The 56,614-nt window shown below is 54.6% G+C and carries 51 protein-coding genes, 3 pseudogenes and 1 riboswitch (2 of these 55 only partly in view); of the genes and pseudogenes, 37 read left to right on the forward strand and 17 right to left on the reverse strand.

Annotated elements, in window-relative coordinates; all coding sequences use genetic code 11:
- The 7 genes in view from B4M43_RS06895 to B4M43_RS06925 are tightly spaced (at most 13 nt apart) and all read left to right on the forward strand, a layout consistent with a single transcriptional unit that may run on beyond the window.
- A protein-coding gene (locus B4M43_RS06895; protein ID WP_296265438.1) for a class I SAM-dependent methyltransferase crosses the window boundary here: on the forward strand, positions 1-242 show its 3' portion. 562 nt of this gene lie to the left of the window's left edge; only the last 242 of its 804 coding nucleotides appear in the window; its start codon lies off the left edge, out of view; the stop codon is at positions 240-242.
- Positions 243-255: 13 nt separating this feature from the next.
- The gene (locus B4M43_RS06900) at positions 256-1,251 is read left to right on the forward strand and encodes a 1-aminocyclopropane-1-carboxylate deaminase/D-cysteine desulfhydrase (protein ID WP_296265440.1); all 996 of its coding nucleotides are present in this window, start codon (positions 256-258) and stop codon (positions 1,249-1,251) included.
- A 5-nt stretch (positions 1,252-1,256) separates the two neighbouring features.
- Positions 1,257-2,006, forward strand: coding sequence for a hypothetical protein (locus B4M43_RS06905; protein ID WP_296265442.1), 750 nt, complete (start codon positions 1,257-1,259; stop codon positions 2,004-2,006).
- Positions 2,007-2,013: 7 nt separating this feature from the next.
- Entirely contained in the window at positions 2,014-3,261 is a 1,248-nt protein-coding gene (locus tag B4M43_RS06910) for a hypothetical protein (protein ID WP_296265443.1), read from the forward strand.
- A gap of 11 nt (positions 3,262-3,272) precedes the next feature.
- Positions 3,273-4,643, forward strand: coding sequence for a hypothetical protein (locus B4M43_RS06915; protein WP_296265445.1), 1,371 nt, complete (start codon positions 3,273-3,275; stop codon positions 4,641-4,643).
- 6 nt (positions 4,644-4,649) lie between these two features.
- Entirely contained in the window at positions 4,650-5,318 is a 669-nt protein-coding gene (locus B4M43_RS06920; protein ID WP_296265447.1) for a phytanoyl-CoA dioxygenase family protein, read from the forward strand.
- Between the two features lie 9 nt (positions 5,319-5,327).
- Positions 5,328-6,155, forward strand: coding sequence for an aldo/keto reductase (locus tag B4M43_RS06925; protein WP_296265449.1), 828 nt, complete (start codon positions 5,328-5,330; stop codon positions 6,153-6,155).
- Here B4M43_RS06925 and serS read toward each other — a convergent pair.
- On the reverse strand, positions 6,146-7,408 hold the full coding sequence (serS, locus tag B4M43_RS06930; RefSeq protein WP_296265451.1) for a serine--tRNA ligase: 1,263 nt from the start codon (positions 7,406-7,408) through the stop codon (positions 6,146-6,148). The genes B4M43_RS06925 and serS overlap by 10 nt on opposite strands.
- Before the next feature lie 56 nt (positions 7,409-7,464).
- On the opposite strand from serS, the gene B4M43_RS06935 reads away from it, so the two are divergent.
- Together B4M43_RS06935 and asnB are read left to right on the forward strand one after the other, a co-directional pair.
- Complete coding sequence (locus B4M43_RS06935) at positions 7,465-8,643, forward strand: MFS transporter (RefSeq protein WP_296265453.1); 1,179 nt, start codon at positions 7,465-7,467, stop codon at positions 8,641-8,643.
- Positions 8,644-8,646: 3 nt separating this feature from the next.
- Positions 8,647-10,458, forward strand: coding sequence for an asparagine synthase (glutamine-hydrolyzing) (gene asnB, locus B4M43_RS06940; RefSeq protein WP_296265454.1), 1,812 nt, complete (start codon positions 8,647-8,649; stop codon positions 10,456-10,458).
- A gap of 891 nt (positions 10,459-11,349) precedes the next feature.
- Here asnB and B4M43_RS21095 read toward each other — a convergent pair.
- On the reverse strand, positions 11,350-11,835 hold the full coding sequence (locus B4M43_RS21095) for an MbcA/ParS/Xre antitoxin family protein (RefSeq protein WP_057443237.1): 486 nt from the start codon (positions 11,833-11,835) through the stop codon (positions 11,350-11,352).
- Positions 11,836-12,447: 612 nt separating this feature from the next.
- On the opposite strand from B4M43_RS21095, the gene B4M43_RS06945 reads away from it, so the two are divergent.
- Both B4M43_RS06945 and B4M43_RS06950 read left to right on the forward strand, forming a co-directional pair.
- The gene (locus B4M43_RS06945; protein ID WP_011105091.1) at positions 12,448-12,732 is read left to right on the forward strand and encodes a helix-turn-helix domain-containing protein; all 285 of its coding nucleotides are present in this window, start codon (positions 12,448-12,450) and stop codon (positions 12,730-12,732) included.
- A 740-nt stretch (positions 12,733-13,472) separates the two neighbouring features.
- Complete coding sequence (locus B4M43_RS06950) at positions 13,473-13,640, forward strand: hypothetical protein (RefSeq protein WP_162839073.1); 168 nt, start codon at positions 13,473-13,475, stop codon at positions 13,638-13,640.
- 1,049 nt (positions 13,641-14,689) lie between these two features.
- On the opposite strand, the gene B4M43_RS06955 is transcribed toward B4M43_RS06950, so the two are convergent.
- Both B4M43_RS06955 and B4M43_RS06960 read right to left on the reverse strand, forming a co-directional pair.
- Entirely contained in the window at positions 14,690-17,143 is a 2,454-nt protein-coding gene (locus B4M43_RS06955) for a P-loop NTPase fold protein (RefSeq protein WP_011105088.1), read from the reverse strand.
- 377 nt (positions 17,144-17,520) lie between these two features.
- A complete protein-coding gene (locus B4M43_RS06960) occupies positions 17,521-17,772 on the reverse strand; it encodes a hypothetical protein (protein WP_057443232.1) in 252 nt (83 codons plus the stop codon).
- A 321-nt stretch (positions 17,773-18,093) separates the two neighbouring features.
- Here B4M43_RS06960 and B4M43_RS06965 point away from each other — a divergent pair, with 321 nt between their 5' ends.
- Together B4M43_RS06965 and B4M43_RS06970 are read left to right on the forward strand one after the other, a co-directional pair.
- Positions 18,094-18,480, forward strand: a complete 387-nt coding sequence (locus B4M43_RS06965) for a hypothetical protein (RefSeq protein WP_296265462.1) — start codon at positions 18,094-18,096, stop codon at positions 18,478-18,480.
- A 398-nt stretch (positions 18,481-18,878) separates the two neighbouring features.
- The gene (locus B4M43_RS06970) at positions 18,879-20,498 is read left to right on the forward strand and encodes a methyl-accepting chemotaxis protein (protein ID WP_296265464.1); all 1,620 of its coding nucleotides are present in this window, start codon (positions 18,879-18,881) and stop codon (positions 20,496-20,498) included.
- A 125-nt stretch (positions 20,499-20,623) separates the two neighbouring features.
- On the opposite strand, the pseudogene B4M43_RS06975 reads toward B4M43_RS06970, so the two are convergent.
- Positions 20,624-20,959 (reverse strand): annotated as a pseudogene (locus B4M43_RS06975) (DUF1264 domain-containing protein); the annotation flags it as partial.
- Between the two features lie 222 nt (positions 20,960-21,181).
- On the opposite strand from B4M43_RS06975, the gene B4M43_RS06980 reads away from it, so the two are divergent.
- Positions 21,182-21,406, forward strand: a complete 225-nt coding sequence (locus B4M43_RS06980; protein WP_003425025.1) for a DUF6555 family protein — start codon at positions 21,182-21,184, stop codon at positions 21,404-21,406.
- Between the two features lie 87 nt (positions 21,407-21,493).
- On the opposite strand, the pseudogene B4M43_RS06985 reads toward B4M43_RS06980, so the two are convergent.
- Positions 21,494-21,702, reverse strand: a pseudogene (locus B4M43_RS06985) (hybrid sensor histidine kinase/response regulator); the annotation flags it as partial.
- 137 nt (positions 21,703-21,839) lie between these two features.
- Positions 21,840-22,274, reverse strand: a complete 435-nt coding sequence (locus tag B4M43_RS21100) for a MerR family transcriptional regulator (protein ID WP_003425026.1) — start codon at positions 22,272-22,274, stop codon at positions 21,840-21,842.
- 91 nt (positions 22,275-22,365) lie between these two features.
- Between B4M43_RS21100 and B4M43_RS06995 the strand changes: the two are divergent.
- The 10 genes and pseudogenes from B4M43_RS06995 to B4M43_RS07040 all read left to right on the forward strand — a co-directional run.
- Positions 22,366-23,004 (forward strand): annotated as a pseudogene (locus B4M43_RS06995) (arsenic resistance protein); the annotation flags it as partial.
- A 115-nt stretch (positions 23,005-23,119) separates the two neighbouring features.
- A complete protein-coding gene (locus B4M43_RS07000; RefSeq protein WP_003425054.1) occupies positions 23,120-23,443 on the forward strand; it encodes a DUF190 domain-containing protein in 324 nt (107 codons plus the stop codon).
- A 95-nt stretch (positions 23,444-23,538) separates the two neighbouring features.
- A riboswitch (Fluoride riboswitch) is annotated at positions 23,539-23,611 on the forward strand.
- A gap of 80 nt (positions 23,612-23,691) precedes the next feature.
- On the forward strand, positions 23,692-25,038 hold the full coding sequence (locus B4M43_RS07005) for a voltage-gated chloride channel family protein (RefSeq protein ID WP_011267047.1): 1,347 nt from the start codon (positions 23,692-23,694) through the stop codon (positions 25,036-25,038).
- On the forward strand, positions 25,035-25,400 hold the full coding sequence (locus tag B4M43_RS07010) for a hypothetical protein (RefSeq protein WP_003317538.1): 366 nt from the start codon (positions 25,035-25,037) through the stop codon (positions 25,398-25,400). Before B4M43_RS07005 ends, B4M43_RS07010 begins: the two co-directional genes overlap by 4 nt.
- An 80-nt stretch (positions 25,401-25,480) precedes the next feature.
- Entirely contained in the window at positions 25,481-25,804 is a 324-nt protein-coding gene (locus B4M43_RS07015; RefSeq protein ID WP_003425060.1) for a DUF190 domain-containing protein, read from the forward strand.
- Positions 25,805-25,846: 42 nt separating this feature from the next.
- A complete protein-coding gene (locus B4M43_RS07020) occupies positions 25,847-26,113 on the forward strand; it encodes a hypothetical protein (protein ID WP_003317536.1) in 267 nt (88 codons plus the stop codon).
- Positions 26,114-26,207: 94 nt separating this feature from the next.
- A complete protein-coding gene (locus B4M43_RS07025; RefSeq protein WP_003317535.1) occupies positions 26,208-26,549 on the forward strand; it encodes a hypothetical protein in 342 nt (113 codons plus the stop codon).
- A 73-nt stretch (positions 26,550-26,622) separates the two neighbouring features.
- Positions 26,623-27,906, forward strand: a complete 1,284-nt coding sequence (eno, locus tag B4M43_RS07030) for a phosphopyruvate hydratase (protein WP_003317534.1) — start codon at positions 26,623-26,625, stop codon at positions 27,904-27,906.
- 115 nt (positions 27,907-28,021) lie between these two features.
- The gene (gene ppa / locus B4M43_RS07035; RefSeq protein WP_003317533.1) at positions 28,022-28,567 is read left to right on the forward strand and encodes an inorganic diphosphatase; all 546 of its coding nucleotides are present in this window, start codon (positions 28,022-28,024) and stop codon (positions 28,565-28,567) included.
- The gene (locus B4M43_RS07040) at positions 28,567-29,169 is read left to right on the forward strand and encodes a uracil-DNA glycosylase (protein ID WP_003317532.1); all 603 of its coding nucleotides are present in this window, start codon (positions 28,567-28,569) and stop codon (positions 29,167-29,169) included. Before ppa ends, B4M43_RS07040 begins: the two co-directional genes overlap by 1 nt.
- An 8-nt stretch (positions 29,170-29,177) precedes the next feature.
- Here B4M43_RS07040 and B4M43_RS07045 read toward each other — a convergent pair whose 3' ends face one another.
- Positions 29,178-30,347, reverse strand: a complete 1,170-nt coding sequence (locus B4M43_RS07045) for a TDT family transporter (RefSeq protein ID WP_010428856.1) — start codon at positions 30,345-30,347, stop codon at positions 29,178-29,180.
- Between the two features lie 117 nt (positions 30,348-30,464).
- On the opposite strand from B4M43_RS07045, the gene B4M43_RS07050 reads away from it, so the two are divergent.
- The 3 genes from B4M43_RS07050 (at position 30,465) to B4M43_RS07060 (ending at position 33,221) form a co-directional block, all read left to right on the forward strand.
- Positions 30,465-31,361 carry a LysR family transcriptional regulator gene (locus tag B4M43_RS07050; RefSeq protein ID WP_003317531.1) on the forward strand — a complete coding sequence of 299 codons (897 nt, stop codon included), beginning with the start codon at positions 30,465-30,467 and terminating at the stop codon, positions 31,359-31,361.
- Positions 31,362-31,518: 157 nt separating this feature from the next.
- Positions 31,519-32,511, forward strand: a complete 993-nt coding sequence (locus B4M43_RS07055; RefSeq protein ID WP_003317529.1) for a beta-propeller fold lactonase family protein — start codon at positions 31,519-31,521, stop codon at positions 32,509-32,511.
- A gap of 329 nt (positions 32,512-32,840) precedes the next feature.
- Entirely contained in the window at positions 32,841-33,221 is a 381-nt protein-coding gene (locus tag B4M43_RS07060; RefSeq protein ID WP_003317528.1) for a hypothetical protein, read from the forward strand.
- Positions 33,222-33,935: 714 nt separating this feature from the next.
- Here B4M43_RS07060 and B4M43_RS07065 read toward each other — a convergent pair.
- Positions 33,936-34,898 (reverse strand): tyrosine-type recombinase/integrase, encoded by a 963-nt coding sequence (locus tag B4M43_RS07065; protein WP_003425065.1) that lies wholly within the window; start codon positions 34,896-34,898, stop codon positions 33,936-33,938.
- Between the two features lie 362 nt (positions 34,899-35,260).
- Here B4M43_RS07065 and B4M43_RS07070 point away from each other — a divergent pair, with 362 nt between their 5' ends.
- The 3 genes from B4M43_RS07070 to B4M43_RS07080 all read left to right on the forward strand — a co-directional run bounded on the left by B4M43_RS07070 (position 35,261) and on the right by B4M43_RS07080 (position 39,229).
- Complete coding sequence (locus B4M43_RS07070) at positions 35,261-37,546, forward strand: AAA family ATPase (RefSeq protein ID WP_296265537.1); 2,286 nt, start codon at positions 35,261-35,263, stop codon at positions 37,544-37,546.
- Between the two features lie 365 nt (positions 37,547-37,911).
- Entirely contained in the window at positions 37,912-38,535 is a 624-nt protein-coding gene (locus B4M43_RS07075; RefSeq protein ID WP_296265538.1) for a DarT ssDNA thymidine ADP-ribosyltransferase family protein, read from the forward strand.
- Positions 38,528-39,229 (forward strand): DarT1-associated NADAR antitoxin family protein, encoded by a 702-nt coding sequence (locus B4M43_RS07080; RefSeq protein ID WP_296265539.1) that lies wholly within the window; start codon positions 38,528-38,530, stop codon positions 39,227-39,229. The genes B4M43_RS07075 and B4M43_RS07080 overlap by 8 nt, the downstream gene beginning before the upstream one ends.
- Before the next feature lie 512 nt (positions 39,230-39,741).
- On the opposite strand, the gene B4M43_RS07085 is transcribed toward B4M43_RS07080, so the two are convergent.
- From B4M43_RS07085 to B4M43_RS07100, 4 genes are read right to left on the reverse strand one after another with little or no spacing between them, the layout of a single operon-like run.
- Positions 39,742-40,140, reverse strand: a complete 399-nt coding sequence (locus B4M43_RS07085; RefSeq protein ID WP_296265540.1) for a hypothetical protein — start codon at positions 40,138-40,140, stop codon at positions 39,742-39,744.
- A gap of 2 nt (positions 40,141-40,142) precedes the next feature.
- Positions 40,143-42,362: a hypothetical protein gene (locus tag B4M43_RS07090; protein ID WP_296265542.1), complete on the reverse strand. Its 2,220-nt coding sequence runs from the start codon at positions 42,360-42,362 to the stop codon at positions 40,143-40,145.
- Complete coding sequence (locus tag B4M43_RS07095) at positions 42,359-43,948, reverse strand: site-specific integrase (RefSeq protein WP_296265544.1); 1,590 nt, start codon at positions 43,946-43,948, stop codon at positions 42,359-42,361. Before B4M43_RS07095 ends, B4M43_RS07090 begins: the two co-directional genes overlap by 4 nt.
- On the reverse strand, positions 43,945-45,210 hold the full coding sequence (locus tag B4M43_RS07100) for a site-specific integrase (protein ID WP_296265546.1): 1,266 nt from the start codon (positions 45,208-45,210) through the stop codon (positions 43,945-43,947). The genes B4M43_RS07095 and B4M43_RS07100 overlap by 4 nt, the downstream gene beginning before the upstream one ends.
- Positions 45,211-45,357: 147 nt before the next feature.
- Between B4M43_RS07100 and ettA the strand changes: the two genes are divergently transcribed.
- On the forward strand, positions 45,358-47,052 hold the full coding sequence (ettA, locus tag B4M43_RS07105; protein WP_296265548.1) for an energy-dependent translational throttle protein EttA: 1,695 nt from the start codon (positions 45,358-45,360) through the stop codon (positions 47,050-47,052).
- 243 nt (positions 47,053-47,295) lie between these two features.
- Positions 47,296-48,636 (forward strand): NADP-specific glutamate dehydrogenase, encoded by a 1,341-nt coding sequence (gene gdhA, locus B4M43_RS07110; protein ID WP_296265550.1) that lies wholly within the window; start codon positions 47,296-47,298, stop codon positions 48,634-48,636.
- 15 nt (positions 48,637-48,651) lie between these two features.
- Here gdhA and B4M43_RS07115 read toward each other — a convergent pair whose 3' ends face one another.
- The 4 genes from B4M43_RS07115 to B4M43_RS07130 form a co-directional block, all read right to left on the reverse strand.
- A complete protein-coding gene (locus B4M43_RS07115) occupies positions 48,652-49,143 on the reverse strand; it encodes a GreA/GreB family elongation factor (RefSeq protein ID WP_296265551.1) in 492 nt (163 codons plus the stop codon).
- Between the two features lie 81 nt (positions 49,144-49,224).
- Positions 49,225-49,581: a hypothetical protein gene (locus B4M43_RS07120; RefSeq protein WP_296265552.1), complete on the reverse strand. Its 357-nt coding sequence runs from the start codon at positions 49,579-49,581 to the stop codon at positions 49,225-49,227.
- A 129-nt stretch (positions 49,582-49,710) separates the two neighbouring features.
- Complete coding sequence (locus B4M43_RS07125; RefSeq protein ID WP_296265554.1) at positions 49,711-51,564, reverse strand: DUF4105 domain-containing protein; 1,854 nt, start codon at positions 51,562-51,564, stop codon at positions 49,711-49,713.
- Positions 51,565-51,639: 75 nt separating this feature from the next.
- Complete coding sequence (locus B4M43_RS07130; protein ID WP_296265555.1) at positions 51,640-52,128, reverse strand: DUF3015 domain-containing protein; 489 nt, start codon at positions 52,126-52,128, stop codon at positions 51,640-51,642.
- Positions 52,129-52,366: 238 nt separating this feature from the next.
- Here B4M43_RS07130 and B4M43_RS07135 point away from each other — a divergent pair, with 238 nt between their 5' ends.
- The 5 genes from B4M43_RS07135 to B4M43_RS07155 all read left to right on the forward strand — a co-directional run.
- A complete protein-coding gene (locus B4M43_RS07135; RefSeq protein WP_296265557.1) occupies positions 52,367-54,805 on the forward strand; it encodes a Lon protease family protein in 2,439 nt (812 codons plus the stop codon).
- Between the two features lie 162 nt (positions 54,806-54,967).
- On the forward strand, positions 54,968-55,306 hold the full coding sequence (locus tag B4M43_RS07140; RefSeq protein ID WP_296265560.1) for a hypothetical protein: 339 nt from the start codon (positions 54,968-54,970) through the stop codon (positions 55,304-55,306).
- Positions 55,307-55,431: 125 nt separating this feature from the next.
- Positions 55,432-55,920 (forward strand): TIGR00645 family protein, encoded by a 489-nt coding sequence (locus tag B4M43_RS07145; RefSeq protein ID WP_296265561.1) that lies wholly within the window; start codon positions 55,432-55,434, stop codon positions 55,918-55,920.
- Positions 55,921-56,031: 111 nt separating this feature from the next.
- On the forward strand, positions 56,032-56,337 hold the full coding sequence (locus B4M43_RS07150; RefSeq protein WP_296265563.1) for a DUF6482 family protein: 306 nt from the start codon (positions 56,032-56,034) through the stop codon (positions 56,335-56,337).
- Positions 56,338-56,427: 90 nt separating this feature from the next.
- On the forward strand, positions 56,428-56,614 hold the beginning of the coding sequence (locus B4M43_RS07155) for an FKBP-type peptidyl-prolyl cis-trans isomerase (RefSeq protein WP_296265565.1). 431 nt of this gene lie beyond the right edge of the window; 187 of the gene's 618 nt are visible here — the first part of the coding sequence; it begins with the start codon at positions 56,428-56,430; its stop codon lies off the right edge, out of view.

Genomic DNA, 56,614 nt, shown 5'->3' on the forward strand with positions numbered 1-56,614 from the left:
GCACCTACACGGACAGAAGCAGTGACATTGAGTACGAAGAGGTCAGGTGGGCTCATTCCATCTCGGAGATACATGCGGCCTTGACGACAGCGCAACTGTCGGTCACTCACCTTGGGGAGCATGGCTTCTCTCCCTATCCTATCGTCCCGACTTTGAAGAAATTCGACCACAACGTTTGGCGTGAGGAAGGGGAGGCTGAAGCGCTGCCCTACCTGATGTCTCTGTGTGCGCAAAAAACCTGAAAAGGAACTGAGCATGGTCATGGAAGATATAGGCAACATCGATGAACGGATACCCATCAGTGTAAAGTACCCGATTACCGAACTTGCATACGGGGCTTATCTGTCCTCCCAATGCGGATCGCCGGTGTGGGTAAAACGAGAAGATGCGCTTGACGTATACGGCTCTGGCCATAAGCTACGTCGCCTCAAACATCTCATCCCCACCTTGGTGCAACAGGACATCGATACGCTGGTGACGATCGGAAGCCTGCAGTCGAATCAGACGAAGAGCGTGGCTTATATGGCGCATCGTTTGGGCATGCAGTCGCATATTTTGTACGGGGGCGACAAGCCTCTCGATCCACGTGATTGCTCAAGCAATTACAATGTCACACAGCGGCTCAGCGATCATATTCACTGGCACAACGGTGTGGCGTGGAACGAACTGCCGAAGCGGGCTGAAGATTTGTGTCGCCAATTGCACTCCGAGGGTAGACGACCGTTGTGCATAGCCTCGGGAATAAGTAATGCCGATGCGTTGAACGGGTCGATAGAACTAGGCATTGAACTGCATAGGCAACTCCCTTCTGACTTCATCGGGAAAGCGGTGAATCTATTCGCCTGCGCTGGGTCCGGTATGACCTGTCTAGGGCTGTCGATTGCCGCGCAGTTGCTAAGGGCCGATTGGGCGATTCACGGAATTTGCATCGGTGAAACGATCGGTCAGCTCAAAAGCCGAGTGCATGCACACCTTCAGTGTTGGGTCCCCTCTCAAAAGGCATGTTTCCACCTTGAAAACATTACCTTTCACGACGCCTATGTAAAGGGGGGGTATGGAGTGCATACCGAGAAGGATATCCAAGCGTCGTTAAACATCCTGAAGGAAGAGGGGATCTTTCTCGACATGACGTACATGCTGAAGACCTTCGATGGAATGAAACACATTCTCAAGGAGCGAAAGAACGATGACTCAATTGCCATCCTTGTACATTCGGGAGGCACAGGCGATTTTTTTAACGGATCTCGGTGAACGCTATGACAATCGATACGTTGTTGACCGCCTCTACGGACCGTGATCGCAGGTGTGCCAGCTGGGAATACACGTTCGAGTATTTGGTGGAGCGACTCGTCCAGTGTTTCTTTCAAAAAAAACCTACACCCGACCTGATGCAGGACATTGAAAAGACGCTGGTGGACTTTGGACCTGTCGGCGTCGATTTCGCTTTGGCTCATCTTATGAAGAATGAGCAGGCGTTGGCCGACATTGCCAGTAGAAGTTACCTCCAAGGAAACGGATTTTATAAAATAGTTTTGGTCGAGAATGAATATTTCAACTTGCGCTTTCACCTCTACCTTGAAGGGATCAAAGCCCAGGAGAATATACACAGTCACCGTTGGTGGTTCGCATCGCTCGTGACCTTAGGTACGCTGAGGTCGGAAGTATGGGTGGACTCTGCCGGGATCGATGCTGAGCGGTTTGAGGAAATAATCTACACGGGAAAGCGAAATGCGTTTATCCCGGTCGGGGACAGCGCTCTCGAGCTGTACGGTACACAGAAGCTGTGTCGTGGAGAGTCCTATGTCTGCCCTACGGATACGCTGCATCGAGTATTGGCGAATGGCAACGAGGGTATTTCCGCCACGCTGATATGCCGTGCCAAAACGTGTAGAGGGTGGTCCAGAAATATAGTCAGTAGCGGTCGTCATCCGGATCTTAAAGCCGAATACCTGAACAGCGAAAGCCTCAAAGACCTTCTCAACCTCTATGTGACACGCTCCCAATAGGTGCAAAATGTCCAACATTGATTATTGGAAAAATATGCTCTTGCAAGATCAGGACGTTAAAGGAGCGCTTAGCCTGGTCCCGAGTGAGAATATTCTTTCGCCCATGGCCAAGCTTCCCTATGCGATGGATTACCAAGCCCGCTACTTTTTAGATGATCAAAGACTCTTCGGGTATTGGTGCTTTCCTAACGGTGCGCGTATTGGGGAAGTGGAGCATGAGATACTGTTGCCCGGTCTGAGGAAACTGACAGGGTGCGAGTACGTCAACGTACGCCCTATCTCCGGGCTGAGTGCAATGACGATCGGTATTGCGGCCTTGACGGAACCCGGCGATACGATCTTTTCGATCTCACCCGGCGATGGTGGGCATGCCAGCACCGGCTTTGTGATCGAAAAAATGGGACGCCGGCAGATCGATATAAAATTCTGCTCTGTTGACACCATCGATTTGGCTAGCTTTGAAGAAGCTATCGTCAAATACAGACCCCGCATGATTTACCTGGATCAGTCCACGTTTTTGTCGCCCATAGATTGCAAGCCCTTGAAAGAAGCGATAACACGAGCAGGCCTCGACAGCCTGTTGCTCTATGACGCAAGCCATACGAACGGCCTGATTTTCGGCGGCTGCGTGAAAAATCCTTTGGTCCAGGGCGCAGATCTCTGGTGCGGTTCTACTCATAAGACTTTCCCTGGGCCGCAGAAAGGAATCATCTGCACGCGAAATCCTGACTTGTACAAACGGATAGAAAAAGCAGCTGACCATCTTGTCAGTCACCACCATTCGGCCAGCGTGGTATCCCTGGCAGTTACGGTCGATGAATTCATCAACTGCGGCGGAAGCGAATATGCCAATCAGGTCGTGGCGAATGTAAACGAATTCTCTAGATTACTGAAACAACTCGATTACCGCGTACCGGCCCCCGCCGAGGGAGCGCATGTGCACCAGGTCTGGTTTGACGTTCCCCACGGCAGCGCGGAAATGAACAACAAAAAACTATCGTCCGTCGGCATCGCAGCCAATTGGGTAGGTGGTCTTCCAGGTCAGCAGGGCCCGGGGTATCGAGTTTCGCTTGCGGAGCTCACTCGACGTTCGGCGGACGAACATGACGTCGCAACGCTGGTCAGGTTGCTCGACCAGCTTTTCAGGCTTGAGTCAGACGTGCTCCCTCATACGTTGCTTGAAGCGCTGAGCGCTCTCTCCTGGAAACTCCGGCAGCCCGCCTACTGCTATCACCCTTCACGTATAGACCTGTGATGCCGCTTAGCATGGATAGACAGAAATCGCCAACACTGGATGAAAGGCTTGCTCAATTAGGGAAGATACAGTCGGCGCTGGCTCACCAACTGCCGAGCATTCTCGAATTGCCGTTAGAGCAAGCGTTTAGCCGCCTACTTAAGCAACCGGACACACGAACCACCCAGGGATTTGTAAATACGTTCTCGGACCATCTAGATGAATATCTGGAAATAAATGGAAGAAAAAACAACGCGCTGTGTGATGCTATAATCCAGTGTCCAGTCATCCAACAGGCCGATCATAGCGGGATCCTGCTGGATAACGAAATCTTTCTAAATAATCTATTTTTTTCGATGGCGCTTTCCTCAGACCATAGTGCGTATGGCGTCACGGTACAATGTTCCACGGTTAAATGCATCTCTGCCAGGGCTCCCTTGAAAGGCCCGCTTTTTCTAAGCGACGGTAGCTGTACAGTGCGCTTGTCTGACATGACCAATAGCCAATTGAAGAGCAGATCGTTCTGCAATCTACCTTCGCCATTTCACCTGTCCATGAGTGGATTTCCCCGCCAGCAGGGGGCACGCTGGAAGCGGTTGAGCGAGATGTGGAACGCGAAGGTGTTTGCCTGTGCGGAAGATGCATTCATCTCGATAAATACAGTGTTAGGCGAACAAATAAAAAAACACGCTGGGGCTGAAATTGTATTTCTCGACGAACGCTTTACGAGTTTTCTCGCAGCCAAACAGTTGCTCAATGCACAATTTCCGATTGCTGATATGGTGTTCGACAAGGCATTGAGAGCGCTTGTTTTAGATGTTAGGAAAGCGACGATAGAATCGCCCGATAATTTTGTACTGGGTCATGATTTGACCGATTTTTTCTATTTCAAGGGTGAGCAGAAGCTAGAGTTTTTGTCTCTTGAAAACTGTGCTATTTCCGGTGAGCTGATCCTCAAGCGCCGCTCCGATGGGGAAGTCCTGGCGCAAGTCGGGAGGCGAGGATTGGCACGTATGCTCGAAGACGGAAAGCTTTATTGCGACCGTTTTATCGGATACTTCGTCAGGTGTTTCTGCAGTGGCATGAAAGCGCTCGGCGGCACGAGCCAGCAGGACTCGGTCGCGTTCTATCGAACTATACTAAGGACCGCCAATACACAGCTTCCCTTCATGGGCACCGCCATCGAAAACGTTTGTTTTCGGGAGGAACTCACATTTTTGGCCGGGGCGCCATTCTTTGAGAGTGTGGAACTTGATCACATCGATGCCTTGCACGCGCCTGGCACCGATCATTTGGGTCAGTTCGTCGAGTCGATAAAGACAAGCCCTGTCAGGCAGTTAGTAGGGCAATTACAAAGCTGCAACTACCTGCTGGACAATGCTATCAAACACAAAGGGAGGTGATAACCGATGGAAATAATTAGCGCAGCAAGAGCGTTGGAGCAGGAAGGCTATCTTATTGTCCGGAACGCGCTGTCGACGGAGAGGGTATTGGCACTCATACATGAGGTGACTTGTTTGGAACAGCAGTTCCAGGCGCGAGAAGCCTCGGAGACTGACGTTTATAAAGTTTCAGCGACGAGGGTCATGATTCACGATATCGACACCCATGGATTGCAAGCCATCGACGAACTGGTCTCTGACGATGCGTGCAACCATTTGCTCAACGAAATTGTGGGGGGCAAAATGTTGCGCTGGACGGCCACGTATGCAAACTGCAAACCCGGTCACCCCGCGCTGGCGTTCCATACGGATTACGACCCCTATGGATGCGTAAAGTACCGCCCTAACCATCCTTCGTGCTTACGGGTACTCTATTATCTTGACGACCTGAATGCGGAAAAAAGCCCACTGCATATCGCGCCTCGATCACATACTTTTCTACATAAGGACTATCAGTCGGATGTTCTTTCCAACACGTTGGATGTCGACATCGTCTCCCCAACAATTGCAACGGGTGACATGATCGTTATCGATCCCCGGGTGATTCATGGCACCGGCGAAAACAACAGTGATCGTGTAAGACGCGTCATTGCCATCACCTACGTGCCGGACTGGTCACGCCCATTGAATGCATGAGGACACGGTATGTTTATATTAGGCACGGAGCACATACCCACACCCAACATGCTTGCCCACCTCTCTGGTGCCTGGGCACTGGGCTGCCGTTCCTTCGACACGGCGTTACTGTATAGAAATCACGAAACCGTTTTTTCAACGCTGCGGCGTTACCCCAGACACAGTTACGAAGTGACCTTCAAAATTCCGACCGCTTTCCAAGATCGAGCTCGCGTAGAGGATGGGGTGCGGTCTATTATCGCCACGAACAAACTCGAGTACATCGATACGTTGCTGGTCCACTCGCCCAAACACGTTCTGCACACAGAAGCCTTGGACGCTTTTCAGCGATTGAGCGCAGCGGGGTACATAAGAAAGTATGGCTTGAGCAATTACACGCTCGGGCATCTGAAAGCGCTAGGTGCCTTTGGCTATCAGCCGCAGGTCGTTCAAAATGAAATAAATCCTTTTCTGCAGGACGTTCCGTTTGTAAATTACTGCAAAGCACAGCGCATAGAAGTGCAGGCCCATAGCATATTTGCGACTGGCAAGGTCTTTACTGACGACGCGTTGCTGGCAACGGCAGGGCCGCAGAGTCTGACCCTGGCCCTGTTCGGCTGGTTGAAGAAAATAGCTGCAAACCCGATCGTATCAACCACGCAACCGACTAGACTTTCGAATCTATGGGAAACATGGCACCTGGCCTCGGAAGCGGACGCGCTGAACAATATCGAGTCGTTCGAAAGAAATACCCGTCAATGTCGATCTCCCGAATGGGACGAGTTTGATTTGCTGCCGCAAGATGCTTATCAGCATGTCTTGCGGCAGCTTCAAAAAACGGGTCGGTGTCAACCTTGAAGGACGTCGGTCTTGAGATAGGGCTGCAACACGGCCGGTACTTTGATTGAGTTGTCAGCCTGCTGGTACTGCTCAAGTAGCGGGATTATCGCGCGGGTGGTAATGCCCGTGCCATTGAGGGTGTGTACGTGAACATTTTTTCCATGCTCAGACTTGTAACGCACTTGCAATCTTCTGGCTTGGAAGTCGGTGCAATTGCTGCAACTGGTCAGCTCACCCCAACCCCAACCACCCGTTCGATCGCGCCCTAGCATCCAAGCTTCGAGGTCATACTTTTTGTATGCCGGCGCGCCGAGATCACCGGAGCAGATGCGAATGACCCTGAAATGGATGCCCAAAGACTCGAAAATGCCAATCTCAAAGTTCAGTATTTCTTCAAGCGTTTTCTCCGATTGTTCCGGCTCGACCAGCGCGACAAGCTCTACCTTAGTGAAGGTCTTGTTTCTATATAGACCCGCATCCCTTCGCCCGCTGGCCCCTTCTCTACGGAAGCAGGGAGACATGCTGAACACTTTGATCGGGAGTTCACTGCGCGCGAGGATCTCATTGGAGAACTGTCCTACCAGCGGTACTTCTGCTGTACCGATCATGAACAAGTTATCGTGCATCAACGGGAAAAGCTCGCTGGCGGTTTCGGTGCGCCGGGGATTGAATCCCGCGCCCTGCATGATCTCCTGCTTGACCATCAACGGTATATTAACCTGCGTAAAACCGGCGGCTTCTGCCCTGTCCATGACAAAACGCATGAGCGCGGTTTCAAGCTTGGCGATTGTGCCTTTCAGGATAGGGAATCCCGAACCGCTGGTTTTCACACCGGCTTCAAAGTCCATGCCCAATTTGTTGGCAAGGAAAAGGTGGTCCTTGGGTTCGAAATCAAATGCTGGAGGCGCGCTGTACTTCGTCACTTCAACATTGGACTCGTCGTCCATGCCAATGGGGGTGTCGTCAGCGTATGTGTTAGGAAGCAACAACAACTGGCTTTCGAGCTCAAGCTCCACCTCGGACAGCTGCTTTTCAAGATTCAGAGATTTTTGCTTCAGTTCTTTGCCTCGCGCAATGCTGACACTTTTCTCCACGGCATTGTTCTTGGCATTTTCATTTGCCTCAGAGCGCAAGGACTCCAGGCCGTGCTGCAGCTCACGCTTTACGCGATCCAAATCTACTATTTTTGACACATCGACATCAACACGTCGGTTCTTACAGATTTCTTGCAACATTTCGGGGTTGGCGCGGACTAGCTTTATATCAAGCATCTTCGGATTCCTCGGTCGACTGAGTCTCAAAAATGGCATTATGTAGGTAGAGCTCTATGATTTCAATATTTTCACGCCTTCCTGCCCCGGTCATAACCCTGTCGTTGGTACGACTTGCGTGCGCGTGTGCGAGTACCGTTCCGCCCATGATGTTTTTCATGCTCACTGAGGTGTTCGGGCTGAATATATCCGATACCGCAATGGCCATGGGAAGTGCTACGACATTCCTCGTGGTAGGAAACTTTCTGGGTGGGAAAATCTGTGCTCGGATTGGCTGGTGGCATACGTTCGTCGGCAGCCAAATACTGTTCATCATCTCGCTGTTTTCCGCCACGCTGAACAGTACGTTCATCGGATTTATTATTTGTATCTATCTAAGTTGTTTGCTGGCCGGTGTCTTTCTTGTCTGTTTTACGCTGGGGACGCTCACGTTGGCATCCGGTAGCGACAAAGCCGCCGCGCTCTCGCTTGGTTATATGTTTTTCAACGTGGGTTATGCGGTCGGGGTCGCAAGTGCTGGCCTGCTTTTTCAGGTTTCCTATAAATGGGTTTTCTATTTTGACTGCCTGGCAAACCTGGTCGCCCTGTGCATCTTCATCGTCTTTTTAAATCCGCCCGAACTCGGGGTTGCTTGCAACCAGCGTCAGACAGTGCTCCACAAAACGGGGCTGGCCAATGGCAGAACCAAGCTCTTTCTGTTCTTGCTGCTCTTGGTACATGGTGGCTTTGCTTTCCTACTCCCACTGGGTGTGCAGCAAAGTACTTCATCCATTGCTCCGGCTACCCTGTACGGGTGGCTCATCGCTTTTTCCGCGCTCGTGACCCTGATGCTCAGCCCTTATATGCTTCGCGCCACCAGGAGCAGAAAGCTATCCAGCAATTTTTCAATGGCCGCACTGCTCTATATTGCCAGCTATTTTTTTCTGCATCTTTCGGGGTTTGAGGCCTCGTTCTCTATCGTGTCAGTGCTTCTGTGGGGCTGCGCCGGAATGTTGATGTTTACCTACGGGGAAATCCTGATGCAACGCTCAGCTCCGGCACCTCTCAGCGGGGCTGCTGCAGCGGCATTTCAGTCACTGATCCAGATGGGAGCCGTCGCGGGACCTTTATTGGCCGGACAACTGTCTCGTAACTTTTCATTTCTCACAGCGTGCGCTGCTTTTGGCATAGTGGCAGCATTGGCTACGAGGGTGTTCTCGGAAAAAAATTTTATAGATTTGAATAAGGATATTTAAATAATGTGTGGAATTCTAGGCGCCTACTCGTATGGTGGAAGGCTACCCCGCCAGGAAGAGTTTCAATCGATGCTCGCATTGATGTCGAGCAGGGGACCGGATGAATCATCGACTTACTGCGATGAGAACCTGCAGTTTGGACACAGACGGCTCATCTTGCTTGATGCCGAGGGCGGCCGCCAGCCATTCTTCCATGACGAGGGGCGCATCGTCGTCATCTATAATGGGGAACTCTACAACCATCAATCGTTGCGCCGTCAGCTCGAAGCGAAGGGTGTACTGTTCAAAGGCTACAGTGATGGCGAGGTCATTGGCCACCTGTACAAATTGTACGGCGAACACTTCGTCCAGCGCATCGATGGCATGTTTTCCATTGCCCTCTACGATCGTCGTGAATCCATACTGTTGCTGTACCGGGATCGTGTGGGTGAAAAGCCACTCTTCTACCAACACCTCAATGGCCTATTGCAATTTTCTTCAACGTTGCAGCCGCTCTTGATGACGCCAGGCTACAAGGGCGCGTTGAACCCTGACGGTATAGCGGACTACTTCGCCCATACGCAGTCTGGACCCACAAGCACACTGTTTCAAGGTATTCACAAACTTGCGCCTGCCCACTATCTCAAGATCGACAGCGACGGTAGGCATTCCCTGCACAATTACTGGTCCATTTCCTATTCGTCAAAACTCAAGTTGTCATTTCGCGAGGCGGTCGAGCTGGTGGATGAAAAACTTCTCTCGGCCGTCAAAAGCATGCTGACTACCGATTATCCCATGGGCATCACGCTGTCGGGCGGCATCGACTCCTCGTTGGTGCTTTTGAATACCCTGCGAACAGACAGCACGCCTGTGCGATGTCACTTCCTTTCTTCTGGACGTTCGCAAGACCCTGAGCGTGCCAGAGCAAAATACGTTGCCCAGGCGTTTGGGCTTGGCTTGGTTGAGTTCGACGTCACTCAGACCTCCTTCAGTGATCTTGTCGCGGCGATGAGTCGTTTTGACGAACCTGTAGGCGTCTATGACAGCGCCTACCTATTAAATCACAGCGCCTCTATATCGACTTACAATCGCGTCGCCTTGACGGGCAACGGTGCTGATGAAATCTTTGCGGGCTACAACGGCTACGTCAGCTTTCTGAACACGCACTCGCTGACTACCCAGGATGACGTCGAGATCAAAACAATGCTCAAGCGCTTCTTGCTTGAGAAGTACGCCCGCGATAAGGACTTACTCTACACCCAGGGTTTCTCGAGCACCTTGGAGCAGGGCGCAGCGGAAGAAGCGTTCGATCAGATATTCAAAATCGCCGATTTCAGTAACTTGCTGGATGCTCGAACGTTTTACGATATTTATTTTGGTATGTCGCACAGTGCCTCTTTAAGCGATACCGTGGGCATGGCCTACGGTCTGGAATATCGCTCCCCCTTCTTCGATAGAAGCCTCATGGAAACCGCCGCCCAGTTTGAGCAGGACTTCAAGATTTGCCTATCGTCAATGACGACCAAACCCTTATTAAAGGCCCTCGCGGCGCGGCACTATTCGGAAAATTTAGCTTATGCCAAAAAGCTGGGTTGCGGCCATGGAATAGATCGTTACACACTTCTTCATGCCCAATGGCAGCAACCTTTCTTCGAGGCATTCCAGCGTAACGAAGCAGTGCTGCTGCCGATTTTTTGCAAGAAAAAAGTCGAACGCCTCTTCGCTGCCCTAGGGCGCGGCAAGCTCTCTGACGAAGACGCCCATCAGTTATTGAAGCTGGCTATTTTCGTCGCTTGGGTCGACGCCCACAAGGGTACTCTTCATGCTCGTCACTAGGCCCTATACGAACAGCCTTGATAAGCGCTCATGTTGCGTTGGCAATCGGTAAAGGCGCCTGGCCCGGACTGCCAGTTCGGCCAAGCGCGCCCGTCAGAATCCCTACGTACTTCAATACAGCCGAGTGCGACCCCGGCCGTTCCTCGGCTGGGCGTCTCCGGCGGTTTCGCTTTCGTCCCAAAACTTTTCGTACAGAGCCCGGCGTCTGCTCAAGGTCCCATTGACCGGATTGGCTAGCCGGAGCCATCCGACAACCCAACAGATAGCCTCCAAATCCGGCGCCTCCAAAGTGGTTTCAGCAGGAGTAGGCGGGCTCCCGGCTGACGCGCCAATCGATCTGCAGTCGCAACGCGTTTGTTACGCACTTTCAGGGTACCCAACAAGCGAATTTGCGCTAAGCGCCCCTAAAGCTTGAAAATGGCTCATTTTTAAAAGCCAGCCAGTTACCTGGCGAGCTTATTAACGTCTCTATCAGAGGTCCTTAGAATGGCTCAATATATCTATCTGCCCTATTAATTTTTAGTCATGTTTTGCGATCCGCAGTTGAACCCTGATGGTTACTGGGTTGCCAGCCTATCCAGTCTTAAATTTTCCCCTCGCTCCTGTGGTAGCTCAGAGCTTTTGGTTAGCTTTTGCGGATTAAGGTTAAATCTAGGCATCAAAACTTAACTTTTTCGAAGTGTTCCCAAGCGGCTCGTGACCGTGAGTGGACCAAACCCCGGTGAGCTTGTCACGAGACGTAGTAATCTCACTCTCCGCCGAAACACCCGCGCTGGAAAAAAGCAATGTTTTTCGCCGCGTTCAACTCAGCGACTGCCCGATCGATATCAGGCACACAGCAGCGTCTTTCAAAAAGTGGAATGGGTTTACTTGATTGTCTTTCGGCTGCAACTACACGTATACCCCGTGTTGAATCTGCGTGAGATAACGCTCAACCGTAGTGAACCCAACTGACGTTTCGATGAGCTCAACTGGAGTGAGTCCCGATAAATGCCTAGATGGTCGGCACAGCCAGTCTTCCGCCATCGCTTGTGTACCTAAAACCGCAATCGCGTGCTCTAGCGTTTTCGCGAACTGGAATGCCATTGCGCTTTGTTGGGCATTGAGCCGATCCATTCCTAGGCCAGAATTTAGCAGCTGATTGACCTTCCGCTGAGACTTCCCTGTTATCAGCCCGATTACATTTCGCTTCGTGTACAGCGTCGAACTGGAGAGCATCATCTGTACGTCCCGCAGCGCAAACCCCTGCAAGACGAGTATCACGAGGTTCAGGTCTCCAAGGTCCTGAAGAGGGCGCTTTGTCAGCGTCTCTGTCGGCCCCCGAGCCTCGCCAGGTCTGGAATCAGAGTACGGTATTAGATCTTTCATCGCCATCATTGCCGGTTCAGACGGGGGTAGCCTGCCACAGGATCTAGCCGATGCGGCTTATACACTGATGGCGAGCAACGCTATCGGGAATTCTTAAGATCGGTTGCGGCGTCGAAGATCACCTGTATCAAGGTGGCATTCTCTAAAACCCCCGATCCAGAAAGGCTATAGCAGTTACCCCCATCGACCTCGAATGCCTCACATGGTCCGCCTAGGCTGGGGGATTCGAGGACAGATATTTTTTTAACGGGCTCCATAAGCCAGCGATCAGTACCGTTAACGTGTGCAGGGGTAACAATTTGGACCTCCTCAACCCTCATCCGAGGGGTTTCACGACGCACTAGTGAAACGACGTCCCGTGCATGCTGAATCATAAGCATGTACGTATCCGACTCGGTCGCGCCTACCCGAACTACGCTTAGGTAAAACCACGGATACATGAGTTCCTGCTCAACGTATGGCCAGATCTGCGTGTCGCCATATCGAGGATAGCCGAGGTCTGGTAACTGAATCTCAGAGCTTCGGTAGGTAGTGAACATAAGTCCCTCCAAAATGAACACTATAGATTGTAGCTCTATAGGACTCAAGAAGGCTTGATCGTTCCTTTTGTGAGCCTGAAAATTGGAACTGAACATCGCGTTTGGGCAGGTCCTTCGGGACATCCGCAAGCAAAGGGGCCTCACCCAAGAAGACTTCTCAGAAGTTAGTAGCAGGACGTATCTGAGTACGCTGGAACGTGGGTTGAAGTGCCCGACCATTGACAAGGTAACGCAGCTGGCTGAGGTACTTAGCGTCCACCCTGCCACGCTCATCACGGCAGCATTCCTAGCCCAAGAACGTGCGGTTGCGCGTAAGGCGCTGCTCCAACAAATCAACATGGAGCTGGAGGAACTCGGCATGCTTTAGCAGCGGACACATCAATACGTCAGACGCGTGTCGGCGCTGATTGAGCATTAACCCACCCTGTGGGTTGAATGATCCAAGGCTGCTTGCCGATTTTGACCTTGGCGATCGTGGATAAGGCTGCAAGCAAAGTGCTGATCCTGAGCTCAGCAAAGCCGGCGGCATGAGATCAAAACGGGTCGTCCTCCTTATCCTCGATAGCCACCTACGCCCACTCGCCTGAATCTTGGTGCTGGCCACCATAGTGCGTTTTTGCAAGCGATACGATTTGTTCCCCCTCTCAACTATCTATCAGTATGGCCCTACCGCTGGCATCATCCATGGACTGATCAGCGAGCACCTTGCTACCGGCGAAGACCTGTAGGTTGACCCGCACGCGATTGTGATCACGTCGGGATACCAGGAAGCAGGCCTTTCTCTGCCATTATCCATTGTAAAACGACTGCTTTGGGTCGATAGCCGTCAGTCGACCATGCGCGAGCGCAGAAGATGAGTTCAACCACGATGCCCGAGTCGGACATACGTCAATAAGTGAATTTGTGCTGAAAATTGCGAGATGCCATAGCCCCGGGATTGCAAAGTATCGAGTTGGCCGATGGAGGCGTAGCACTCAAGGCACTAAGTGCTGAATCGGGTGCCAGCGCAGAGAACCGAGACCAGGTATCCGTCGATACCGGAATGCGTTGACATCCCAACTGCAAAAGCTAACGTTGTCCACAGCGAACCGATCCTGGAGGACGGGCATGAAAACCAAAGAAAATGAAGACGTGAAGGCCGCAGCGCGTGCGAAGCTAAAGAAGATCCAGCAATCGGCAGGGTACAAAAGCTTTTTTAATGACTCTGCAATTGAGGCATTTGGTCGCGTTGGGGCCACCGCGTTTGCTGGCAAGCCTTTGAGCGGTAAAGCTTAGGCTGCCCCGGCCCGACTTTCCCATGGTTAGCGCGGCCTGAATTCGCAAGGATATGGGCGGCTGCTTTGGCTCGATACCTGCTTCAGGACTTCGCTTAAGCATCAGGGATCGGCTTTAGCATTGCTGACCCCGCGACCAGCCTGCAACGAGTCGTCTCAGGTTCGCATACTGTGCAGCCGGGGCATCTTCGCTCCAGTTGAATACAATGCCTTGGAGGTAGCGATTATTTGCAAACAAAAAAAAGCCGCCTTTAGTAGGGCGGCTTATGGTGGCAAAACGGTTGGGAGCGTTCTGCCAGATCTCACAGTGATCATCTGACGCGATCCATCTTCCTAGGAGCTGCCAAGCAAGGCAACCATTTTGCGGAGCGTGCTGCTGGTCTAGCAACAATCTAGTGTAGGGTGAACTCCATTACAGCGTAGCGCACAAACTATGGAGTGGCTGGCTCTGGCCGATAGCTGACCCACGAGACTGCTCGGCGGGTCTCAGAGGCGTGACGTGGTAAGGTTGAGTTGGCTAGTTATCCTCTGGCGCAGTCCAGGATGTCGTGTAGCGCAATCCACGGGTGCTTAGATTTCTCATCGTAAGTCTTGCACGCGTGGGCGTGAGAAAACGGGTTCTCGCTGTCTTCCAGTGCCTGGCTTTCAAGGCATCCAGTGCACACCGCTCGCCCAGCAACGATCATCCAACATGCATTCCATTGCTCAACCCTTTGCTCGCTGTCCATATCCCGCCTCCTTCCGCATGCGCTTTGAGTAACCGACGATACATGCGCTTCCGCCGCTTTTATACGCCCAGAACGATACCCTCAATTGAAGGTTACGCTACTGGATTGATAACTAGATCTGTACTGGATGGCTTTGTTCATCAACGTCAGCAGTCGGCCATAAACGGTCATTCCGTAATTAGACTTTCTCGTGCGACTGGGTTACCTGCGCACGTCACCTATTTGTCGGCTTAAAAGGAGCACTAATAGAGCAGAAAGGAGAATTGCGAATATGCTCGATGGGGCGTGCGTATATTGCAACTTTTGCCCCGGACCTCGGCTGTTACTTCCCATAAAGCCGCTGAGCTGAGTGGAGTGCTTTAGAGGTGTCCGCGTCGAAAGCAGCCCGCATCTCTTCCAGAGGATTTCCCAACCAAACTGGATTCAAGCCCCTTTTTCTTGCTTCCTCCAACAGGGGTAAATACTGCTCAGTCATCAGGTGGTAAAAAATTTTGGCACGTTCCACCCTGATTTCCATCCGGACGACAATTTCGCGTTCATCCCTAATTTTTTGAGTGATATCTCGGAGCCGGTCCCATACCTCTTTGTCAGATATAAAAGTATCCATTAAGATATTTTCAACGAAGGTCAAATCGGCGATCAAAGCCCGCACGACATGGCCACCCAGTCTACTTGCATAATAGCCGCTGTTGAGGTCGGCTTTGCCATGCGATTTAGTATGAATAAATCTTAGCTCGGTCAGGTCGCCCAAGACTTTCAGAGTGTCGTCTTCGGAGAAACCGATAGATCGAATATTGTCACGAATGTCGGGGCCATCAATGTGCCCCCCTTCAGCATTACTTTGTTTAACCAACGCCGAGAGGATGAACATTCTCAGTAATCCACCATTGGATTTCCCTAGCCGTGAGTCAAAGGGATTGCCGATTACGGAGAATTCTTCGCTATATACAGATTGGTTGCCTAACAAGATAGAGCGGAACGCTTCTTGCTTTGGCAGCACGTAAGTGTTTTTATTTTTATGACTCTGGAGAGCCTTTGCTGGATCAGTATATCCTTTCGCTAGAAATTCCCTAGTCATCCGAAGGGCGAGGCGTACATCGTGGTTGGCTAGAACATCAATGCGCTCGCCAATTTCTGTTCCCAGTACCGAAGCCTTCACGATATCAATGAAGACCGACAAGTCTTCGACTTTGAAATTTACGCCTCCATGGGTCGTAAAGCTCCCGCTTTTTCCACTTAGCATTTGGCCGGTCATAAAAAAGCGGCGGCTTAATACTGCGGGAATTTCAGGCGGTTCGATATGCAAAGGGTCAAAATCAAAAGCATCAAAAGTCGAAGACCCCCTATGCGCTACATAGGTAGATTCGCGCATGGAGATGATAAGGTTAAGGGACAATCGTCCTGCGATCGCCATGGCATCGGAAAATATTCCTGATTGCGTACTGCCATCTTCAAACTGGTCAACGTTATCAATCACTAGGAAGATTGGAGCATGCTTCGCACCATGCGCAATCATCTTATCGACGTAGGGACGTTTAGCGTTATAGTCGTTGAGAATCAGCTCCGTTATTTTTTTATCGAATTCGGTCTGGTTCTGGGCAATGAGAAACATAGGCCCTGATTGGAGCGCTTCAATTTCTTCGCGGTAAGCGGGTTTGATAGCCCTTTGAAAATCCCTAAAATATGGGTCAGTGCTCAGATAGGTGAACAGGTGCGCGTATATGAATTCCAGCGGATTCTCGCTGCGCGAAAAATTCCGGAAATCGATATCAATCCAGTGCGGGTAGGGCGCTCCCTGATTTTTTTCAAAGTACGCTGCGGAAGCAACCTTTCGCGTATATTGAAGGAAGGTTGTTTTGCCTGTGCCTACTGTACCTAGGATCAAAATCGCCAGCGGTCGTCGCGATGCAGAGGCGGAGCTTATCGAGTCTATTAGAGAGGAAGATTCCTTCTTTCGCATCGGCTTTTTGGGCTGCGTTGAGAAGAGGGGCTCTCTGCGCTGCAAATGCATCCTGATACGACTATCGAATTTTTGCCGGTCGGCATTTTTCACATAGCACTTTTCGAGGAGCGAGCTTTCAGCACCTACGATTGAATCTGAGAATGCGCTAATCACCTCGTTTTCAATCAGAGGGTAGATAGGGTTATGCCGTTTTACAGTTGACCCTTTGAAGAACTTGTTGAGGCGCCGTTCCTCAAACTGGTCCGTAGTCCGACCTATAAGTTCGATGGCGAGGTTTCCTTCGACCACGGCTGTCCGTGATAGCAGGTCGACGAAATGCTCTAACTCTTCTCCGAGGATTCGACTCAGTGAGTCGAAAACGATCGCATAAGAATCGGAGAAAGAAACGGCATCGGTGCGGACCGCCGGGAATATGATCCATTGCGCACCATTGGTGACAACAGCAAAAGGAATCGACTTTTTCCTACAGTAGTCCCGAGCTTGGACGATAGCTGCCCCGGTATCTCCCTCCATAATGCGACCCGTGAGCTTGACTCGCTTCTGGGTAGGTACCACGTCGAAGCTGCGACCGACGCGCTTTGCCTCTATAAGCAAAGCCACATCTGCAGTCCGAATGATGTAGTCGGCATACGTCGTACCGCCATCTTCGGAAACGCGCTCCTCGTAAGAGATATCAGTGTCGTCCCACGACAAAACGTCCTCGACTATTCTGTCGATCAACTTTTTTCGTGTTTCTGCTTCATTGGCGTTGTGTAATACCAACTTTGCATGTGTGGTCAACAATCCGCTCGCAATGCTTTCGACCCCATCCATCATCCACTCTCCCTTACCATAGATCCATCAACGGCCGAGCAGCCTTATCGCGAATCTGGCAGGAACATCGCCATCGCAATAGCAACGAGCCATCCTAGCCCCCACGTGGTTTGCGGTAAAGGCGGTGGGTCTATGGACCGTCGATGTGGCTCCCAATCCTAGTCGAAGAAAGATCGCTGCGGCCTATGGCAGAGCGAGCCCCTGGGTCTTTAATCTTGACAAAATAAACGACTGCTTTGGGTCGATAGCAGCCCCTCCCCGGCGATCCCTCCAGCCCGTTGCAGACCATCTGATGTCGAAAGGGATCCCTTTCGGCACCTCAAGGCCGGCAATGGTTGGGAGTGTTCGTCGGGGAGGGACTGTCTGAAGGCTTCTTTCTATGAGCTTTGGAGAGGGATAGCAGAGGGCAAGGGTGTGCCGTCCTCGTAGCGAACCAATTCTGTTCGGGCGATCAGCACTAAATTTTCAACCTGTACGAATGGCAGATCCTCAGCGAATAGCGAAATTTTCAATGTGTTATCAGAATCACACCTGAAGACCTCGGCGCATACTTGATTGGTGGCGTTAATAAGCTCGAGTCCCAGGCCATCACGGATCACGTCCGAAGCAATCTGAATCCGATATTCCATGTCTCAATCCTCGTGTTTGAACGTAACCGGTCAGCTAAAGGCCGATACCGGGTTATCGTCCATCGTCTTGAATCATCGCAATTATGGCTCCTAGCCGACCCGCTCCTGCTCAATACGCCGTGTGTGGAGTGTCGGAAGGATCGTTTTCGTACAATTAGGAGACGACTTGGTGAGCAGCGGCCGATACCGCCCCATGGTGGACATTTGCCTGTACCTGAAGTTGACTGACCATGAATTCGTATTGCAGCATGGAATTGACGTGTGGCAGCGCTGTGCGGCCAATCTGTAAGTGCTATCTTCGCACCTAATCGGAAGAAGCTCATGATCATGGTGTTACCGAAGATCGAACTCAGGGAACTGTCGGTGAAAGCGGATGCAGACGGTTTAACGCTGGGTGGTCTTATCCCCATTTGCGAACGCTTCGGCGTTTCACCGCATGATGTGCTGAACGAGTTGTCCGTCGCGGTTGCGGAAGGCTATCTACAAGGATCTCTGCTCTATGATTTTTGCGACGGCGTTATGAACGGGATCATAAATGCTGTTGTTGAAGTAGGCATGACTAACGACATGCCTCAGCCCGCTTTCTCGCTTTACCAAGCATTCGATCAAAGTGAATGGCTCCGCAGTAACGATCCACCGGAGACTGACCCCAGCAATAGATACACGAAGCCGGTGGTCGAGGAAATAATGCGTACCCTTAGAGGCTAGCTTTCAAAGGTCGAGAGGTTTTCGCTTTTCTGCTGGACGGCAGTGGATCGAATGCCGCTTTTGGCCGGTAGCTGCCGTTCCACACGGAGGGACGGTTCACCCCCGAGGCTCTGGAGCAAAACCGCAGCCAAGCAGTGGTCATTTTCAACGGGTAAATAATGAACCTTGTTTATGCATCTCCTTCCGAGATCTGCAAAACCTGTCTCATACCTTGGTAGGCCAATTATTGGTGATAACGTATTTCTTACATTGGTAAGTAACGGCCATAACCGACAATGGTACGCATGCGCCGCCGGGGGACGTGGTGTCAACGAGCTGACGAACAGCCATAATCCTTCACGATTTCTAGCCGATAGCTTCAAGACCAGGCCTCTGGCCATCTTGCAGTGGGAAGTCCTATGCGGCTCAGAAATATAAACCTCGCTCCACGCGCCACCTTGTTTTTTTCGGCCATCATTTTGCTGGTCGTGGTCTTGGGCGTCATCGCCATACTGCAGATGGGCAAGCTTCGCGATACGGAAAAGGATGTCGAACTGAATTGGCTACCCAGTATTCGGCAAACCGCGATGATGAACTCCACCGTCCTTCGCGTCCGGTTGGAGACCCAGCGGGCCGTTGCCGATCCTCAAACCGTTCAGCAGACCATCGTCAAATTTCCTGCCTACCGGAAAGCCATGAAGGATGCGGTCTATAACTATGAGACCCTCATTGCGAGTGACCAGGAGCGACAGTTGTTCTTGGCCGTGAAAAAGTCCTACGACGATTACGCAAGCCAACTGGATCTGCTGGAACCTTTGTTGAAGGCAGGCGACACCGCTTCGATTGTCAAACTCGTCGCTACCGGTATACGTCCCCTCACGAACCAAATGGAAACTCAGGTCGAGGAATTAACACAATTCAATAACAAAGGCGCTGCGCTTGCCGGTGTTCAAGCGACGCAAGTTTATGATTCAGGTCTTTACATCGTCATCGGCCTGATTATCTTCGTCGCGCTCCTGACTCTTTGTTTGGCAACTCTTCTAACCAAAACGATTACGTCGCCCATCGGGAGCGCCCTTAGCGTCGCCGAACGCATTGCCTCAAGCGATCTGACGAAGGAGGTTGAGGTAAGCGGTACCGACGAGGCAGGCAGGCTTTTGAGCGCGTTGGCCACGATGCAGCAGAACCTTCGAAGCACGATCATGCAGATCGCTGACTCCTCATCCCAACTGGCTGCCGCCTCGGAAGAAATGACCGCGGTGACTGAGCAATCCAGCCTTGGCCTGGTGTCGCAGAATGATGAAGTAAATCAGGCTGCAACTGCTGTCACCGAGATGAGCGCTGCAGTGGACGAGGTAGCACGCAATGCCGAATCAGCTTCCGAAGAGTCCAGGAAAGGTCAGGGCTATACGGAGGTTGGTTTGGAGCGTGTATCGCAGACGCTTAAGTCCATCGAAAAGCTGTCGAGCAACGTGCGCGACACCAGCGAGCAGATCACTGGCTTGTCCAATCGTGCACAGAACATTTCCAAAGTGGTTGAGGTGATCAGAGCCATTGCTGAGCAGACCAATCTGCTTGCGCTCAATGCCGCGATCGAGGCCGCTAGGGCGGGTGAACAAGGCCGAGGCTTCGCAGTCGTTGCTGACGAAGTTCGAGCCCTCGCTCACCGCACGCAAGTGTCTACGCAAGAAATTGAGCAGATGATTCAGGCCATTCAGAACGATTCTGACCAGGCCGTGAAGGCGATGGCCACCAGCAGAGAACTGGCTGCAGAATCCCTAAGCGTCGCAGGCGATGCCAGCAGTTCGCTTGACCAGATCGCGACAGCTATTACGAGCATCAACGAGCGTAACATTCTCATCGCCACCGCTTCGGAAGAACAGGCGCACGTCGCCCGGGAAGTCGATCGCAATCTGGTTAGCATTCGCGAGCTGGCCTCCCAAAGTTCTGCAGGTGCAAGCCAGACTGCAAGCGCTTGCAACGAGATGTCGAAGCTTGCGGTTGGTCTGAATCAGCTGGTCAATCGTTTCAAGGTTTAAGGTATTCACGTACGTCAGCGGACTCGTCCGATGTCCTTGGATATCGGACCTAGACTGTCGACTGTGCCTTGGCGATATACCGTCCTCCCTGAGCGTGAGCCTGCAGGGATTGCACAGTCTATTGGCTATTGGGTTGATCGGCTGTTTGTGTTTTGTGGGGTGGGTGACGTTGCGGGCCCGTGAAGATGTCCCGTAGGATCGTTGATCTGAATTGTCTTCCCATGCTGCCATCCATCCGCACCTGGATCTGCTTTGGGGATCTGAATATCGGCTCGTTGAGCTTTGATTGCCGACTTGACGATTCCCAAGCGTTGGTTGCGTTGTTGCTGCATTGCGGGATCAGCCTGGCCGTCAGCTGTGAACCCCATCATCAGTTGTGGAACACCTAGGGGAAGTGTTTTGTCTTGATCGGTGTGCCAGGTGTGCCACGTCTTGCCATGGGTATGAGCCAGTCGCTCCACCCGGTCAGCAATCTGAGTGACTCCACAGCAATTGAGCTTCATGGCCTGAAGATTGGTTGATAACAGATCGGGGATTCGCCACTTGCCTTTAGGCCTCAGTGTGGACTAAACACTATGCCGCCATTGCCGGAGCTGGTGAGGTGATTCAAAGAGACGGAACTTAGGAACTTGGGGATTTTCCGAATAAGGGAACTTCGTCACATTCCGGGAAAGGAATTGCCCATGCCACACTCCGCTCATTATCGAATCGAGTACGTGCACAATGGTGCCGACAAGAGCTTTTACGTCAGCGCGGAAATCATGAGCAATGCTGAGGCCTGGCACTGGGCTGCAGTGGATTCGGGGGTAGCGCAGATCCCGAAATATCGCCGAGACAGGGTCCAGATCGTTAGCAAGCCACTCGCCAAGCGGCACGGTATTGTCCAGGTGCAGTGGTCGCACGCTTAGTAGTCAGCTCAGTCTCGCATGGTGTATCAATGCACCATTAGAGCAAGCTGGCGGGCTTTGACGGCTGCACTGAACAAGAACGAATAGTCATCTGACCCCGTTGGGCCCCTCCAGCACTTGCCTCACCTTCTTAGCCAGATCGATGGGCACGTAAGATTTGGATAACATCAAAATCCCCCCGCATCCGTAGGCTCTAGCGAGTTTTCGGAATAACCAGTTTTCAGCGACACCTTTGGAGTGGGGTAAAAGCGCTTGGCTTCCCGGGCCAGCGTCACGCCTTTCATTCCACCAGGAATTGATCAGGTCGTAAGCGTCTGCCGAACACATCTTGTACCAGCCCGTTTGGTGTAGACGGACGCTCGAAACACCCTGTCGAGGCTATCGCGCTATTCGGTTTCGATGGCAGCTTGCTCCCCCTATGCTCTTGACTCGTCTAGGAGCAGCAACCAGAGCGAACCCCAGCAGCAGGTTCAAAAAGTGACTCAACAATCGTGCAGTCTGGAGTGTTCGAACCTAAGCATGTTGACTCACACATACCTGCCATTGAGAGCAGCTCTACCCGGATTTGCTGAAGCTTTGCTACCTTCGACTCTACTTCCGCTAGGTGCTTCTTGACCACCGAAAGCGCGTCAGCGCACGGACGATCAGCATCTGCTGCGAGCGCGATGAGTTCTCGGATATCTTCGAGCGGGAAACCCAATTCACGATTCTGCCGGATGAAGACGAGTCTTGATCGATGCTTTTCAGTATAGATTCGATGACGCCCAGTCGACCGCAGGGCGGGAGGTAAAAGGCCTATTTTCTCGTAGTAGCGAATCGTTTCAATGTGGCAACCCGTTGATTTCGACAGCGCCCCGATTCCTGACATGCAAACTCCCCAAGCATTTTCTTGAACCTGTAGCAGCTACAGATATTAACCTGTCTTCAGAAAATAATTTCACGCGCTTGAAGGGCATTTTGTGGACAGAGAACAGCTAGAGACTAACCAGATTCCCATTTACTTCGTCGCGGTCATTGTCGCGGCCCTCGGAGGCCTGCTCGCCCCCAATGCGTCTGAAGCATTAGGGTCGACGGTGACACCCACCATCGCAGTGCTGATGTACGCCATGTTTCTACAGATCCCGTTCTTGGATCTCCGTAATGGCCTCGCAAATAAGCGTTTCATGGCGGCGCTGCTCACAGCCAACTTCGTGGCCATCCCCTTGCTGGTTTGGGCATTGACGATGGGGATAACCAATCACCCGGCGATTTTGGTGGGTGCCCTGTTGGTCTTGCTGACGCCTTGTATCGACTATGTGGTGGTTTTTACCCATATCGGTAAAGGCGACTCCAAACTCACTCTGGCGGCCACCCCATTGCTTCTTTTGATGCAGCTTGTACTGCTGCCGGTGTACCTGACCTTCATGCTGGGTAACGACTCAACAGTGGTCATTTCTATAGGCCCATTTGTTGAGGCCTTTGTGATGCTGATCGCTTTGCCTTTGGTCTTAGCGGTAGCAACAGCTGCCGGGGCAAAGAGATCACGCATCGTTGAAAGCTGGAACAACGCATGGGCCTGGATGCCTGTACCGGCTATGGCGGCTGTATTGGTCGTGATGGGTAGGCTGCCCTGGGCGCTAGGCTCAGTTTCACTACACGTCGTGGGCTCGCTGGTAATGACGGCTGCCGGGCTTCTGTCCTATCAAATAATCAACACGCGCTGAGGAGAGGAACATGAAAGCTTTTCTGGTGACCTTCTTTACTCAACAGAATCGTCGCTATCAGGGAAAGATGCTCGGCGACTGGGTCGTTGATTTGGCGAAAGAAATGGGACTGCGGGGTGCGACTCTGTCCACAGGTATCGAAGGCTTTGGGCATACCGGCCGGCTGCATTCCTCGCATTTTTTTGAACTAGCGGATCAGCCTACCGAAATTCGTATGGCCATTACCGAGGACGAATCTGAACAGTTATTCAAGCGATTGGAGCTTGAAGATATCTCGTTGTTTTACATAAAAACCCCAGTTGAGCTGGGCTTCGTCGGAACAGAGGTCACCTAGTTTGGCCCTCTTTCGTAAGCGGTGACTCGAAGACGCCTTCGCTTGCCTCGTACTCCGAAACACGATTTTACATTTTGGACAGACCTAGCTAAGATCGGCGCATTGGAGATGGCATTCCTCCATTAACAAACCGCTGCGCCCGTAGCAGCTGATGATGCCTACAGAAACCTGATCAAACCAGGTCTGTAGGCGTTCGCGCTTAGAATCCCTTCTTTGGTCAGGCCCACTTATTTTTTGTGGCTGGCCAAATGTCTAAATTTCGACGACCTGAACAACTCGACTTACTGCCCTATATAGCGAAATGGCTTGCGCTTGCTGGTCTTGTAGCTCTTTTGGCAGGCTCTGCTTCTGCGTTATTCCTGCTTTCTTTGGATCATGCCACCCAGTGGCGAGAAACCCATCCCTGGGTAATCTGGCTCCTGCCAGTGGCCGGCTTTGCTGTGGGACTTGCATATCACTTGATAGGCAAACCCGTTGATGCCGGAAACAACCTGATCATCGATGAGATCCATGATCCTAAGAAGATCGTGCCTTTGCGCATGGTGCCGATGGTGCTGATCGGAACCGTGGTTTCCCACCTTTTTGGTGCATCTGTGGGACGTGAGGGGACGGCGGTGCAAATGGGCGGTGCCCTTGCCGATCAACTGACGCATGTCTTCCGTCTGCGCCGCGAAGACCGTCGGGTGATTCTCATGGCCGGTATCAGTGCTGGCTTTGCGTCCGTCTTCGGCACCCCTCTTGCCGGGGCTTTATTCGGACTTGAAGTATTGGCCATTGGACGTATGCGTTACGACGCGCTTTTCCCTTGCGTGGTTGCGGCAATCGTTGCTGACCAGGTGGGGCAAGCCTGGGGCGTGGTTCACACGCATTACGTCATTGGCGAAGTGGTTCCGGTGCAGCTGTGGAGCGTCATGGCTGTGGTGGCAGCTGGGATTGTCTTTGGCCTTACCGGCCTGCTATTCGCGACTGCGACCCACAAGCTCGGAGCCTTCGTTAAGCGGCTTATCACCTATTCACCATTAAGACCCTTCGCCGGCGGCCTGCTGATCGCAGTCGCAGTGTGGGCGCTCGGTAGTAACCATTACATCGACGTTGATAAGTACATCGGGCTAGGCATTCCGAGCATCGTCCAATCCTTTCAAATGCCAATGGCCCCTTGGGACTGGCTTGGAAAGATGGTGTTCACCGTTGTCTCCCTGGGGACTGGATTCAAGGGCGGCGAAGTCACACCGCTGTTTTACATCGGTGCCACCTTGGGGAATGCGCTGGCTCCCCTCTTGCACCTTCCCTTCGGCATGCTGGCTGGTATCGGCTTTGTCGCCGTCTTTGCCGGTGCAGCTAATACGCCACTGGCAACCATCGTTATGGCCATGGAGCTCTTCGGGCCCGAAATTGCTCCGCTTGCAGCCATTGCCTGTATCGCAAGTTACCTCGTATCCGGACACACCGGGATCTATCACGCCCAGCGCGTCGGCCACAGCAAGCATCACCGTCCTCTTCCGGAGGAAATCCGGCTCTCTGATATCAAGCAATTTCATGCTCAAAGTGAATCCGCCAGCGAGCGGAAAGTGACTCTTGCGGGGGAAGAGAAATGATTGAACATCACCAAGATCGCCTGACAGCTTTGCAACTCTATTTTCCTGGCGCTAGCCGGGCTCGCGTGACCAGCTTCTGGCACCACCTAAGCGCACCTGCACTAGCCCAGCACCTCCTTAAAGTTGCTCAAAAAGCAAGAATTGAGCAGGTCATGCTCAAGACGATTTCTGCAGGTTATTTGCCAGGCCATCGCATCTCCCATCATCACCCGGAGCTTGGCGATATGCGTCATCCCCAGTGTCTGGAATTGCTAGATACAGAGGACAAGCTGCGCGCATACCTGCGCGACCACGCTGACGAGTTACGCAAGGTGCGAGCAGTTCTTCTCTTATGTGAGTTACCGCTCACTGACGCGTCGTAATTCAGTTTGAAAACAGCTCGGAAATGAAGAGGTAAGGCCGACCGAAGCGTCGGTCACTCGCGACATTAGAGGATGTAGCTATGAACGGCTTTCAACTGACGTTTTTCACCGAACAGAGTACCAACTACCAGCACCTTCCACTGGGAGAGTGGTTGGTCGAGTTCGCCAAGCGAGAGGGCGCGTTGGGTGCGACGTTGGTGAGCGGTACAGAGGGGCTAGATCATTTGGGGCATTTGCATACGGCGCATTTCCTCGGCGGTGCCGACCATCCCGTCACGGTGACTATATCCACTGATGAAATTGGGTGCGACAGGTTGCTGGAGGCATTGGCCAAGGAGTCGTTTTCACTGAGCTATATCAAATTGCCCATCGAATACGGTCGAGTGGGCCAGGCGAAAAACTAAAAAACGCACCTTGTTGGACAACCGATAAAAAGGATAAACGCCATGTACCGAGTTTATAACCTACGTCCACAGCCAGCCCCCGCTAACTGGGCTCATGACAACAGGCAGCTCCTCGTAGGACTGGTTTTTTGGTCGCTTTTTCTGGCGGGCATCGCAGACAATCAAAAGATTTCGAGCGAGGGGTGGTACGTCGTCACCCCGCTCGAAGGCGCATTAGTCACGATGCGTATGCCCAGTGAAAAGTCCTGCAAGGCCGACGTAGCCCAGACCTGCGTACCGGGCTACGAGCTGAGAGCACAGCAACATTGAGCGCGATGGCGGTTGGCAATCCAAAGATGAGATCGCGAAATGGAGCTCACCGACGTCGGCTCATCAAAATCATTTTAGAGAATTGGGAGACCACATGAGCGCAGTGACGCTGAGCATCGTATTCGGGCTTGTGATGGGCAGGTTTTTCACAGGATCCGTCTATGAGTTCGCCGCGCTTTTCATCGTAAGCGTTGGAGTGTCCTTGCTGACCTTTCATCTGCTAAATCAAAGGCGCGTCAGGCTACAAGCCCAGACGGCGTATTGCTGCTCTGTAATGGTTGCTTCAAACCAAATGATGGAGCTTTTCCAGATGGCAAAAAGAGGGCAGTTCATGCCCTTGGTGGGAGAGATTCCTGAACTAATTATTGGAGGCTTCTTGGTTCCCGCAATTGCGGTGTCGGCAGTGCAGCTGTTCAGGATACTCATGGAGAGCTGACGTCCGACATAGAGGCCTCTCAACGGATTCAAATGGTTAATGACGCTCCCGAATCGTTACTTGGAGAAGATCAATGAAAACGCAAATCCAGGCCATTCATGCACGTGAAATTCTCGATTCACGCGGTAACCCTACCGTTGAAGTCGACGTCACCTTGGAGTGCGGCGCCATGGGCCGGGCTTCAGTACCGTCCGGTGCCTCTACAGGCGCTCACGAAGCAGTTGAGTTGCGTGACAAAGATACACAGCGGTACTCCGGCAAGGGAGTGTTAAAGGCCGTTAGCAATGTGAATACCGAAATACTTGAGTCTCTGAGGGGCATGAATGCGATTGACCAGGAACAAATTGATCATTTGATGATTAAGCTGGATGGAACCTCTGATAAATCCAGGCTTGGAGGAAACGCGATCTTGGGCGTGAGCCTCGCCGTTGCCAGAGCGGCGGCTTCTGCGCTGAACTTGCCCTTGTTCCAATATCTGGGCGGCGAGCAAGCAGCAAGAATGCCCGTCCCGATGTTCAATATTCTCAATGGCGGTGTTCACGCCAACTGGCAAGGCCCTGACTTTCAGGAATTCATGATTGCACCTACAGGGGCTGGCAGTTTCAAGGAAGCCTTGCGATGGGGCTCCGAGGTGTACCACGAGCTGAAAGCGGTGCTTAAGGACGCCGGCTATTCAACAGCGGTCGGAGATGAGGGCGGCTTTGCGCCGGCACTCAAGAAAAACTCAGACGCCATTGAGCTGATCATCAAGGCAATCGAGAGGGCTGGTTACACCCCTGGATCTCAGATCGAGATCGCTATCGATCCAGCATCCAGCGGCTTCTATGAAAACGGCCTTTACCATCTGCGCTCTGAGGGTCGTAAGGTCGATGCTCAAGAGCTGATTAATCTCTATTCCTCCTGGGTCGACAAGTATCCGATTGCGGTACTGGAAGATGGACTCGCGGAAGACGATTGGTCAGGCTGGAAGCTATTGAATGCAGCTCTGGGTGACCGGATCGAGTTGGTTGGAGATGACCTATTTGTCACCAATGTCGAACGGATTCAGCGAGGCATCACAGAAAACGTCGCCAATGCCGTATTGATCAAACCTAATCAAATCGGAACGCTGACTGAGACCAAAGCCGCCATCGAAATGGCCTATGGGGCAAATTGGGGGGCGATGGTTTCTCATCGTAGCGGGGAGACGGTGGACAGCTCCATCGCTGATCTGACTGTCGCGATGGGGACTGGCCATCTCAAGACAGGAGCTCCATGCCGGGGGGAGCGGGTCGAGAAATACAATCAGTTTCTGCGAATAGAAGAGGATCTTGGCAGCCGTGCGTTTTATGCAGGACATGATGCATTCGTGCGCTGACGGCCTATCGCCGGTAAACCTGTTGGACTGGTTACCGTAAAAAAACGAACCACGTATAGCTGTTGGCAAAAACGTCAGTGGCATTGGCCTTTCCTAGACGCTTGGAGATATGAGCATGAGCTACACGGATATTCCAGCTGGTAACGCGATCCCCGATGACTTCTTCACCGTTATCGAGATTCCTGCAAACCACTCGCCGATCAAGTACGAGGTGGACAAGCCAAGTGGACAGATCTTCGTTGATCGCTTCCTCAGCACGCCGATGTTCTACCCGGCTAACTACGGGTTCATTCCAAATACCTTGAGCGATGACGGCGATCCTTTGGACGTCCTCGTGATTTGCCCTTACCCGGTATCACCTGGCGTTGTCATCCGCAGTCGCCCAGTAGGTGTGATGTACATGACGGACGAAGCTGGTGCGGATGCCAAGGTAATCGCAGTGCCTCATGAAAAACTCAGCTCTATGTACAGCAATGTAAAGGAATGCTCTGACCTCCCTGCGTTACTCCTCGCACAGATTCAGCACTTCTTCGAAAACTACAAAGCGTTAGAGCCGGGTAAGTGGGTGAAAATGGGCCGCTGGGGGAGCGCAGACGAAGCGCGGGAAGATATTCGTAAATCGGTAGCGGCCTATAACCTGAAGAAGGAGGCTTCCAAGTAGTGTTACTCAATCAGAAAAGCGCAGAGCAGGAAATTTCTCTTAAGGTAAGAGAAGACTTTTTGCTGCTGCCGAAAACTGCTGAATTGACGCGCTGGGTAATGGCCCAGTCCACGGGCGAAAGAACATTACCGTATTTCGATCCACTGGATGGCGGCGTCTTCGCAAGGGTATTGATCTTGTTGGAATCGCCCGCTCGAACGGTCAGTCTTCCACGGTATGTCTCAAGAGACAATCCGGGGCCTGCACAACGCAACCTGAAAGGTTTCATTGAGCAGGTTGGACTGGCACGTCACAAAACCGTCCTTTGGAATTTGTACCCTTGGTTACCAGATCTCGATAAGCCCAAGGGTCCGCTCCGCAGAGCGCAAATTGAGGAAGGTATCGAGATGCTGATCACGCTACTGACGCTTTTCCCTGATCTCGTCACTATCGTGTTTGCCGGACGTGTTGCCCAGAAAGCCATACCGCGTGTTCGGCTCGCCTTCCCTAATTTTTCATTGCTGGAAATGCCACACCCAAGCCCCCTTTCCGTTTGCACTCACCCGAATGTTAGGCAGCGCATTTTGTCCACACTGCGTCACGCCAAACAGTCGATCAAGTAGCCAAAGGCTCAGGTTTTGCTCGCCTTGCTCAGCGAGTGGATACACGGCGAGACGAACAAGTTGCCGCGATAGGCACCAGCCAGGGTTTTAGCCGCGACGATCATCCACATGACAGTCAGCATCAACACCAGCACCACGCCAAAGAAGCTAAAGAACGTGAGGTGCAGCATAGAGCCCAATTTGAGGGTTGTTACGGCGTACACTCCCAGCGGAAAGGTGAAGCCCCACCAGCCGAGGTTGAAGGGAATGCCCTCCCTGAAGTAGCGCCCGGTAATTAGCAGCGCCAATACCATCCACCACAATCCCAGCCCCCAGAACAGCACACCACCGATCAAGCCAATGCCCTCGGCTACGCCGCCGATGCTTGCCATTCCATGGGCAGCAAAGATTGCTGGAGCATCGTTGCCCAGCAGCAACATCCCCAAAGCCCCGGTACCGATCGGCCCTAAAGACAGCCAGCTCGATGCTGCCATGCTTTCATGAGGTAGTTTGTGCAGAGCCATGCGCAGTAACAGGATCACCAGTATGCTCAAGGCGACGGGCACCGAGTAGGCCCACAGCACGTAGCTGGTGATGAGCATGGTGAACTGTGCGCTCGCATCAGCGAGGTGCGGAGCCAATAGACCGCCACTGGCGGCAGCCACCTCAGCCGCAACTACTGGCAGCAGCCATACCGCTGTCATCTGATCAATGCTGTGCTGCTGGCGAGTAAACATCATATACGGGATCAGCACCCCGCAGGCCAATGCCATGGTGACATCGATCCACCACAACACTTCGGCTAAAGCGACTACCCCACCCCCCCAGCGTGGCAAACCATAAAGGAGAAAACCGTTGATGATGGTCGCCAATCCCATGGGGATAGTTCCAAAAAACATCGATACAGTGGAGTGGCCGAAGATCTGTTTGGCCTCATCGAAGAACAATACCCAACGGCTCGCGTACATCAGCGTAAACAGGCAAAACAGCACGATATTAAAAAACCACAAGGCTTCCCCTAACGCTTTGGGCCACTGCGCAACAAAGGGCAGTTGGCCCAGAGCCAGCGCCAGAATCCCGGTGCCCATCGTGGCGGCGAACCAGTTGGGTGTGAACTGCCGGATCGCTTCTCGTGGATTGGACAAAGCCGCCAGTGGATGGCTGCCGCCCATTATAGCTGCGAGTCGTGTCTCACTCATTTTCGCGCTCCCGCTTCAGTGTGCCTTCGATATGACATGGTTGAAGTATAGCTTGATGGGAATAGCGGTAAAAACGGATAGTATAGGTTTATATGACCTATAAAGAAGGTAGATTACATGAAGCTAAGCCTACGCCAGCTACAAATTTTCTGCGCCGTCGCGCAGCACGGTAGCACCACCAGCGCCGCCATTTCGGTGTCACTGTCCCAATCTGCAACCAGCGCCGCACTGAACGAGTTGGAAAGCGCCTTGGATACCAGGCTGTTCGACCGTGTAGGCAAGCGTTTAGTGCTGAACGATAACGGCCATGCCTTACTGCCTCAAGCCAGAAGGATGCTTGAGAATGCACAACAGATAGAGGCCAGTTTCTTACCCGGCCATGCCGGGCTGAAGACACGCTTGCGGGTAGGATGCAGTACCACGATAGGCAATTATGTTCTGCCATTGATTCTCGGTGAGCTACGTCAATCAACACCACATTTGAGGGTCGATGTCGACATGGCCAACAGCATGGCTATCGCAAGAAGAGTCGCTGATTTCGAGATTGATATGGGCCTGATCGAGGGGCCTTGCCACCTGCCCGAACTCAGTGCCGAGCCTTGGCTAATTGATGAGTTGCTTATTGCCGCAGGCCAACGGCACCCCTTGGCACTAAAGCAGCAGGTCACACTTGATGATCTTCGTACCGCTGAATGGCTACTGCGCGAGCCAGGTTCTGGTACCCGTGAAGAAGTCGAACAATTGCTGCTGCGTCATTTGCACGATCTCGCCGAAACGCGCCAGATCGGCAGTTCAGAGGCCATCAAGCATACCCTCGCACAAGGCATCGGCATCAGTTGCCTGTCCCGCTGGGTCGTTCGGGATCTACTGGCCTCTGAAGTCTTGGTTGAACTGCCGCACGCGTTGCCTGCACTGACCCGACGTTTTTTTCTGATCCGTCACCGGGACAAATACATCTCGCCTGGGCTTGAGCGATTCTGGGAAAAATGCAGTCAATTCGTGAGCCAGGAGTAGCTAGACCTATTTATAAAACAGGTAAGAGCTACCAAAACAAGTTGTTTCCGGAATTTATCAACGACGCATAAAGTCAACTCATTGCCCTGCAGCGATGAACGAGTTGTATATGCCAAGGCGCGACTGGGTGCCTTGCTTACCCTATGAGGAAATTCTGATGAATGTGATAAAGAAAACCGTCACAGCCCTGACGTTGGGTGTTGCGTTGGCCGCATCGATGAGCGCGTGGGCCGCGCAAGATCGCTGGACGTTTGACGGCGATATTCACAACAACTCGCTGGCCGTCAGCCCTGATGAAACGACGGCGGTGGTCTCTTACAGTCAGCGTCCAGATGTAGTGGTTTATGATTTGAAAACCGGTAAGGTTCGCCAGGTTCTCACCGGCTACGTCACGCCGCGAAATATTGTGTTTTCGCCAACTGGCGATGTGTTCTACCTCTCCGACAGCAGTTTGGGGGTCGTGCGCAAGATTGACACCAAGACTTTAAAAGTGATCGCAGATATTCCGTTGGGCGCAGGTGCTTTTGGTACCACACTCAGCAAGGACGGAAGCCTGCTCTACGTCAACAATGAAGCGGCCAGCACGCTGTCGGTCATTGACCTTGATCACCAGCGGCCAGTAGCTGTGGTACCTGGCTTCTCCCAACCGCGCCAGGGCATCCGAGTAAGTCCTGACGGCAAAACCGTCTATGTCACCAACTTTCTTGGGGACAAAATTACCTTGGTCGACAGCAAGACCAATACGATTGAAGGTGAGATCACTGGCTTCAACAAGTTGCGCGCCATCTCCATATCGGCGGACGGCAATACGCTGTACGCGGCTAACAGCGGCAGTAACAGCATCGCAGTTGTCGACACTCAAAAACGCGCCATCACAACCACCGTCATTGTTGGCAAAGACCCCTACGGCGCAGCCCTCACTCCAGACGGGCTGCACGTCTACTCGGGTAACCTCGGTGACAACAGCCTTTCAGTGATCGACACCAAAACGCTGAAAGTGACCACCACTGTGACCGGTTTGAAGGCACCCCGCCAGGCCATTGTCTTCACCAAAGACAAGTCGAAGGCGTATGTCCTCAATGAGGACTTGAGTATCTCCACAGTCGATCTCGCCAGCAACAAGGTGGTGTCGACGCTCAAGGCCGACTGATTGAACAGCGCAGGCCTTCATGGGGGCCTGCTGATACTCCACGACCAAGTGAATAATAATGAGTGAAAATGATGAGTCCTGGATGATGGATCGCCGTCGCTCATTGAGATGAGCCAATGATGCTTGACCGTGAGCGTCGCTTTGCTCAATTGAGGAAGGCACAGGGTCCGGGGGGGGGGAGAGCCCAGCATTCCAGCAAAAAATGATATCGGGAAGTTTTTTCTATGGAGTCGAATTAACCTGTTTGTGGCTCGTCTATTGTCTGATCGCTTGCCGTTTCAGAGGCAGGTGGGTCTTCTAAAAATTAAAAATGACCAAAGGAAATACATATGTTCAAAAAGATGATTCTCACCGTCGCTGTTGCCGCCAGCTGCATGTCGGGTTTGGCGCTCGCCGATGCGCCAGTCAAGCTTGCTGAAACGGACAAGGGAAAAGTACTCGTAGACGCAAAAGGTATGACTCTTTATACCTTCGGTAAGGACACCTCGGGCAAGTCGGTCTGCAATGGGCCATGCGCTTCAAACTGGCCACCTCTACCGGTATCCGCAGACGCGAAAGCGGGTCATGATTACTCTGTCATCACTCGAGACGATGGCACAAAACAATGGGCATACAAAGGCATGCCACTTTACAGCTGGGTCAAAGATACCAAGCCAGGGGATACAACCGGTGACGGCGTCAACCAAGTCTGGCACGTTGCCAAGCCGTAACGTCAAATAATTAATAGGCTGGCTTACGCCACTGGCTTTGTCAGTGGCGCAAACCAGAAGAATACACACCTGATATTTTCGCCAACATACAGCCGCCGCGCCTCATAAATCTTTGATGGATCATTTCAACGAAAAATGGGGCCGAGGTACGGTACACCTTGGACGTATTCCCGTAACGCCAGCCTGAGGATTTCGTTTGGCCGGGAGTCTGTGACGATGCGCATGGTGGTTCCATCCAGCCGCTAGTGGACCGATATTCTGAGGCAACGCCAATTAGAACGGTAGGGCATCGTAAATATGCGGGCGAAGGTCTGCTTATGGCCGAAAGCTGCCGTTAATAAGCCGACCAACAGGCGTCGCTTTGTTGGTTGGTGCGCATGGCTTACAACTCAAACAAGGGTATGGTTTTGGGCGTATCAAATCGGCCCGCACAGCGCTACCTTCAGCATCTAACAAACGTACGCTGAGGAGTCGAAACAGTGGAGACTGAACGAGGTGTTGAGGAACGGAACGGTCGATGGTCGATCGTTGCCGGACGTGCTGTATGCACTGGCTGCATGGAAAGCCAAGCGCTGGAAGACTGCGAAAGCCCCTTTCTACATGCCGACACCTGTCCAGCCAGCGATGTGGAAGGTCATCATCCATGGGCAGCGTTGCACCACATCCTTGGCAGTGCGCGTGGGTGAGCTGCCGCTTAGGCCTCGATCACTTCAATTAATACTTCACTTTATAGGTGGGTGAATCCTCCGGCCGGTTCTCCCGCCGATCGTAGATCTTGGTCGTGCTGATGTTGGCATGACCCAGCCAGGCCTGGACCTTGGCGATATCGGCTTCATGCTCCAAGGCGTTGGTGGCTGCCGTTGCTCGGAGTCCATGAACCCCAAGGCCGTCGACCTCAATCCCGGCCTTTTTCGCGTAGGCCGTGACGACGGCATAGATGCCGTTTGCCGTGATACCGGCGCCGGTCAATTTACCTCGCAGCGGCATGAACAGTGGCACCTTCCGTTCGGCCAGATGATGCTCTGAGTTTTCCAGGTACTGATGAATACGCCCGGCTGCGATCGGGTGCAACGGGAGGTATCGCACCTTGCCGCCCTTGCCGTGAACCTTCAGATGCTGAATACCGCGGCGCTCCTGAATGTCGCTCACCTGCAGCAGCGCCGCTTCTTCACGGCGCAGTCCGTGATAGAGAAGAACAGCCAATAGCGCCCGGTCGCGCTGCCCTTTAAGTGTTGTTTCATCCGGCGCCTCGAGCAGCGCCTTCGCCTGGTGGTCACCCAACGCCGGCGTCTTGCCTTCATTGCTTTCTATCCTGGGACGTTTTACCCCATGCACTGGATTGCCGCCGGCGATCGCATTGTTCTCCAGGAGGTGATCAAAGAGGCTGGCCAGCGCGGCCAATTTGCGCCGGATCGTGGCTCCGGCCAAACCGCGATGCTCGAGGTGGGCTCGCCAGGCTAAAACATGCGATCGGGTCACGACCCGAAATTCATCGGCCGAAGCCAAGCCGATAAAACTACAGAAGTCTTCCAGGTCGTTTTGGTAAGCACGTCGTGTTCGAGGGTTGTCCAGGTTGGCAAACCACTCGACCGCGGCTGGAACCTTGGCCAGCGTCTGAAATTCGACCGCCGTGAGCCGACGCTGATCATTCGTATGGTTTTTCGTCAGTTCCTGCATATCGTTCTCATCATTGGCTATCCTGCAATCGCTCTCAAAGCTTTCGGTCACAAAATCATCGCTATATCAGTCCGCCGTTGCTAAAACCGATAAACGGCAATAAGTGGTGATAACCTATTTTATCGCCAGTGATGGACTGCTACCCATGCTCTCCTGGCTATTTTTCCCTGCTATGGTCGATTGGCGCCCGTCACGACCGGCAGCAATCGGCCCAAAGCAGCCACTCGATGCCTCCCCCCTCAGCATGGCTCGGCAAATTAGCCCAAGTATGCGTCGATTAAGTACAGCACCTCTTCATAGGCCCGCTTATCCGGGATTACACTGTCCTCTCCGTTTCTGAGTCTCAGTGGAAGGAAGCAACCGTGCTCGAAAGGATTGAATGGATTCGCGGTATCGGCCTGCTCCACGATGTGGATGGCAGAGCACTGAAGTTCTCCAAAACTCAGCTGGTCTACGCTGACAATGGCCGAGGTAAGTCTACTCTGGCGAGCGTTCTGCGATCAGTCGCCGAAGGGGACTCGTCAGCGCTAATAGACAGAAAAACGGTTGATGGGACTATCCCTCCAGATGTGAGCTTGGCCTTTGGGAGCGGCCATAAAGTCACGCTGGCAAAAGGGAAATGGTCAGAAGCACGTCCTGAGCTGCTTGTGTTTGACGCTGAATTCATTGAAAAAAATGTCCACTCTGGTGGCGTGGTTTCACCAGGGCAACGGAAAAACCTTCTACAGTTTGCTCTGGGGGCATCCGCGGTAAAGGCAAGGGTGAACGAGGAAAAGGCCACCAAAGAATCATCTGAAGCTACAGCAGAGGTTGGTCGGGTAACTGCTCAACTCGCGGGTTACCATCAGGGTTTAGCGCTTCCGCTGTTTCAAAAGCTGGCGCCGTTGACCGAACAGGCGGCGCAGCCACAGCTGGATACCCTTAGGAAGCGTCTCCATATCGCTCAAAGCATTGATATGGTGCTGAAAAGGGCGCTACCCGAGGAGGTCCAAGAGCCTTCTTTCGATCTCGACGCCTTGTTCCAAATTCTTAATCTTTCATTAGAAGATGTGGAGGAGAACGCTGAGCAGAAGGTAACCGACTACATTGCGCATAAGCACAAGCCCGCAATAGAGCGATGGATCAGTGAGGGCCAATCGTTCGATGACGGATCGACCTGCCCCTATTGCAATCAGTCAACTACCGGTGTCGAGTTGGTGCGAGCCTACCGGACTCACTTCAACCAAGAATACCAACGACTCAAAACGAGTGTTTCCGTGCTTGAGCGGGGAGTACAGGCGAGAACTGCAGAAGCTGTGATCGAAAAAGTGGCGACCGGAATAGCAAACGCCTGTGCTGCTATCGCCCTGTGGGCAGCCGAGGTTCAAGTAGACACGCCAGTGTTTTCCAGCGAACAGGCTAGGGCAGGTATTGAAGCTCTTCGAGCGACTTTAACCAGCTTGGTTAGTTTAAAGCTAAACAAGCCACTGGAATCCATCGGAAGTGCCATAGAAAGAGAGAGCGTTCAGCATCAATGGAATGGCGTGCTTGAGCACGTTCGAGATGCGAATACTCAGATTTTGCAAGCGCGTAAAGCCATTGTCGAGTATCGGGGAGGCCTGACATCTGAAAACATTGGCGTGATGAATCAACAAATAATAAACCTAGAACTAAGTGTTTCGAGGGGTAAGTCGCAAGTCGCCGAACTACTAACGGCGCTCATTGAAGCCAAGAAAAAATCGCAGACAGCTGATGCCAATAAGAAGGCGGCTCGCTCGACCCTCAATGATCAAATGGCTTCAACGTTGGCCACCTTTCAGACCACAATCAACAAAATTCTTAGCAGGTTTGGAGCTTCCTTCAGTATCGAAAAGATGGATGCCAATTTTCGGGGCGGATTGCGAAGTGAGTACGGAATTTCCCTTCGTGGCAGGTCAATCACGCTAGACGGTACGCCGAAATTTGCTACAGCCTTGAGCGAAGGGGATAAGCGCACCTTGGCTTTTGCTTTTTTCATCGCAACGGTCAATTCGGCGCCTGAACTAGGGAAAAGGATTGTGGTGATCGATGATCCTATGTGCAGCCTGGATGCCAACCGTAAGTCCCAGACAAAAGAGATACTCCGAATCATAAGCACCCGTGCCGAGCAGCTTATCATAATGGCACATGATCCATTCTTCGTGCGAGACCTCAGGGAGACTCTCACTATAAAAGGCTCACCTGCATTGGAAGTATTCCAACTACAGCATGCAGCGGATGGATACAGCCAGCTAGCGAAATTCAACGTGGAGCAGGAATGCGAGTCCCCGTTCTTTAGACATCACAGGCTGTTGGTGGAGTTTTGCGCTGGCGTTGTGCACGACAGCAGAATGGTGGCCAAAGCGATCCGCCCTTTCCTGGAAGGATACTTGCACAGAAGATTCCCCGGTTTGGTGCCCAAGGACTTGATGTTTGGTGGGATTCTTTCTCACATCGGGGCGGTTTCACAGTCAGATCCCTTGACCTATGCAGCTCCGCTTGTAGAGGAATTGAGAGACATCAATAGCTATGCGGGGCAATTTCACCATGATACTAACCCTGGTGTCTGCGACACTCTTCCAGTAACCACATCCGAACTTCTCACCTATAGCCAGCGGGCGCTGACTCTGGTTTATCGCGGAGCGGTATGAAGCGTTTTTCGGGTTGTCGCCACCTGATGGCCTCTGGTGGCGGATTTCTGACTGTCGTAACCGGCAGAAATCAGCCAAAAGAAGTCAGTCCCGAAACGGTTGAGTCGCATCGGGTATCAGTCGCTGGAGCAGCCAGAGCTAGAGCTAGAGCTAGAGCTAGACACGGTTCTAACTTATCTACTGAATCATATGGTTAAAGATTTTATTTTTTTCCAGTTGCTTGCCTCACTTGAGCCTCTTAAGATGGCTAAAAGCCAGTTCCCGATGGGCATCAGGATAGTCTCAGGCGACAAAAGTCCGGCAAGCTGTGAGACAGGGCGGGACGGTATGGAACCAGAGCCGCAAGACAACCAGGGGATGAAGTCATGCCAAGAACTGTCGCTGCCCGACGCATCATTAAGCACCTTTATCACTTTACCCGAGCCTCAAACCTCCCCGGCATCTTAACCAATGGAATCATTGCACGTTCTGTTCTTCAGAACAGCGGCGCAGTATTCACATTTAACGATGAGGTACGGCTTGATAACCGGGAGTCGAGGAGCTGCCTAAGCATCAGCTTTCCGAATTGCAAAATGCTGTACCAGAAAATGCAAGAGTTCCCCAAGGACGATTGGGCGGTACTCCGGCTTAACCCTAGCATTCTCTGGGAGCATGATTGCTTATTCGTAGTAACAAATGCCGCTACCACTACCATCAGAAATGCACCTGACGCGCAGCTCAAGGGGGCGGACGCTCTCGAAAGGCTTTTTGGTAACGATGAAGCTCGGCGTCAAGCAGGGCGACTGGTGCATGAAACAACAGATGTGCAGGCAGAAGTACTCGTTTCTGGTACAATCCTTCCGCATCATATTGTTAACGTAAATTTTCATTATCAAAATAAGCTTAATGATTTTAAGGGATTAGAAGCGCTATCCAATAAATTTAATAAATTTATATGGCAGTTTGATCCAGACCTTTTTTACCAGAGAAAAGACGCAGATAATGGCTGAGAGACCGGCATTCATCCCTAGCGAAAGCTTGGAATTCCTAGTTGAAACTAAATTTGTCAACTTCGAATGGTTCCCAGGCTTTGCCGCCTCGCAGAAGCAAAAAAGTGTAGTTTCGTTGCATGAGAACATTCAATCATCGCTTAACATCCAAGAGATCCTTGAAATCTCCTCGAAATCCCTCAAACCTGAAGGCGTTGATGCAAGCGCCTTCAACTTAATGATTGAAACAAAAAAATATAATCGAAGATTCAGCGTCGAATGTGCATTCCAAGCGAGTAAAGTTTTCATTGGCGGCGGGCCTTATGTAGACCTTCTTGAAACAACATCAAGAGAAGCAAAAAAGGACGAGCGGCTCAAAACCAGCGGTCGCCTTAAAGAGTTTAGGTTTTATAAGGACTTTTGGCCGCTGGAGCCTAAGACTTTGTTTTACGACTGGCTCTACATCAACGCGCTGCATAGAAACCAAGCGTTGGCAGAAAGGCTACTTCGTTATGAGTGCTTTACTGACATCGAGTTCAATCATGAGCGTTCGATAAATTGCCAAGCATACTCTGCGGCCCTCTACGTATCGTTAGCTAGGCGAGATTTGCTTCTTGAGGCGCTATCTAGTAATGAAGCCTACATGACGATTATCACAAGCCATAAGGTCGATGGAGCATACGATAGCTATTCTAGAAGCCCCAACCTCTTATGATCGGGTCGGCGGTTATAGGCTTACGATAATCACCAACTCGTATGCCGACCTGCATAACAACTCTCCTAGCATCATCCTAATGTGACTTGGCGAGAAAAGGCTTGCCGCAACTGCGAAGAACATAATTTTAACGAATAGCGCTACTTCCAATCCTGCGCAATCAAAACTATTTTGACGAGGCTAGTGGAATAGCACTTCTCTACTCGATATCAGCAGTTGCCTTGTCTGCCGGCGTCTTTAAATGAGATCAAATTGTTTGCACTTTTTCCCGGAGGAACAAGGCTGCTCGCGGCAGCGTAGTGCTAAGCGGCAGGTGGAGGTAGGCGCTAGAAAAAGGTGCCCACGCCTATCGAATCCAGTGCGGTTATCGGGTCACGACCCTGTGAACGACCGCTTCGGGTCGTGAACTGCCGGTCAATATTACGAGGTCGTTGACCAAGCTGCACATGTGAAGTGGTCAACTCTTGGACACCTGGAATATGAACGGCTGGTCAATTACCCTCATTGCGCAATCATGTCTTCCTCTGAAGCTGTGAAACCGGCTGCTCCAACATCGATTGAGATAGCCCGTGCATATCCGCATTCGCTTGCCAGATCACAAACCGGCTATGCATATCTCGAACAGCAGCTAACAGCTTCTGATTGGTCGTCGTCAGTTTCTCAATGTGCTCGTTGGCTGCCTGAATATCGCTAATCCAGCCCGGTTTCAGCTTCTTAGCCTTCAATGCCGCCTTGCAATTCTTCATCGCTAAATCCACGGCAGGTAGATTCATCAGGGACTGGCGAGCACGACTGATACCCAGTTTTTCTTTGCATGCCTCAACGAGCAAGGGCCAAGTCAGCTTCGGCTCTGACCATTCCTCAATTAGCTTAATGATGCGTTTCTCATCCTTTGGCGTTAAATGCCCCATCGTTAACCCTCGATCTCATCCAGCAAGGCCAAGACGTCATCCAACGATGGCAACGCCTCTTGCGCCTGGTTCTCTTCAATGACTTTGACTTCGATCAACCCCGACATTGCGGCGGCATTCTTGGTCAGCGTCCAACCGTTATCGGCGTTCCACACAATGTCACCGTTTTCGAGTTCGGAGTTTTCCAGCATTTGGATTAGCGCCTCGCACTTAAAGAGCTTCTCACCCAGTTTTTTGGCCGACTCCGATGCCCCAAACACGCCGCGAGACTGTGCATCCATGGCTTTATCGAGGCGGCGTTTAAGGTCGTCGTGTTCCTCCATGAGGTTGCCCTGCTTCACGTCATCGCCTTTTACGCAACCGAGCCGCCCGCAGTCCAAACAGGCACCCATTTTCGGGCAGGACTCGGATGCGAAGTTGTGCACGCAAACGCCGATATGGGTTTGATGGATAATGCGGTCCTGCTCGCCTTCGCGCAGTTCCATCAGATCAGCAAGATTCAGAGGCTGATTGGTCTTGACCTTGCCCATAAGCTGAGCAGCGTTGCTGCGCTTCGTTTTTGGGTGGTAATCCGCAACCCTCTGGGTACGGTCCTCGATGGTTTCATGGTTGTAGACAGACCCCATCGTCGTGCGCCCAGAGAAGGCGTCAATCAGGAGCTGCGACAGACCGGCCTTGTGCATCCGCGTGTTCAACTCGTGCCGAAACGCATGCGTGTTCACCTTGAGACCGGGGTAGCCATAGCGCTCGAACAGGCTTTTCTTTCTCTGATTGTTCGTACCGCCTAGTTGCGTACTCAATCGGATAAAATTCGCCGCGATCTCTACACCAAATCCGCGTATCACCGCGCTAGCTGAGTCGTCAATCAGTGCTCCCGTGCGCATGGTGAACAACGCATCACGGTATCTCACACGAGCTTTGCCCTCCATATAGGGTGTGGTGTATGGAAAATCCTTTGGAAGATATTTTTCACGCAACAGCACATTGAGCTTGCGCAGCGTGAGCGCACACCGGTCGTCATACGCAAAACCTGCGATTCCTGGCTTGCCATTAACAAATTTGCGCGTCCCTACTCTATCCCACCCGACACAGATCTCGACCAAGAGGGCTCGGGCGGCGGGGCTGAGCGCTTTTCGCTTCTCCAAGGTTTTCAGGAAATTGACTTTGAATACGCTTCGCGAGCCGTTGACGTTAGAAACGGAGAGTTTTAGCGCGGCACAGGCTTCGGCGTACGAGAGCGGTTCATCAGGCCCCTTGGGTGGCAGCCCTTCATGGGGAGGGAACTCATCGGGATGGTCTTCCAGCCAGGCGGCGTAAGCCCGCGCCTCGTCGGTGATCGGCCTCAGTAACGTGATGACACGCTCGACGACCGGCTCCATCTCAGGCCTAACGACGGGCTTCAGCATTACTTGGTTTATCTTTTCCGCGTACCAGCGCAGGAACATCCGCCGATTGCCCTGGGTATCCTCTTTGAATACCTGGCAATTCAATTCAACATCCGCCAATTCACCCACGCGACTCGGTGTACTCAGCAACAGTGCACAGGCGGATGTCACAACGATATCGAGGGGGTTCGTCAATTCGTTCGAAAACACTTCCCCGAGGGCTCTGATCGCGTCAGGGTTGGGAAGTTTCTGTTCCCGATCCGCTTTTTGCTGCTTGAGCGTGCCACGCGGCTTGAGCGTCAGGTGGGTAGTCCACCGGAAGTCTGACTTGAGCAATTTTTTGGCCCGCATCAGGGTGATGATGGCCTCAAGTGCCTTGCCGTGCTGGTATGCGGTGTTGCCTTTTGTCCAGCGACGGTCCATGTCGTCGCACGCCCTGTTACAGACAGCGGCGGACACCCGCGTCACATCGTGCGTGCCGGTCAACTCGAACAGGGCGACTCCCATCGTGGCCAAGGCTCTCAGCCAGATTGTCATCACCTTTTTCTGCGAATACACCCTTCGGTACACCAGTATGGCTTTGGCAAAGTCCGTGAAGGGTGCCTGCATCGCCTTTGGGGCAACGTTGGTCGATCCGGCCACCGTGAAGCTACCACCATAGAAGCCGTGCCGGTGCCAACTGCTGTCTTCCCAGCAAATACTCGAGTGCACTTGATTGGGAATGCCTTTGGGCAGGGTCTGTTTTGCCCATTCGATAAACGCCGCGAGCTGAGCCTCCGCGGCCAGTTGGTCCCTGGGCTTATAATCGACAATGTTGTTCGTCGGTGCGTCGGTCATTCACCTTTCCTTTCCGATCGGAGCATGACCTCACAATCCAGTATAACCTTGCGGCAAGCCAGAATTGCCCGATCCCAGAGCACACCGGTCGTTTTATCCGTGGCAATGGTTTGCTCCCGGCGACGCTCCAATCTCTCAAGGACCGCGTGGTGATCTGCGTGCAGAAGCGGTTGGAATTTTCCGCATGCGTAACAGGTGTACGGTGCATCGAGATGGCAGGCGGCAGTGGCACCACATACTGCCAAATCCTCGATTTGTCGATCCGCTCGGTCCCCGTTTTTCGCTGAGGTGCGATCCGTAACGATGATTCCGGTGAACGCATTCACAACCAAGGCCAGATGGTCGCTCATCTTCGCGTCGATCAACGCCAGCAACTCCGGCGAAACGGCGCGGTACTTTCGCACTGTCATAGTATTTGTGTGCATTAATGCACGAGCCATCGTCCACTCATCAAGCCCCGCATTGGAAAGGTCAGTGCCGAGGGTGTGCCTGAACCTGTGCCCCCGCGTCACTTTCAGCGGCTGATGGGTGCGAGGCGAAATAGGAAAGGCCTGCATCCGCTCAATGCACGCAAGCCAACCTCTGATCGTGCCTGATCCGGCATGAAAATTCGGGTGCGGCGCGTCTTCGAGCCTCTTTTGAAGGGGGCTGTTGAGCAAAACAGGGGGGGTCAGCCGCTCCTGAACTCCTGCTTCATCATGATCCAGCTTCTTACGAAAGAGGGGGACATTCTCAATGGCTACATTCCAGTCGGCAACGTCTGGGTACGTTTGCCAGAGCTGCGCCAGAACCGCTGCCTTGTAGGCCTGCACGGTGTTGTAGAGGTCCTCATCCAGACTGAATATTTCGGACTTAACTCGCCAGCCCGCCTCGTCGTCTTTCTGCTTTGCCCAATGAAATCTGATCTTGCAGCCCGGATTGCTCTTAGTGAAATCACCAAAAACTAGCATTCGCATCTGAACGCCACGCTGCCCGTAAATTATCAACAGGCGCAGGTACAGATACTGCTCAACATTTAACTTCCCGTGACAAAACTGCTCATGTATCCATTGATACAGCGCGTCCTGCTCCGCCTGCGTGAGCGGGCCGTGTTCGGGGTCCAGGCTGAGGATCACATCTGTGCTGGATTTCTTTTTCCTGGGCAGTTCCTTGTAAGCATTGATCAGGGATTGCGGCGGGCGCTGTTCGACTGATTCACAGCCGTGCCAAAACGCCATGAACGCAGCAATGCTAGAAAACTCAGAAACATTGAAGCGCTCTCGGAGATCTATCAGTTGACCCTCGTTTAGCGGGTCAATCCCGGCCTGAGCAGCCCGCGACAACACGCTGGCGACCCGATTAACCGAGCCCGCTTCCTGATCGGCCATGCGGTACGCCAGGACGGCGTGCAACCAGGGTTTCCAATCCGGTGAGACGCACGCAATAGCCGCTTCCCAGTTAAGTGAATGACCAGCCGATCTGTCCGGTTTCCACATCGGTTCAGCCGGTGTGAACACCTCCCCACATTTCGCCAGGCGAGGCGTGTTCAGCCATGCATCGAGGCTGTCCTTCGTGGGTGCCTGAAGTGCTTCGACGGCGATGCTCAATTTGAACCTCCTTGTGCCGTGCCAGCCTTCTGAAGGCCGGACGTAAACCGCTCAGCCCGTTTCTGCATCGCTTTGTCTGCCTCTTCCTTCCAGAATTTCGCGCCGTAGTGGCCTGGCATGTTCGAATCAGGACTCCAGCCGAACATCCATGTGAGGGTCTTTTGTACTTGCGTGGTGCGATCCTCCGGCGTGAGCACTGCCAGTTCCTCACGCATGCTTTCCAGCATCGTGTAGACCGCGTCATGCCTCAGAATATGCGGGTGCACATGAGCCAGTTCCGGCGCTATTTCTCGGACCCTGGACAGAACGCCATCCACTGCCTTGATGGTCAGAGGTCCGCCCTCATTTCGCTTGTGCGCCACCAGCAAAAACGGATGCCTTCTCATTTGCGATCCGCGGTTACGGGGCTTTCTGTGGCGATATTTCGATTCGTATTCAGTAACTGCGTCATACAGGTCATCGGTCATCACCAGCATGCGCTCGTGGGTTTTGAATTGCGGGGCCATGGTTCGTGGATCGAGGCTCTCATCCTCCAGGTTAACCACCGCTAGTTGCCGACTGTGCCAGTGAATATCGCTGATCTTGATCAGCAGCATCTCTGAGCGGCGCAGCCCCATGTCGAGACCCAGCAGCAAAATGATGTAGTTACGTAGCCTGATAGCTTCATCTGAAAAGGGGTTCTCGGAGCTATCCGGATGCATGATTTCCAGCAATCGATTTCGCTCCAGACTGGTAAGCCCTTTCATTTCGTCCATTCGCGTTTTTTTCCACGCAGGGCTGGCTGCTTTGATCTTGCGGTTGATGCGCTTCTTCAGGTCGTCAACCGCCTCATATCGTGTTGAGTGATCACCCAACTTGTCATAGAGGAAGGCCAGATAGTCGCGTACCGCCTCGATTCGCTGCTGCGCGTGAACTTTGCCAACGGATTTGTAGGCAGTCGGATGCAAACGCATCCCCGCATACTTCATGGTCAAGGTTTCCTTACTAAACCCCGCATCCGACACAAATCTGGAAAGCTCACTGTCCGTCAGATATAGGCTGGCAGGGCGCTGGTCGATGCGAGAAATCAGATCAATTGAGGAAAAAGCCACAAATTGCTCAAGCACAATCAGATGCTCAAGGTATTTCTTTGTTGTTTCCAGTGCTCTGCCCGAGTGCTCCATGGTCATGTAGAGGTTGGGGTAGTAAACCGGTATGTAGTCTTGCACCAGCAGCTTTCTACGAGCACCATTCACCACCTGCTCTATGACCTGGAAACTCATATTGCTCCCTCATAAAAAATAACTTTTTTTAAGTATAGTCAGGAACAAATTAAGGTCAACGCAAAACCTAACGTTTTACGTCCCCGAATTTAAGCTCTTCGCAACCATCAAAGCACTGAAAAAACTGGACCAAAGGCGAATCAAACCATGTCAAAAGGTGACAAATCAGGCAAAACAGGCTCTTACGTCTACACCATGCATCGGCTGAGCAAAGTCGTGCCGCCGAAGCGCGAAATCCTCAAGAACATCTCGCTGTCGTTCTTCCCGGGCGCCAAGATCGGCGTGCTCGGCCTGAACGGCGCGGGCAAGTCGACCCTGCTGCGGATCATGGCCGGGGTCGACAAGGAATTCGACGGCGAAGCCCGTCCGATGGCCGACATCAACGTCGGCTACCTGCCCCAAGAGCCGCAGCTCGATCCGAGCAAGACCGTGCGTGAAGTGGTCGAAGAAGCCGTCAGCGTGATCAAGGACGCCCAGGACCGCCTGGACGAGGTGTACGCCGCCTACGCCGATCCGGACGCCGACTTCGACAAACTGGCCGCCGAACAGGCCAAGCTCGAAGCCATCCTCCAGGCCGCCGACGGCCACAACCTGCAGCGTCAGCTCGACGTCGCCGCCGACGCCCTGCGTCTGCCGGCCTGGGACGCGAAGATCGAACACCTTTCCGGTGGCGAGAAGCGCCGCGTGGCGCTGTGCCGTCTGCTACTGTCGGCGCCCGACATGCTGCTGCTCGACGAGCCGACCAACCACCTGGACGCCGACTCGGTGGCCTGGCTCGAGCGCTTCCTGCACGACTTCCCCGGCACCGTGGTGGCCATCACCCACGACCGTTACTTCCTCGACAACGTCGCCGGCTGGATTCTCGAACTCGACCGTGGTGCCGGTATCCCGTACGAAGGCAACTATTCCGGTTGGCTGGAAGCCAAGTCCGACCGACTGGCGCAGGAATCCAAGCAGCAGAGCGCCCATGAAAAGGCCATGAAGGAAGAGCTGGAGTGGGTGCGCAAAGGCGCCAAGGCCCGCCAGTCCAAGTCCAAAGCCCGCCTGCAGCGCTTCGAGGAACTGCAGTCGCAGGAATTCCAGAAGCGCAGCGAGACCAACGAGATCTACATTCCGGCCGGGCCGCGCCTGGGCGACAAGGTCATCGAGTTCAAGAACGTCTCCAAAGGCTACGGCGACCGCGTGCTGATCGACGACCTGTCGTTCGCCATGCCCAAAGGCGCCATCGTCGGCGTGATCGGCGGTAACGGTGCCGGTAAGTCGACCCTGTTCCGCATGCTCATGGGCAAGGAACAGCCCGATTCGGGCAGCATCGAGATCGGCGAAACCGTACAGCTTGCCTGCGTCGACCAGAGCCGCGAAGACCTCGACGGCAGCAAGACGGTGTTCCAGCAGGTGTCCGACGGTTCCGACCAGATCCGCATCGGCAGCTACGAGATTCCCTCGCGTACCTACGTGGGGCGTTTCAACTTCAAGGGCGGCGACCAGCAGAAGTTCGTCAAGGACCTCTCCGGTGGTGAGCGTGGCCGCCTGCACCTGGCCCTGACCCTGAAGGAGGGCGGCAACGTCCTGCTGCTCGACGAACCGTCCAACGACCTCGACGTCGAAACCCTGCGTTCCCTTGAGGAAGCGCTGTTGGACTTCCCTGGCGCCGCCATCGTGATTTCCCACGATCGCTGGTTCCTGGACCGCGTGGCGACGCACATCCTGGCCTACGAAGACGACTCCAACGTGGTCTTCTTCGAAGGCAACTACACCGAGTACGAAGCCGATCGCAAGAAACGCCTGGGCGATGCCGCTGCGCAGCCGCATCGGGTTCGGCACAAGAAGCTGGCACAGTAAGACGCCGGCGGTTGCACAAGAATGGGGCCTTTCGAGGCCCCATTTTCGTGCTTGAGTGAAAACGGTCGAACGCTCTAAATGGGGGTTTATCGAGCCAAATGATTTAACATTTTGTATACATTTATATAAAACGCACCATTTATTTTCATAAAAACGACATCTCGCCCTGTTGCTGTGCGAAGGCTTCTTGTTAGAGTCGGGCAAAAACCAACAAGTCCAATCCCCTTTGGTGAGATGTCTAGCATGATCGAATCCGTCGACTCCTTCCTGGCCCGCCTGCAACAGCGCGATCCCGGCCAACCCGAATTCCATCAAGCCGTCGAAGAAGTGCTACGCAGTCTTTGGCCGTTCCTCGAAGCCAACCCCCATTACCTGCAAGCGGGCATTCTCGAACGTCTGTGCGAGCCCGAACGTGCGGTGCTGTTCCGGGTGTCGTGGGTCGACGATCAGGGCAAGGTGCAGGTCAACCGCGGTTTCCGCATCCAGATGAGCAGCGCCATCGGCCCCTACAAGGGCGGCCTGCGTTTCCACCCGTCGGTGAACCTCAGCGTGCTCAAGTTCCTGGCTTTCGAGCAGGTACTGAAAAACTCGCTGACGTCCTTGCCCATGGGCGGCGGCAAAGGTGGTGCGGACTTCGATCCCAAGGGCAAGAGCGATGGCGAAGTCATGCGCTTCTGCCAGGCCTTCATGAGCGAGCTGTACCGCCACATCGGTGCCGACGTCGACGTACCGGCCGGTGACATCGGCGTGGGCGGGCGCGAAATCGGCTTCCTGTTCGGCCAGTACAAGCGCCTGGCCAACCAGTTCACCTCGGTGCTCACCGGCAAGGGCATGAACTATGGCGGCAGCCTGATCCGCCCCGAAGCCACCGGTTACGGGTGTGTGTACTTCGCCGAAGAAATGCTCAAGCGCAAGCAGTCGAGCTTCGACGGCCGACGCGTGGCCATCTCGGGCTCCGGCAACGTCGCGCAATACGCGGCGCGCAAGGTCATGGACCTGGGCGGCAAGGTCATCTCGCTGTCCGATTCCGAAGGTACGCTGTACTGCGAATCGGGCCTGAGCGAAGCGCAGTGGCAGGCGGTGATGGAACTGAAGAACGTCAAGCGTGGGCGCTTGAGCGCATTGGCCAGCGAGTTGGGCCTGGAGTTCCGCAAAGGGCAGGCGCCCTGGGCGCTGCCCTGCGACATCGCCTTGCCTTGCGCCACGCAGAACGAACTCGACGCCGATGCAGCGCGTACCTTATTGGCCAACGGCTGCGTGTGCGTGGCCGAGGGCGCGAACATGCCGACTACCCTGGAAGCCGTGGACCTGTTCATCGACGCCGGCATTCTCTTCGCACCCGGCAAGGCGTCCAACGCCGGTGGCGTGGCGGTGTCGGGACTGGAAATGTCGCAGAACGCCATGCGTCTGTTGTGGACGGCGGGGGAAGTGGACAGCAAGCTGCACGGCATCATGCAGTCGATCCACCATGCCTGCGTGCACTACGGCGAAGAGGCCGACGGCAGCGTCAACTATGTCAAGGGCGCCAACATCGCCGGCTTCGTCAAAGTGGCCGACGCCATGTTGGCGCAGGGCGTGGTGTAACCGCGCCGAAGCGCGTCATGCCTCGATCGCGATGATTTCGATCAGCAGATCGCCTGCCGGTCGTTTCCAGGTCACTTCATCACCCGGCGCTGCACCCAGTAGCGCCTGGCCCAAGGGCGAACCCCAGTTGATCAGGCCGCGCGTAGCGTCGGCCTCGTCTTCGCCGACCAGACGCACCTGCTGCTGGTGATCCTGCTCGTCGGCGAAGGTGACACGGCTGCCGATCTGCACCTTGTCGGTCGAGGTGGGTGTCGGTACGGGCTGCGCGCTCAGCACCCGCGCGGTGAAATAGCGCAGGTCGCTTTCGTTGTCGGCCAGGCGCTGCTGGTCGGCGCGCTCACCCTGGGCTTGCAGCTCGCGGCGTTCGGCATTGAGCGCTTCCACCCGTGCCTGCAATTGCGCGAGGCCATCTAGGGTCACGTAATTGGTCTGCTCGCTGATACGCCGCTCCACAGGCTGGCTGGCCTGTGCGGCGGCGTGGTCTTCGTTGACGAATGCTCGGCTCATGTGGCCCTCCTTTACAGTAGGACCGTGGCAAGAGGCCGGTCGTTTCAGTCGAGGTCCGACAGGGCTAGTGCCTGAGAGGCGCTAGTCGTGGCGAAAAGCGCGGGCGTTGTCACGGTTCTTTTCCCGTTGCCAGTCGCGATCGCGCTCGCTCCCATAGGGCTCGCGCTCGTCGCGCAGGTTCTGCCCGGCTTGCAGGCTCTGGCATTGGCGAAAGCCGTCGTCCCAACCGGTTTCGTATTGAGGCTCGGCGAGGTAGCGCGGCACGTTCTTGCGAAAATCCCCCACCCTCAGCCCGGCTGCATGGCGGCCACTGCCGCAGCCGTCCTGATAGCCGTCGGCGTAGGCAGGCGGGTAACCGTCCTTGAGCATCCGCTCATGGGTCGATTGGCAACCGCTAAGCAGCATCGCTATCCACAACCCGAACCAGTACCGCGCCATAGCCCCGATCTCCACGTTATGGAGTCAGTGTAGGTGCAGGATTGTGAGGGCAAGGTCAAAAGAGTGTCGGATTGCCATTAATCTCGACCGCGCCTGAGGGCGGCAGCCCTCAGGTCGGCCGGCAGCGAGTCAGTAGTGGTACCACTTCATCTCCAGCATCACCTCGTTCTGTGCCGAGGCCAGGTGGCTGAATTCGCGCTTGGCGCTCAGACGCAGGCCTAGGTTGCGGGAAATTTCCCACTGCTGGTTGAGGCTCAGGCTACGGCGCACCTCGCCATTGGTGAAGAAATCGCTCTTGGCTTCCAGGCTCAGGTTGCCCAGGCCGTTGCGCCACAGCACGCCGCTGTCGAAACCGGCTGCGGGCGAAATGAACTCGGCGAAGTCGTTATGGTGTTCGACCCGCACAGTGCCCAAAGCGAAGCCCAACACATCGTCGCCCAACTGCCAGGTGCCGCCCGCGCCGCCATTGACGTGGCTGACCAGCACTTCGTCGCCATGCTTGCCCGGCACCCGTTCCAGGCCGCCGGCCACTTGCCACGACCAAGGCTTGAGCAGGTCGTTGCGTGGGGTCAGCGAGCGGATGGTGGCCAGGTCCAGGCGTTGCACCTGCCAATCGTTGCCCTCGTACTGGCGCACCTTGAGCTGGAGAATTTCGATTTGCGCCCCCAGCGGGAAGCCGTAGGCGTTGTCGTTCAAGTCGTGGTAGGCCATGCGCAGGCCATATTCGGCGTAGGCGCGATCGTCGCGGGTGCCCAGGCCCAGTTGCCAAGTGCGCGACTCGTGGCCCTCTTCGGGCAAGCCGGGCTTTTCGATGTCCAGCGGCGGCGGCGGGTTGCGGTTGATCGCCCGCAGCAGCTCGAAGCTGCGCGCGGCCTGCGCCGGATCGCGCTCCTGACCGTTGGCGCGGTAGCGTTCCAGGCGGTAGGCCGCGTCTTGCACCAGGGCCTGGCGCTCGCGGGGCAGGGCGGTGAAGGCCGGGCTTTGCAAGTGCTGGGTGTCGGCGCTCAGGGCCAGCACTTGCTGGGTCTCTTCGGCTTCGAGCGGTTCGGCCCGCGCCAGCAGTTCACGTTCGCGCGAAGGGCGGTAACGGGTGTCGGCTACCAGGCCCGCCTGTTTCACCGCCTTGACGGTGTCGGTGGGGATGGCGGTGAGCGGGAACTGCGAGGTCAGGTCCAGGCTCGGCCGCGCCACCTGCAGCAGTTCCAGGAGGCGATAGGAGCAGTTTTCGTCGAAGAAAAAATAGTCGAACTGCACCTGCTTGAGCTCCCAGACATGCTCGACCATACGCCCGGTTTCCTCGGGCGTCAGGTTCAGCTGGTACTCCCACAGGTCGCGGTTTTCCAGGCTGCGGTATTCCGACAGCTTGGCCTGATATGGCATCAGCGCGAACAGCCCCGGGTAACCGCCGGCCAGGCCTTTCCAGGCGTACAGGATGCTGTTGTCGCTGCCTTCGATGTAGGCGCCGAAGTTGATGGCATAGCTGAGCAAGGAGGTCTTGTTGCTGTGCGTGTCGGCCTGGTCGATGCGCAGCAGGGTGTGGCCGAACATCGACGACGGGCTGTTCAGATAGGCTGCCGGAAAGATCAGCGCGGCGCTGTGCGGCGCGACGTCGTCGTACCAGGCTCTGTAGTCGCCACACTCGGGTTGCGGCAGATCGTGCAGGTTCAACTGCTCGCGCAACCAGCGGGTACGTGCCGGAAATACGCATTGGGCATGTTTGTTGCCCAGGCTCGCCGGAGCATAGAGCGCATCCACCGTGGCGCTCAGTTCGCGCTCGGGGTGATGTGCGCCGTCTTCGGCGAGAAAGAATTTGGGATCGTCGACATAGCTGCGCCAGCCGCCTAGCTTGCCGCTTTCATAGTGCCCCAAGGCAACCCAATAAGGCTGGGCGGCGAGCTGTTGTGCGCGGGCTGGGTCGATATGGGAGGCGGCATGCAGCGGGGTGCTGACGCTGAGCGCCAGGAGCGAAAGGCGTTTGAGCATGTCGGGCAACTAGTCAGGAGGGTGCCGATAGAATGCACGAACCCGCCCTGTCGTGCAGGGCGGGTTTGGCAGGACTCAAGCTTCGGTAGCGTACTTGGCCAGTTGCGGGTCGTTTTTCAGGACCGCGAGGGTGTTGGTGTGAACGGTTTCAGCATTGGCATCGGCGCTGCTGAAGATCTGCTGGAAGTGATCGTGGGTGACGGCCGCGAAGTGCTCGCGATCCTGTGGCGCCACGCCCAGTACCACGGCGTAGGTGGTCAGGGCTTCGCCCTGGCCTTGCGCCATGTCTTCGGACAGCTCGTTCATCATGCCATTCATGGCCAGCCAGGATTTGCCGCCGTAGGTCAGCGAAGCCTTGGTCGAGCAGCCGTTGGTGCCAGAGGTCATGCCGAAGGTGGCGTTGCCGGAAGTGCCGTTGGTGGTGGAGGCCAGGAAGTGGGCTGGAGTGCCGCGCTGGCCTTCGAACAGCATGTTGCCCCAACCGCAGTTCGGGCCGCCTGGCGCTTCGGCCATGGCGTTCAGCGATGCAGCAGCAAACAGGGTACCCAGAAGAATCCGTTTCATAGCATTGTTCTCTTTTTCGTGGACGTTCCAATGGTCGGAGCCCGGCACTCGTGCGCCAAGCCGGGGAGATATTGATCCTCCCGCGCAGTTTGGAGTTTAGGCAGTGTGTAAAGGTTGCGTGGTCATGTAGGAAAAATTTACCGCTGCAACGCTGCGACATAAAGTCCCGGCGAGCCTTGCCAGCGGCGCGCGGCGAGCCCCAGAATGGCTCATCGACCCGCCGAAGTAAGGAAGCCCAATGCCCGATCCTGTTGCCTCGCGCCTGCGTCTGGCGCCGCAAGCCCTGACCCGGCGTTTCTCCGCTGAACAGTTCGCCTTCTCCACCACCGACGACCTCGAACCCTTCCGTGGCGTGCTCGGCCAGGAGCGCGCCGTCGAGGCCCTGCAGTTCGGCGTGGCCATGCCGCGCCCGGGTTACAACGTCTTCGTCATGGGCGAGCCGGGCACCGGCCGCTTCTCCTTCGTCAAACGCTACCTCAAGGCCGAGGGCAAGCGCCAGAAGACTCCGGCCGACTGGGTCTACGTCAACAATTTCGAAGACCCGCGCGAGCCGCGCGCCCTGGAGCTGCCCTCCGGCACGGCGGGCGCGTTCGTCGCCGACATGCACGGCCTGATCGACAACCTGCTTTCCACCTTCCCGGCGGTGTTCGAACACCCGTCGTTCCAGCAGAAGAAGGGGGCCATCGACCGCACCTTCAACCAGCGTTACGACCAGGCCCTGGACATCATCGAGCGTGCCTCGCTGGAAAAGGACATCGCGCTGTACCGCGACAGCAGCAACGTCGCCTTCACCCCCATGGCCGACGGCAAGGCGCTCGACGAAGCCGAGTTCGCTCAATTGCCCGAGGAAGTGCGCGAGCGCTTCCACCAGGACATCGCCGCCCTGGAGGAGCGTCTCAACGACGAACTGTCGAGCCTGCCACAGTGGAAACGCGAGTCGAACAACCAGCTGCGCCAGCTCAACGAAGAAACCATCACCCTGGCCCTGCAACCCCTGCTGGCGCCGCTGTCGGAAAAGTATGCGGAAAACGCAGGCGTATGCGCCTACCTGCAATCGGTGCAGTTGAACCTGTTGCGTACGGTCATCGAGCAACTGGTCGAAGACAGCAAGACCGACGCCGTGGCGCGCAAGCTGCTCGAAGACCAGTACGTACCCAGCCTGGTCGCCGGGCATGACGGCAACAGCGGCGCACCGGTGGTGTTCGAGCCGCATCCGACCTACGACAACCTGTTCGGCCGCATCGAATACAGCACCGACCAGGGCGCGCTGTACACCTCCTACCGGCAGCTGCGCCCCGGTGCGCTGCACCGCGCCAATGGCGGCTTCCTGATCCTCGAGGCGGAGAAGATGCTCAGCGAGCCCTTCGTCTGGGACGGCCTCAAACGCGCCTTGCAGTCGCGCAAATTGAAGATGGAGTCGCCGTTGGGCGAACTGGGCCGTGTGGCCACCATCAGCCTCACCCCGCAGATGATCCCGCTCGACGTGAAGCTCGTGATCATCGGTTCGCGCCAGCTCTACTACGCGTTGCAAGACCACGATTCGGACTTCCAGGAGATGTTCCGCGTGCTGGTCGACTTCGACGAAGACATGCCCATGGTCGACGAAAACCTTGAGCAGTTCGCCCAGTTGCTGCGCACCCGCACCAACGAAGAGGGCATGGCCGCGTTGACCAGCGACGCCGTGGCGCGCCTGGCCACCTACAGCGCGCGCCTGGCCGAGAACCAGGCGCGGCTGTCGGCGCGTATCGGCGATCTGTTCCAACTGGTCAGCGAGGCCGACTTCATCCGCCAACTGGCCGGCGACAGCATGACCGACGCCGGCCACATCGAGCGTGCCCTGCGCGCCAAGGCCACGCGCACCGGGCGTGTGTCGCAGCGGGTGCTCGACGACATGCTCGCCGGCATCATCCTGATCGACACCGACGGCGCCGCGATCGGCAAGTGCAACGGCCTGACCGTACTGGAAGTGGGCGACTCGGCTTTCGGCATGCCGGCGCGGATTTCTGCCACGGTGTATCCGGGCGGCAGCGGCATCGTCGACATCGAACGCGAGGTCAACCTGGGCCAGCCGATCCACTCCAAGGGCGTGATGATCCTCACCGGCTACCTGGGTAGCCGCTATGCCCAGGAATTCCCCCTGGCGATTTCCGCGAGCATCGCGCTGGAGCAGTCCTACGGTTATGTCGATGGCGACAGCGCCTCGTTGGGTGAGGCCTGCACGCTGATCTCGGCCTTGTCGCGCACGGCGCTCAAGCAATGCTTCGCCATCACCGGTTCGATCAACCAGTTCGGCGAAGTGCAGGCGGTCGGCGGCGTCAACGAGAAGATCGAAGGCTTCTTCCGCCTCTGCGAAGCACGCGGGCTGACCGGTGAGCAGGGCGTGATCATCCCGCGCGCCAACGTCGCCACGCTGATGCTCGACGAGCGCGTGCTACAGGCGGTGGAAGCGGGGCAGTTCCATGTCTATGCCGTCAGCCAGGCCGACGAGGCCTTGAGCCTGCTGGTCGGCGAAGAAGCCGGCGCGCCGAACGAGCAGGGCGAGTTTCCCGAGGGCAGCGTCAACGCCCGTGTGGTCGAGCGCCTGCGGTTCATCGCCGAAATGGTCAGCGAAGAAGACATCAAGGAGGCGGAAAAAGAACGCCTGGAAGACCTGGTGGCGCAAGGCAAACCTGCCTGAGTCAAGAAGCCGGCGCTGAGGGCAATGTGCTACCGTTCGGCGCCGGTTTTCTAACTGTGGAGTGGGCTCGGCTACGCTGATATCAGAGTGTCCTAGCCTTCGCCACCCAACCGGCAGGGTCGCTCGTGTCCCAACCCGGTGTTCCTCAGAGGGGCCGCCACCATGCGCAACCTCAGCCTCACTCGCCAGTGCCTCGGCCTGGTCACCCGCATCGAATGTTCCATTCGCCCACTGGCCGGCGACACCGGGATGTGGACGCTGCTGTTCGCCGCTGGCATGGCGGGCGAGCAACCCTCGGCCATCAAGGCGCAGGGTCCGTTCCATGGCCCGGCGGTGGCCGAGTCGGTGTTGAACGCCATCGTCGACAGCCTGACCCTGCACGGTTACCAAGTCACCGAAGACCCGCCCATCTGGTGCCTGCACCTGCAAGCCCAATTGCGCAAGATCAACGGCGAGCGCTGCAGCAACCTGGGCGATTACCAGTTCCGACCCGAGACATAACGGGTCACATATTCGCGGCACCGAGGGTCGCCAAAGCGCGTTCGATTGCCCTGGATCAGGCTTTTGCTGTCACAGGCGGCTGGCTATACTCGCGCACGCTTTCCCCACCTCACGAGTCGCCCCCCATGGAACGTTTGCTTGAAAACGCGATGTACGCCTCCCGCTGGCTGCTCGCGCCGATCTACTTCGGCCTGTCGTTGGGCCTGCTGGCCCTGGCCTTGAAATTCTTTCAGGAGATCGTCCATGTCCTGCCCAATGTCTTCGACATGGCCGAAGCCGACCTGGTGCTCGTCATCCTCTCGCTGATCGACATGTCGCTGGTTGGCGGTCTGCTGGTAATGGTGATGTTCTCCGGGTACGAGAACTTCGTCTCGCAACTGGACATCGACGAAGGCAAGGAAAAGCTCAGCTGGCTGGGCAAGATGGACTCCACCTCGCTGAAGATGAAGGTGGCCGCGTCCATCGTGGCGATCTCCTCCATCCACCTGCTGCGGGTGTTCATGGACGCGCAGAACATCTCGCCGCAATACCTGATGTGGTACGTGATCATCCACATGACGTTCGTGGTCTCGGCCTTCGTCATGGGTTACCTCGACAAGCTGACCAAGCACTGAAGCCCTGTGCCTGCCGTGCACCGGACCGGCGGTGCGCGGCGGCGCTTGTGCTTTTGTCCCAGCTGTACGAAGAATGCGCACTCTGGTCGAATTTTCCGATGAGGTGCGCCCATGAACTTGCAGCAACTTCAGACTGAGGCCGTTGCCGGTCGAATCGAAGAAATCAATGTGATCGGCATCGAAGGTGGGGATTACCTGCTCGAAGCCTGCATGGCTGGCAAGCCGCATCCGCTTTCCGATGCCAACGGCGAACGCCTGCGGGTGCGCTCGGTGACCGAGGCCCGCGAACTGCTGCAGAACGTGCCCGTGGAGTCGATGTTTCTGGTGCACTGGTCGGTGCACGACGAGATGTGCGGCATGGGCGTGCGCCCTGAGCAAGACCTCAAGGTGGCCATTTCGCCCCGTCCGACCTGGTAGCTGATTCGCCGCCAACAAGGTGTGTGCTAGGCTGCTCGCCCTTCATCACCCCAGGGCGTGGCAGTCGCACGTCCGTAGCGGAGCAAACCCATGTCCGAGCTCAACCTGTCCACCGACGAAACCCGCGTCAGCTACGGCATTGGCCGTCAGCTGGGCGGCCAACTGCGCGACAACCCGCCACCGGGCGTCAGCCTCGAAGCCATCGTCGCCGGCCTGACCGACGCCTTCAATGGCGCCGACAGCCGCGTCAACGAGGCCGACCTGTCGGCCAGCTTCA

The organism is Pseudomonas sp. UBA6562 (assembly GCF_002434265.1).
Classification (GTDB): domain Bacteria; phylum Pseudomonadota; class Gammaproteobacteria; order Pseudomonadales; family Pseudomonadaceae; genus Aquipseudomonas.

Excerpts from the sequence above, each read along its gene's own strand:
- B4M43_RS07120 (WP_296265552.1), bottom strand. The coding sequence starts at position 49,581 with ATGGCGCGGTACTGGTTCGGGTTGTGGATAGCGATGCTGCTTAGCGGT.
- B4M43_RS06910 (WP_296265443.1), top strand. The coding sequence starts at position 2,014 with ATGTCCAACATTGATTATTGGAAAAATATGCTCTTGCAAGATCAGGAC.
- asnB (WP_296265454.1), top strand. The coding sequence starts at position 8,647 with ATGTGTGGAATTCTAGGCGCCTACTCGTATGGTGGAAGGCTACCCCGC.
- B4M43_RS07045 (WP_010428856.1), bottom strand. The coding sequence starts at position 30,347 with ATGAGTGAGACACGACTCGCAGCTATAATGGGCGGCAGCCATCCACTG.
- B4M43_RS21095 (WP_057443237.1), bottom strand. The coding sequence starts at position 11,835 with ATGATGGCGATGAAAGATCTAATACCGTACTCTGATTCCAGACCTGGC.
- B4M43_RS06920 (WP_296265447.1), top strand. The coding sequence starts at position 4,650 with ATGGAAATAATTAGCGCAGCAAGAGCGTTGGAGCAGGAAGGCTATCTT.
- B4M43_RS07050 (WP_003317531.1), top strand. The coding sequence starts at position 30,465 with ATGAAGCTAAGCCTACGCCAGCTACAAATTTTCTGCGCCGTCGCGCAG.
- gdhA (WP_296265550.1), top strand. The coding sequence starts at position 47,296 with ATGATCGAATCCGTCGACTCCTTCCTGGCCCGCCTGCAACAGCGCGAT.
- ppa (WP_003317533.1), top strand. The coding sequence starts at position 28,022 with ATGAGCTACACGGATATTCCAGCTGGTAACGCGATCCCCGATGACTTC.
- B4M43_RS07080 (WP_296265539.1), top strand. The coding sequence starts at position 38,528 with ATGGCTGAGAGACCGGCATTCATCCCTAGCGAAAGCTTGGAATTCCTA.
- B4M43_RS07090 (WP_296265542.1), bottom strand. The coding sequence starts at position 42,362 with ATGACCGACGCACCGACGAACAACATTGTCGATTATAAGCCCAGGGAC.
- B4M43_RS07125 (WP_296265554.1), bottom strand. The coding sequence starts at position 51,564 with ATGCTCAAACGCCTTTCGCTCCTGGCGCTCAGCGTCAGCACCCCGCTG.
- B4M43_RS07145 (WP_296265561.1), top strand. The coding sequence starts at position 55,432 with ATGGAACGTTTGCTTGAAAACGCGATGTACGCCTCCCGCTGGCTGCTC.
- serS (WP_296265451.1), bottom strand. The coding sequence starts at position 7,408 with ATGCTTGATATAAAGCTAGTCCGCGCCAACCCCGAAATGTTGCAAGAA.
- B4M43_RS07060 (WP_003317528.1), top strand. The coding sequence starts at position 32,841 with ATGTTCAAAAAGATGATTCTCACCGTCGCTGTTGCCGCCAGCTGCATG.
- B4M43_RS07150 (WP_296265563.1), top strand. The coding sequence starts at position 56,032 with ATGAACTTGCAGCAACTTCAGACTGAGGCCGTTGCCGGTCGAATCGAA.
- ettA (WP_296265548.1), top strand. The coding sequence starts at position 45,358 with ATGTCAAAAGGTGACAAATCAGGCAAAACAGGCTCTTACGTCTACACC.
- B4M43_RS07020 (WP_003317536.1), top strand. The coding sequence starts at position 25,847 with ATGTACCGAGTTTATAACCTACGTCCACAGCCAGCCCCCGCTAACTGG.
- B4M43_RS07075 (WP_296265538.1), top strand. The coding sequence starts at position 37,912 with ATGCCAAGAACTGTCGCTGCCCGACGCATCATTAAGCACCTTTATCAC.
- B4M43_RS06970 (WP_296265464.1), top strand. The coding sequence starts at position 18,879 with ATGCGGCTCAGAAATATAAACCTCGCTCCACGCGCCACCTTGTTTTTT.
- eno (WP_003317534.1), top strand. The coding sequence starts at position 26,623 with ATGAAAACGCAAATCCAGGCCATTCATGCACGTGAAATTCTCGATTCA.
- B4M43_RS07130 (WP_296265555.1), bottom strand. The coding sequence starts at position 52,128 with ATGAAACGGATTCTTCTGGGTACCCTGTTTGCTGCTGCATCGCTGAAC.
- B4M43_RS07135 (WP_296265557.1), top strand. The coding sequence starts at position 52,367 with ATGCCCGATCCTGTTGCCTCGCGCCTGCGTCTGGCGCCGCAAGCCCTG.
- B4M43_RS07025 (WP_003317535.1), top strand. The coding sequence starts at position 26,208 with ATGAGCGCAGTGACGCTGAGCATCGTATTCGGGCTTGTGATGGGCAGG.
- B4M43_RS06960 (WP_057443232.1), bottom strand. The coding sequence starts at position 17,772 with ATGGAATATCGGATTCAGATTGCTTCGGACGTGATCCGTGATGGCCTG.
- B4M43_RS07115 (WP_296265551.1), bottom strand. The coding sequence starts at position 49,143 with ATGAGCCGAGCATTCGTCAACGAAGACCACGCCGCCGCACAGGCCAGC.
- B4M43_RS07005 (WP_011267047.1), top strand. The coding sequence starts at position 23,692 with ATGTCTAAATTTCGACGACCTGAACAACTCGACTTACTGCCCTATATA.
- B4M43_RS21100 (WP_003425026.1), bottom strand. The coding sequence starts at position 22,274 with ATGTCAGGAATCGGGGCGCTGTCGAAATCAACGGGTTGCCACATTGAA.
- B4M43_RS06950 (WP_162839073.1), top strand. The coding sequence starts at position 13,473 with ATGAAAACCAAAGAAAATGAAGACGTGAAGGCCGCAGCGCGTGCGAAG.
- B4M43_RS06935 (WP_296265453.1), top strand. The coding sequence starts at position 7,465 with ATGATTTCAATATTTTCACGCCTTCCTGCCCCGGTCATAACCCTGTCG.
- B4M43_RS07065 (WP_003425065.1), bottom strand. The coding sequence starts at position 34,898 with ATGCAGGAACTGACGAAAAACCATACGAATGATCAGCGTCGGCTCACG.
- B4M43_RS06955 (WP_011105088.1), bottom strand. The coding sequence starts at position 17,143 with ATGGATGGGGTCGAAAGCATTGCGAGCGGATTGTTGACCACACATGCA.
- B4M43_RS07140 (WP_296265560.1), top strand. The coding sequence starts at position 54,968 with ATGCGCAACCTCAGCCTCACTCGCCAGTGCCTCGGCCTGGTCACCCGC.
- B4M43_RS07015 (WP_003425060.1), top strand. The coding sequence starts at position 25,481 with ATGAACGGCTTTCAACTGACGTTTTTCACCGAACAGAGTACCAACTAC.
- B4M43_RS07055 (WP_003317529.1), top strand. The coding sequence starts at position 31,519 with ATGAATGTGATAAAGAAAACCGTCACAGCCCTGACGTTGGGTGTTGCG.
- B4M43_RS06900 (WP_296265440.1), top strand. The coding sequence starts at position 256 with ATGGTCATGGAAGATATAGGCAACATCGATGAACGGATACCCATCAGT.
- B4M43_RS07085 (WP_296265540.1), bottom strand. The coding sequence starts at position 40,140 with ATGGGGCATTTAACGCCAAAGGATGAGAAACGCATCATTAAGCTAATT.
- B4M43_RS06965 (WP_296265462.1), top strand. The coding sequence starts at position 18,094 with ATGATCATGGTGTTACCGAAGATCGAACTCAGGGAACTGTCGGTGAAA.
- B4M43_RS07100 (WP_296265546.1), bottom strand. The coding sequence starts at position 45,210 with ATGAGTTTCCAGGTCATAGAGCAGGTGGTGAATGGTGCTCGTAGAAAG.
- B4M43_RS06925 (WP_296265449.1), top strand. The coding sequence starts at position 5,328 with ATGTTTATATTAGGCACGGAGCACATACCCACACCCAACATGCTTGCC.
- B4M43_RS06980 (WP_003425025.1), top strand. The coding sequence starts at position 21,182 with ATGCCACACTCCGCTCATTATCGAATCGAGTACGTGCACAATGGTGCC.
- B4M43_RS06915 (WP_296265445.1), top strand. The coding sequence starts at position 3,273 with ATGGATAGACAGAAATCGCCAACACTGGATGAAAGGCTTGCTCAATTA.
- B4M43_RS07000 (WP_003425054.1), top strand. The coding sequence starts at position 23,120 with ATGAAAGCTTTTCTGGTGACCTTCTTTACTCAACAGAATCGTCGCTAT.
- B4M43_RS07010 (WP_003317538.1), top strand. The coding sequence starts at position 25,035 with ATGATTGAACATCACCAAGATCGCCTGACAGCTTTGCAACTCTATTTT.
- B4M43_RS06905 (WP_296265442.1), top strand. The coding sequence starts at position 1,257 with ATGACAATCGATACGTTGTTGACCGCCTCTACGGACCGTGATCGCAGG.